Source organism: Alteromonas sp. G4i35 (genome assembly GCF_054960375.1).
Genome location: NZ_JBHNZD010000030.1, coordinates 1 through 43,884, shown reverse-complemented (window position 1 = coordinate 43,884; position 43,884 = coordinate 1). Strand labels below are relative to the sequence as shown.

Sequence of the window (43,884 nt, the reverse complement as noted above, 5' to 3'; positions counted from 1 at the left end):
GCCTTCCAAATGGAAGGCTTTTTACTGTTGACCACGCTGACAACAATACCAATCCGCATACCGGATTGGTATAAGTAAGCATGTTCACTTTGCCTCAATTCTATCAGATCCCATTAGAACCAATGTGCCTATACATTCCAGCCTTTCTTTAATCGCGAGTATAGGTAGCGCCATACGCACAGGGCAAAAACGATAAACGCGCTGTCTATAACGAGCGAGTTCATGACTAACGAACTAGGGTAGTGAACAGCAAAGTGAGTAATGGCCAATACAACTAACAAGGCGGCGAGACAATTCAACAGCACCAGGTGAGTTTTCATAAGCACTTTTTGCATTAGTGAAGCGATAAGAATAGCTGTCAATGTTACCCAAAAAACAGGTTTTGTAGGCAGCGCCAGCGTTAACTCTAACAATGCAGCCCAAATAAATGCGATAGGCGTGCCCCACACAAAACCCAGCCAAAGCTGGTTTAAGGCATCTTGTTTAGCGCGTTTTGCCAGCCACAAGTTTATGCCGGTGACAGAAATAATGGTTAACGCGAACCCCATTAATCCGAAGAATATCTTCATTGCTTCTGGACCAAAGTGGCCGAAGTGTATGCGATATACAGAAAATATCGCTTGTTGGCCAGCATCACCATCTGAATAACCGACTTTATCGATGTATTGTCCACTGGCATCAAAGCGGTATTGTTCTGAATAAATGAGCTTATCCAAGTGCTGCGAGCCGAGCAGAATATACTGATTGTCTTTGGTCGCATTTTCCAAAGTAACAAAAATGGGCTGGGTATTGGGCTCCATTTTCATTATGTCGGTCAGCGCTTTTTCTATATTCGCAATGGCTGGCTGGTGTTCAAGCTGAATTGATGAACCATAGATGTCGGCAAACAGATCAAGCTTGTTTCCTTCATATAAGGTATCGGCATAAATGGACGTTAAAAACGATGCTAAACCAAAATAAACGCCGGTTAGCGCAATCATCAAGTGAAATGGCAAGCCCCACACGCTCATTCTATTGTGTAAGTCGCCTTGTGTAAGCTGCTCGTTGTTGCCTGTTCGCAAGCGGAAGGCATCTTTAAAAATACGTCTGTGAGCAACAATGCCAGAGATAATCAATGCACTCAAAATAGCACCCAATACACTGACGGCCATCATTCCGATGTCTTCTGGCAAATGAAGAGCGGTGTGTAAATCAACGATCAAATCAGTAATAGGGGTTGTGGATGGTTCACTTAATTCACCGGTTGGAGAAATATTCCAATACTCACCGTCTGCACTAATGCGTGCGCGTGGCAAATCGTGCGTAGGCAAGCGAATGACAATGTTTCCCTGTGTTTGACCCTCTTTCATTGTGAGAAAGCGTTCATAAGCATTTTGAATGCTGCCAGGGGTGTAATCTAGATTATCTGCAATATGGGGTTGTTCCCACCGCAGAAGTTCTTGAGAGAAAACAGATAAAGTGCCTGAAAAGCACACCCAATACATCAACACACTAACGGCTAATCCTAACCAAGCGTGACTTTTTAAGGCGCTTTTATTTGCGCTGGGAGAAATAGAAATACTCATTTTATATACTATACAAGTAGAAGTAACTTAACGCGCTTAGTACACTCAACACCCCAACCGGGCGCCATAGTTTACTGTCTGCACAAAGCCAGTATGCGCCACATCCCCATAATAGAGGCATGGTGTAAATTCCCAGTGCAATCTGGTTTACTTTGCTCATGCTAAGCGCTGTTGTCCACACTACGGTAACTAACATGGCGCAAATAGCACTTAAAAACACACTGCCAAGTAGTTTTACGAGGGCGTTAAAAGCAATAGCGGTAGACGGGGTTGTCAATCCAGATGCGAACGGTAAATCGACGCGTTTTACATCTTTACTTATTCGTTGTCTGGCGAGATAAATCCAACTCCATGCTTGTAAAGAGAAAGCGACTACTGCGTAGCAGGTACCTAATTCAGGGCCGTACTCTGTAATCCAAAGGCTTAAACTCGCCAGCATTAACAACAATGCCGAGAGTTTAGCTATACGTTTAAAGGCGATCTGTGTGCTTTGCCAAGCGCGGTAAAACAAACCTATCGCCAATGCGCTGCCTAAAAAGGCAGCGATTGACAGTAGCATAACTTAACCCGTTAAAAATTGAATGAAGCAGACAGTCTGAATGTCCGAGGTTCACTTAATACAAGGTAGTTTGAGCCAGGGAAGCCTCCTACCGACGCCCAGTAATTATTGTCAAAGACGTTATCTACACGAGCGCGAAGTGTGATGTCGGTCATTCCTGCAAGGAAGCTGTAACGAACGCCTAGATCGAAACGATTAGATGCATCGACTTCAAGGCTATTGTCGGCACTGGCATATTGTTTCGACGTATAGGCCGCACGTGCATCGACAGTAAGCCCTGGAAGGGCATCAACATCCCACTCAAGATTAATGTTTGCTTGTAAATCAGGAACACCAATGGCCGTTTTGCCATCTAGCGTACCGTCTTGAGTTTTCGTCATTTCCGCATCGAGCCAAGTGAATCCGCCCAAAACACGTAGATTTGAAGTTGGCATGCCAAATATGCTTAACTCAAGTCCTTGGTTTTGCTGTTCACCATCGGTACTGAAAACATTGTCTTCAACAATTGAGCTTTGCTTTGAGGTGTTGAAAACACTCAATGAACCACCGTATTGGCCAGCATCATATTTCACACCTACTTCTATTTGCTCGGCGCTGTATGGGTCAAAAACTTCACCCGCGTTTTCAATTGGTTCACCACCGCTTGATGCAGGTGCTACCTCACCAGGAAGCAGTCCCTCGATATAGTTGGCGTAATAAGACACCTGTTCTGACGATTTATAAACAATGCCCACAACCGGCGTGAATTGAGATTCGTCGTACCCTGACAACTCATCACCTGTATTGTAATCAAACGTGCGGGTTTCAATGTTTTGAACACGGCCACCAAGGGTTAATAGAACTTTTCCATCGTTAAACGAAATCATGTCTGCAAGAGCAAAACTTGAAAGGTCTGTTTTTTCTGTGATTAGTGGGTTGCTAAGGTCGCCACCAATAAAGAAGTCAGCATCGGGCATGGTTGCTGTTACCGGATTATAAATATTTCCAGCAAAGCCGCTAAAATCAGAAAACGCATAGGCATTTTCAGATTCTAAAGAAAACGTTGATGCAGACGTAATGATCGTGTGTCCCACGCTTGCGGTTTTGAATTCGATATTTAGGCCCACTTCACCTGAGCGAATTTCATCATTTCTAACGTTATCAAAACGGTAAGCGGAAAAGTCGCCATTTGCTTCTGCCTGTCTAGGGTTAGCAAACACATTATCTTCTTCTCCCGATCTGAAACCATACGCCGCCCACGCAGTGATGTTGTCGGTAAAATCGTACTCTCCTCGAACCGCACCGAAAAATTGACGCTCGTTAGTGTAAGTCCATTCTTGGGCAAAATTGGTGTCACTGTCAGGCGCTTCTGGAATTGCACTGCCAGGAGTGACTGCAGGGCGTGGTGAGTCAACCTGATGGTCTTGGTAGCCCAAATCCAAAGAAAGACGGAAGTTATCGCTATCGTGATCAATGCCAATAGCAGCAACGCTCAATTCACGATCTTGGTTATCGATACTTGTTTCGCCGCCTCGTTGTACAAAGTTTGCTCTTACGCCGGTACTTTGACTGTCGTCGCCAAATCTGCGGCTTACATCTGCTGCGCCATACCAATGTCCTTGAGACTCGTATCCAAGCGTTACACGGTTTAATGGGTCATCGCCCGCGCGCTTAGGCACTATATTTACCGAACCACCTAAGCCGCTCCCGCCCGGTGCTGCGCCGTTTAGAAATGCACTGGCGCCACGGAAAACCTCAACGCGTTCTGACAACTCGGCAGCAACATATTGGCGAGGTAAAACACCGTACAATCCGTTGTAAGTCATATCGTCAGAATAAACGGGAAACCCGCGCATTACGTAAAGTTCTTGAAAATTACCGAAGCCTTTTGCCACACGAACCACCGGATCGTTTTGCAATACATCGGCGATACTTCTTGCTTGCTGTTCCCTTATGATGTCTGCGGTAAAGTTGGTGCTTGCGAATGGAGAGTCCATCATGTCGAGATTACCTAAAATACCCGCACGACCACCGCGAGATACTTGGCCTCCTGCAAAGCTATCTCGTAATTCAACCTGAGATGCATCAACAGTAATATGCTCAATGTCATCATTATTATTATTTTTTTCTGTTTGTGCATATACAGGCGCGCCTGCACACGACAGGCCGATCATCACGGCCAAGGCACTTTTAAGCAAATTCATGGGAGCTCCAAAAATCAAAAGACAACGAATATGATAACTATTTTCATTTTAAAAAGGCAGGATATGTTCCTTTAAAATATGCATTTCGTCTTTTATTTGAAGAGGGCTATCGTGCTTTGTGCCTAGATTTTAGGTAAAAGTCCGCACACGCTTCTATCCATGCAACGTGGTTGAAGGGACGAAGAGAGTAAAATTATTTTGACTCGAGAAGTTTAATCCAGTGATCAAATACGCCCAGATTTTCGAGAATGATCTTAAAACACATTAGTATAGGCACGGCAAGTAAAACGCCTACCACACCCCATAGCCAACCCGTTATTGCTATCCAAATTATGATTATTAATGGGTTAAGCTGCATACTTCTTCCTAGCACCGCGGGCGTGATGAGTTGTGATTCAATAATATTCAATACTACAAACAGACCCGCAGGCAGAAACGCACTGCTGGTAAGCCCAAACTGCACAAGCCCAACTACCAGCAATACCACGCAGCTCGCCACACCACCCAAGTAGGGGACAAAGTTCATCAGCGCAACCAGCGCTCCCCAAAGTAACGCATCATCTATTCCTAAATAGTAAAACACGCCTGCTGTAGCTAACCCTAAGCAAGAGTTTATGATGCTGATGGTGACGATATACGAAGACAGCTCCCGTTGAATTTGATCTACCAATACCAGCGTTCGTCGCTTGTTAGTAACAATGGGGAAGTCTCTTACAAAAACATTGAATAGGTTGGGTCCAAAAACCAACAAGAAGAAAATTAAAACGATACAGGCGAGCACCTGTGCCAGTAAAAATGGCGCGTTACTGAAGAGTGTGAGCCCAATATCTATTCCGCTTTGTTTAATTTTGTCCGTCACAGAGTTTGTGTTGTCTTGCGGTGGAGAAAGTTCAGGTGACTTCTCATCGTCACCAAACCAGCTAAAGAATGAACGTTCTTTTTCAACGGGTTCAGCTGGAGGCGTTGCATAAGCGTCGATGTTGCTGCTTATCTCTTCAATTTCTTTGGATATCTCGGCAGCAATTTTGGGGAGAGATTGCATCCAGCGTTCTGCCGGCTCAGCAAGCTCTATACCTAAAAATGTAAACGGCGCGACCAGCAAAACAATCAGGGCTCCTGCTGACAGTGTGCGAGGTATGAATAACTTGCGTGCGAATGCAACAAGAGGGCTTAAAAGCAAAGCTACAAAGGCGGAAAAGAAAAGAGGAACAAGTAAAGACTTGGCAAGGTACAACGTATAAATGACAGCAAAAATCACAAGAATATTTAGCAGTCTGGTTTGTTGGGCTATTTTGGGGAACTTCCCAGCATACTTTGCGTTCCCTTTATCTTGATTCGAGCCAGCGTTGTCCATGTCTTAGCCTTGGTAGAAAGTAAACTTGGTAAAATTTTTACTAGTAATAGCGTAAGTGTTACGAAAATTTAATCATTTAAGTTCACTTACCACAGCGCTAGAGAAGTCGCTTTGTACTGCTTAACGTTTATCGTTACCTTACCCGTTTTAAGTAAAGTACCCAAATTAGCCAGTAAACCGGAAAAGGCCCATGACGTAGTAGACGCTACCGCTGAAAAGCTCAACGTTTTAATTGCCGATGATAATCAAGATGCCGCTATTACCATGGGATGGATATTGGAGGCAAAAGGGTGTCAGGTTCAAGTAGTGGAAGATGGGCCATCCGCATTAAAGGCTGTCGCGTCTTTCACGCCCGATTTAGTGTTGTTGGATATCGGCATGCCGGGTATGAATGGTTACGAATTATGTACGGCACTTCGTCAAAATCGTGCGTTAGCTGACGCTGTATTTGTGGCGCAAACGGGGTGGGGACAACCATCGCACATCCAGCGTTCGAAAGAAGCTGGATTTGACCATCACCTTGTTAAACCTTTGGATTTGAGCGACCTTGAACCTATCGTGGCAGAAGCTTGGCGAGCAAAGCGCAAACAGTAAATTATGTTGTCGATAAAAGTGAGCTGCTTTTCGTCTGATTTTGTTGTAAATCGTTTCGCGTTACCAAACGGCACGATGCGCCATAGGGCTTTAAAGCTGTATTGGTTGTCAGCTATAAACCTTCGATGGTGTTACAGGTAACACATTCGATAATATCGCAACGGTGTTGTGATCTTTCTGAGTAAGAAAGGTACTACTAAAACCATGCACGGATTAATTTCTTAATGGAGAGTACTAATGCCCCGCATTACTCGTCGTCACTTCCTTCAACTAGCAGGTTCAGGTTTGCTGGTTGCTCACAGTCCTTATTTACTGGCACAGCCTTCGAAAAAGAAAATAGGCGTGGCGCTGTTAGGGTTGGGCAATTACAGCACAAATTTACTCGCCCCTGCCTTACAGGACACTAAACACTGCGAATTACGGGGGATAATTACGGGGAGCGAGAGTAAGATCCCGCAATGGCAGCAAAAGTACGGCATTAAAGACAGTAATGTGTACACGTACAGCACCATGGCAGATATTGCGAATAATGACGATATTGACGTTATTTACGTTGTTACGCCTACTGGCACACACAAGGATTTTGCGGTACAAGCCGCAAATACCGGAAAGCATGTGTGGTGTGAAAAGCCAATGGCTATGGATAGCGAGGAATGCCAAGCTATCATAGATGCGTGTAACAAAAATGGCGTGCAGTTGTCGATAGGCTATCGCATGCAGCACGAACCCAATACCCGCACTTTTCATCAGTATCTTGAAACTAAGCCGTATGGAAACTTGACCGCGGTATCGAGCTTCGCTGGTTATGCAGGACAAGGAAGAGCGCCTGACAACTGGCGAATGAAAAAGCACATGGGCGGCGGTGCACTCTATGATATGGGCGTTTACGCGATAAACGGCGCGCGCTTTTTAACGGGCCGTGAGCCATTAGCGGTAACGGGAAGTCATCCACCACAGCGCTTTCCAGAGACGTTTACTGAGGTTGATGAAACGACCTTGTTTACGATGGATTTTGGCGACGGACTAGTGGCCGATTGCGGTACCAGTGTAGTGAAAGGGTTTAACCATTTTAAAGCTGATTGTGAAAAGGGCTGGTATCAACTTAAACCCATGCAGAGCTACAGCGGGGTAACGGGCACTACGTCGGATGGAAAAACGCTGGCTCCTATAAACGGTATGCAGCAAACGCTGCAAATGGATAACGATGCTTTTGCCATATTAACTGGACGACAGCCTATGGTGACTGGCAATGAAGGTCTGGCCGATATCCGCATTGTGAACGCTATATTCAAGGCGGCGAAAACAGGGGAAACGGTAGCGTTATAAGGCGCTTTTGCGCGAATACGCTACCGGACAGTAAATGCCATTTGTTCAATTTACGACTGGGTATACCAGGCTTTTGTGTCTTAGTTACCGTTCATCAAGAAGGTTAATTAGCGCTTCCAAGTCCTTTTTGTCAGCTAATTCACTAAACCATTGGGATATTTCCGTCGCCTGAATTAGCCCCATTATGGCCCCCAATACAAAACCGCGGTGCACGTTGTCGCCCCCCACGTTGGTGTTCGCAATCAACGCCTTTTTAGGCGTATCAGCATAACGGTAAGCGAAGTACAAAACGGCGGGCCACGCGTCTGAGATATAACACGCTGGCGAATACATACGCCCAACAATTTCGATATCGCTTTTGCTTTTTGCCGCTATCGCAGCCAAATTCATGTGCGCAGATTTACGGGCAATATCTTCTAAAATGGCCTTGGGTGATTCACCCTCGCGATGCACTAATTTGTAGATTAACTCAACATAGAAATCGCACACCGATGCTAAAGACTCATCCGGGTGAGTTAAATAAAGGTGACTACGACACAGGCGTTTGATGTCCTCAAGGGCTGTGCTTTTGCTTGCTTCTACTACCGCCAGAGGTGTTACCGACACAAAAGCGCCTATAGAAGCCGTATCATGTGTAACCGCCCCACATTTGTGTGCTGGTGTACCTTGTTCTAAGTTTGCAAAAAAAACTCTGTGATAAGACTCAGCGTATGTGTCAGGGTGTTTAGGTTCATCAGCGCGCATAAAGCTAATATATTGAGTTAAAAACTCGTTTTCGTCATACCCTTTAAGTGCGCATGATAAAACGATACGCGCGCAATGCGCATTGAGTGTATTTTCTCCCGCTTTCATATCATGATGGTAATGAATGTTGTCCTTGCCCCAATACTGCCTTTTACCTTTGAGAATAACGTCGCCCACTATCTCTTTTTGATTTGCAGATGCCTTATTCGCGCGTCCACCTTGCTGCGTGGAATGTAGCGACATTATTGAAGACGGATGAAATGATGGCGCATCTTCAAATTGCTCTATCCCTAACGGAAACGCCTTATATATATCTGCCGGGTTGTAATACCAATGTACCGGCATAGCCAACGCGTCGCCAATAAACGCGTTCTTAAGCGCCGCTTTTGCTCGTTTGATTGACAGTGAAGACATTTCTTTAAGCCTACCTCTTATGCAGTACTGTGCGGGATTGAATAATCAAGTACCTTTAAATTACGCACTGTAGGTCGAAAATGATCGTTCTAATGCTCATCGAAAAGCGACTTGTTGCGGATATATTTTCGCATGTAGTGATAGGTAATTGGGCGTAACAACCAGCTGTGAAGCGACATCAAAAAGCGTTTATGGGTAGGCGTGTTTTCGTAAATTTTATCATCGTGCAGCCACAGCATCTTGCCAACGTGCCAGAAGTAAAAAGGGAAGGGCGGCATAAAGGTTATTACATCTAAATCGCAGCAAATGCGATACGTTCTATGGTGTAGCGTGTAGTGCTTATACCAAGAGCGCGTGCCCACTGCGGGCTGTCCGAAAGTCACTACCCTTTTTACTGACTTTGCGTATAAACGCTCAAAGTAATCAGCCATTAATACCGCTACTGCGCCGCCGGACGAATGGCCAATGAATGTAAAGCGCTTGCCTTGCTGCCTAAGTGGTTCAAGCACTTTTACAAGTAGCTCTCTCAGTGGTAATGCTTCGTTGGATGTCTTAGTGCTGGAATACATAGGTTGAGCCAATAGCCGCGCAAACCCCCAGTGGACCCAAAATTTTCTGTTAAACTGATTGAGTTTGTTTGGGATGAAGAATAAATTCGCTAGCCAATCTCTTACCCCCAATGATCCGCGAAAAACGATAATGACCTCTTTTTTATTCTCGACCCACAAAATTCTTACGCTCATTCTTCCGTACTTATCGACTAGCTGGCGTTCATAAAAAGGATCTAAGATTTTTTGGTATTGCTCGTCGGCATCAGGGTAGGCGAGTTGGCAGAGAATGGCATATCTTTCATATTGATAGCGTTTCAATTTCTTCATGAAAACTCGTATTGGAGCATTTAGCGTTTTTGAAGCTGAGCCGTTGAAGACTCTTTCACTGAATACTTCACGCTACAGGGAGTTTATTTCAGTGTTATGACGGGGCACGTCATTTTTCTTTAAATGTCCGTACTCTTTATTGTGTCACTTTGATGTAGAACCACTCTACCTGCGGTAACACGCCTTGATTATGAACATTGTAACTCTCGCTGAGGGGAGAGTTATCTATGCGGACTGGTATTGTTCCACATCCCAAGAATATTTTTCTTTATATCGGCTATAGCACCTTTGGCAATTTTCTTTTCACTGGCTGAAGCAGTGCGCTTAGGGTATGCAACCGGTTCCATGCAAGCGCAAACAGCATCGGTAAAGAAACGGCTCTTGGCACCGTATACATGCTTGTCACCAAACTTTTGTTGCTCTGGCACCCAATATTTCAGGGGCTGAACTAAGCTAAGCTCATCTTTCGCTCGTGTTATGGCTACGTAAAGTAAGCGTCGCTCCTCTTCGAGAGCACGTTTATCACCCGCTGCGTACTCGTTGGGAAAATTGCCATCGGCAACATTCAGTACGAACACATGCTTCCACTCTTGCCCTTTAGCGCTATGCACCGTCGACAAGATAAGAAAGTCGTCATCAAGCAAAGGTTTGCCCGCCAGATCACCTGTGCTCTGCGGTGGATCTAGTGTGAGTTCAGTTAAAAATCGCTCTCTCGATGAATACTGCCCAGAGATCATTGTCAGCTGTTCAACGTCGCCATAGCGAGTGAAATGATCGTCATAATTAGCTTCCAATAAATCTTTGTAAAACGCTGCGATGGCGCCTGTTTGCTCGGTCCATGGAATGTTGTTGTGGTACACGTTATCTAGCAAATCAACAAGAGAAAGAAATGAAGGCTTCGCGGACTCTGAAAGTGCGAAGCTGCGCAATTTACCCAATGCAAAGTCGTGCTTTTCTAAATCGTTAAACACTCTCTCAGCTATCTTTGGACCTATGCCAGGCAATAACTTAAGCACTCGAAAGGCTGATATTTTATGTTTGGGGTTGTCTGCCCAACGTAAAATGCAAAGCATGTCTTTTACGTGAGAAGCCTCTAGGAATTTAAGGCCACCGTGTTTAACGAAAGGGATATTACGTCGAGTAAGTTCAAGCTCTAGACGATCGCTGTGATAACTTGAACGAAACAACACCGCCTGTTGTTTTAAATCGACCCCTTCTTCACGAGCTGCTAAAACTCGCTCAACAATATACTCTGCTTGGAACATGTCGTTTTCAACGGTTACCCACTTAGGCATAGGGCCGCTTTTACGCTCGCTGAACAACGATACCTTATAGCCTTCATCACTTTCTGAAAGAAGGGTATTAGACAAGTTCAATATGTTCGGATGTGACCGATAATTCTGTTGTAGCGTTATCACTTTGCCAGGCAAGGAAAATGCGTCGGGGAAGTTAAGGATATTGTCCACCGTGGCCGAGCGAAATGAATAAATTGATTGGGCGTCATCGCCTACAACGGTAAGACCTTCACCAGTAGGGAAGAAACCTTTTAGAATGCCAGCTTGAAGAACGTTGGTGTCCTGATACTCGTCTACCAACACATTGTCGAATTGCTCTCTTACTTTTTGAGCAATAGCGTCGACCTGCGCCATGTGAAAACAGTAAAGCAGTAAGTCGTCATAGTCTAAACTCACTTGTTCAATTTTAGTTTTCGCGTAGTGAGCAAACAGCGTGTTCAGCTCTTCTTCCCACTCGCTACAATAGGGGAAATGAGTATCGAGTATGTCGATAAGCGGTGCTTGCGCGTTCACACAACGAGAGTAAATGCCCAAACACGTTTTCTTTTTAGGAAAGCGTCGATTTACCCCGCTAAAGCCAAGTTCGTGGCGAAGCAAGTCAAGCATATCCGCGCTGTCGTTACGATCCATAACCGTAAAGTCGGGATCTAAACCGATGAGTGAAGCGTGCTCTCGTAGCAGTCGCGATGCGATTGAATGAAAAGTGCCCATCCAAGGAAGTGTGACCGGATGATACGCCTTTTGTTTCTCACGCAACGTTCGCTCTATTATCCGGTTCGCCCGTGAACTTAATTCCGACGAAGCCCTTCGCGCAAACGTCATCAATAAAATTCGTTCCGGCGCAATACCATGCAATATTAACTGTGCCGTTTTGTGAGCGAGAGTGTTAGTTTTACCTGTGCCAGCGCCTGCAATAATTAACAGCGGGTGGTGCGTTTCATCGCTCAGCTCCGTTTCGCCCGCTCCTACGGAACTCAACCCGTAATTCACGGCTTCTTGCTGCTGCGGGTTTAATTCAGAATGAGAGAGCATAAAAAATCCTATTGAAGAGCACTTCAATAGGATAAATTAATGCACTGTATATTTAAACAGTTTTGTGTGGTGTTTAATTTTCTACCTCTGGATTCTATGACGCTCTTTCGGATTTCACATTTCATCCATTAATGTTTTAACTTTAGAAGCCTTGTCAGGAACGCAGGCCTATAGGCCTGCTTTAGTATCTGTTTTTAAAAAGTAGACATCATTCGTCTTTACTTTTACTCAATTCTGCAAGGAAAGGTTGGAAATTCGGACAAGATAGAAGCAACTCCTGTAATAAACTAATTGAACGAATAAATTCATTAAGTTGCTCTGGAGAACCATGTAACTCAGAGAAAAATGCATCCATGCGCATCAAAACAGCGAAAGGGTGATAAAGGTTTACTTCGGCATTTGTATCAGCGCTCAAATTATCAATCACTTTCCACTTATTATCATGGGGCGAATAACTAACGTTCGATGTATTTAACTCGTTAATTCTTTCTGCGATCTCGCTTCTAAGCCCTTTAAAAGTAGTGCTTGATTGGAGCGAGTTATGTAACGATTTTTGAAAGTCGAAGATTAATCCGACGTGCATGTGTTTGCCCGTTATGTGTTCAAATTTATGGTCAGCACCATCAGCCAAAAAGCCGCAGAAAATACCTGGCTTCCAATCAAGCTTCTGCTCATTTCCAAAACTACAAAACTCTATTCCAATTCGACGCTCAACAGCGGAAAGTCGATCTTTTACAGTAGGTGCCAAAAATTGGGCTAAAGGCCAACGGATATGTTCAAGAGAGGCTTGCTTGATTAGCGAACGCATTTGTTCTTCTAGCTGTTTAGCTTCAAGGTAATGCGTAATAGCCAATTGATTGATAGGAGATATCTTACCTAATCCCTCTGCTTGAAGAAGTCCTTTGAAGGACTCCAAGTACCATTTGGCTGTTTCATTTTTTAAAGGCTTAATTTTACCCAATAGTTCGTGAATATCATGCCAACAAATAGCGCAGTCGGGGTTTTGTTTATGTTGATACTCTCGTGCAGTTATAAGAACAACGTAATGATAATTGAAATGTTCTTCAGCATAGGCTCTGTAATTATCGAGCTGAGAATAACTCAATTCAGAATAGACTTTATGCTCGAAAACTATTACCACGTCGTCCCACTTAACAAGCATGTCAGGAAACTTTCCGTCAAAGTTGTCTTGCGTCGAGACCTCGTAACTACTGGCATTGAAAGCTTTTGGGAGCGCTGATTTTGAATTAATCTCTTCTAAGAGAGCTACCATAACCTCGCTGCTATTTTTCAATAAGTGCGCAAATGCCTCTGTTAAAAAGTTCTCTAATGGATCTGATTTATCTCTAGGTCGATACTTTCTTAAATTTACGAGTAGGTTGTCTTCCATGCTCTGGGCTCTTCCACATTGATCGGTTTTATTTAGTTATCAAGTAACTCACAGAAAGCACCATTTTCATAAGTGCTTTCACCTCGCTCGCGAATACTTATTGCAACCTAACGATAAGAGTTAATGAATCCGGTAAATTGATTATGCATTTGAAAGGTTAGATAAAAGTCATTAGTAAGCGATTCAAAAGACCGCATAGTGAGTATCTCTTTTCCATTTACATTTTTCGTCCTGTAATGAAAAAGTGTCGATAATGAGTTTTCTACTGCACTTATTTTTAATAATAGTGCTATCAGCAAAAATTTTAAACGTAGCACATCTCTTCTCAAAGAGAACTCGTCCACGAGGGAACATCTGATACTCAGAATTCATAAGTGTAGGAAATTCTGGAAGGTAAGCTTTCTCGGTTTCCCAAACACTTATATGGCTAAAACATGTGTCGGCAATACCCAGACTACTGTACTTTGCTTTCGACAATAATATAGACCTAGATATTAGCCTTTCATGGTAAATCCAAAAGATACCAATACGTGAATTCGATGCTGTCATTTAAGTTGTCTTAATTTAGTTTTACACCCCACTGACACTTTTCATTTTTAGAACCCTCTTTAGATGTTACGTTTCGAAAGCCCCAAAAAAATGTTAAAACCGATACCCCAACATAAAAGCTGCACTAGATTCATATTCATCGGCAACTTTCTGTATATTCACTTCAAAATCTAACGCGATGTTTTCGAAACCATATTGGTGCAAGCCAAACGATACTGCATCGATTGGCTCATCACTTCCATATTGGTTGTAGGTCCTACTTAAGTTAACCGCCAACTTACTATTCAGTTTTGTATATGCATATAGCCCAATAACGGGTTTGGCGTACACAAATGCTTCGTGCTTGTTAGCGCCTGCACCCACAATGATGTCGCTATACACCCCTAAACCCTGCATTACTTCACGTGTAAAACCTAAACCAAACTCCGATTGAACAATGAGTTTGCGTTGTCGCTCGCCGGTTAGCACGCGATTTATTCCAATGTTAAATGATGATGACCAGTTGCTTATATTTTGCGTAACAGGTACCCGCGACACCATTTGGTAAAGCATGGCCTTGTCCACATAGATATCACCTAAGTTGCTTTGCTCTAAACCAACTCTGAACTCAACGTCGGCCAAGATAAGCTCGGTTTCACCAATCATGCTCCTGTTGTCGTCGGCTAGCCTTCTTGCAACAGGAAAGGCACGAAACGCCATGAACGAACGGCTGTCTTGATGAGTGAAACCGGCAGCAACATAACCTTCTTGCTGGCGAGAGGAAGGAACGGGGAGCTCAGACACGTCTAAAGAAAGGTGCTTATATTTAGCATCAAACGCTGCAATTTCAGCGGAGTTCTTTTGATATTTCTGTTCTGAAATTGTTTGTGCTGACCTAAAGTACTGATTAAGCGCCAGTGCGTATTTAGTTTCAACAAATGAAAGTGATAATGAATCTAGCTGAGCGCGAGCTAAATGCGAAGATATGGTAGACGCGCGTTTACTCCCGATGCTTTCTTCTAACGTCGTTATTTCCCACTTATTTGAAGGTACGAATTGGGTTGATGCAATGAGAGAGTTTGCTTGTGCAAACTTAACAACATCAAGAGGGGTCAGCCAGCTTGCTACCTGATTTAGATGAGCAGGACGAGCAATATTTACCAACAACTGAGTAACGGTCGCACAGTTGAATATATGAAAAAAATAAGCGGGGCTCTGCTGTCCCAATTCCCATATGTAGTCTTGCACAAAGTGGCGCTGTTGCTCGTTGAAATCTAGCGTGTATCGCCAAATGTTTCTTTGCTCTTCATAGAGGTAAAACTGCTCAAATTCTTGGTAAGGAGCAACCTTAAATACGCCTTCTTTTCCTGTCATCAATGTTTCGTACATGATGTGCGGAACGTTTAAAGAATCTAGTTCTGTAAAAAACGTAATACCGTGCTTAACGGGAATGCCTTTATCGTTAGTTCCATCTAGACGAAGCATAATATGCCCCATCATAGAGCTAGCAGATGTAACATTTTCTGAGGCGTAAATTAGCTTGATACTATCGGCCGGAACACTTTCTACAAATTTGCGATATTCTGCGCAGTGCTCGGTAGGGGTAATAGATTCAAATTCGGGTATGTAGCGCTTGAGCAGCCGTAAACGGGCAGGGTAGTTGCAAATGTTTTGGGTATTACGCTGAAAAAGGTCAACGGTAGCTTGCGCTTCGGCTAACGGGCTGATGAACGACTTTGATATATAAATAGAGGTGTCGTTAGTTATTGGCTTCCCATCTTTAAGTTGTAACAATAGGTGCCACAACGGGTCGTTAGCTATTTGCTGTAACGTTGCGCTATCAACTTTCGAGTAGCTAGTTTGAGTAACGTCACTGGCCGAGGAATTAGCTGCGAAAATCAAAAAAAAGGAAGCAAGAATGCTTCCTTTTAGAATTCGTGTAAACATATCTTATTTACAAGGTACGCTTACTGAATCTTGGTATTTCCACATTTTGTCTGAGCCGTAATCGGTAGACGAACCGAATACACCGCCACTAAGAATGTTGATGAAAAACGCAGATTCAACTTCTTTGTTTAGGTTAACGTCGGTACATTTTGCATCGTCAGCAACTAGCACTTTATCTTTGTTCTCTTTCTTAACAGTAACCACGCCAGGCACTGTTTGAGACATGCCGTCAACAGTAACTGTAGTCGTTTCACCGCTAGTTGTTGTAACGTTTATTTTGTGTGTTTCTTCGGTAAGAATGGTGGCACAACCTGAGGTAAGAATAAGGCTTGCAGCAGCTAGTCCAATTATTTTTTTCATTATATTTCCCTTTCTGATTTTGAATGTCGAATTTTCGACGAGCGTTAATATAATGTTTACGCTATAAAAATCAAATAAAGATTGTTTCTAAATTGGTCTGCTGGTGGTAAAGGACATATATAAGTAAGCGTATGCGCCGAGATAATAAAGTTAGTGCCAAGTAGCCCTGACACTAACTTCATAAGTGCGCTTATTTGTGCATACCGCGAATAGGGTAGTTGTTATCAGGATTACGAATCCACCCCAAACCACTTACTAATGTCTCTAACTCAGGTCTAACAAATGGGTTGTTAGAAATATCAGCGACGTGCACATTACCTTCATTGTTCACAACAAACAGCGCGGGCTCAGAAAACGGGTGATCAGTTTCTTGAGGCGACCTTGGATCAGAGATATATACGCCTAATTCTTCCATCTGTTCCACCGTTAAGCCATACGCAATAGGAAAGTTGATATCCAATCTAGGCAGGTGACTCTCAAGCTGCGCTTTACTGTCGCCAGACACTGCAATGAGATCTACACCAGTTTCGGCAAGATGATCCCTAACACTTTCGAGTTGATTGAGGTATCGAGTGCAAAGTGGACAATGCTGCCCTCGGTAAACCACCACCATTTTCCAATCAAGACCGTTCTCAGGTGTCGCTAACTTTTTAGTGTCACCATTTAACAGCTTTGCCGAAATATCGGGAAAAGCAGAACCTGCATGTAACTTATTGGTGTATTCAATACTCATGATAATTACTTAAAAATGCTTGTGAATGTGAGCTTCAAAACGTTTGAAATCGTTTTCCACATCGGCGTTTTTCATCACGTCAAAGCTTGCGAAAGTTTCCATTGGCTTCATGCCAAAGAACTTAAAATTCATATGCATTGGAAACAGTAAATCGTCTACAGATTTACCTTCAAAAAACTCTTCGCTGTCGTTGAATGACTCTTCTGGTGCATTAAAGGTTAAAGACATCATGTATTTAACGTTGGTAAGCGTACCGCCTGTGCCGTAGTTTTTCTTCGGTGATTCGGCAACGCGACCATCGCCAGCACATAAGGCGCCACCCATGCCCGCAGTGTAAACTTCATCCATGTACTTTTTGAATGACCATGGCACACCCATCCAATTTATTGGTGCCTGTAGAAGAACGATGTCAGCCCACTGGTGATGGGCCAACTGTTCTTCAACGTTGTGCTCTTCGGCCATTGTCACTACGCGAGTGTTATAGCCTTTAGCTTCAAGCAGCGTTACCGCTTTATCGACGAAAGACGCGTTTAACTTGCCTTCTGAAAAAGGGTAATACTGGTGCGCATTGATAATTAGTACATTGCCTGTCTTTGTTGTGGTCATCTCAAAACTCCAAAAAAATTGAATAAAGCTTATTGCTTACTGGCAGTTTATTTTAGTGACCTTTAAACTTTAAGCAACTAGTAGTGTTTTGGTAACTATATTGGGGACTAGCGGAATGTTGTATAAATTGAAATTGAATCAATTGGTTAAGTGATTAAAGAAAGTGAGTTGCCGTTATAGTACTGCTGCCTTAAATAATAAAGAGTCACTCGCTTAAGGAGATTGACAGTTTTAAGGGTGATCATAAGACTGGATCCTTTAGCCATAGAAGAGAGAGCCGAAAAAGTTCTAGAACAACGCTTTAAAGAATGGGAAGCTGGATATAAGAAATGCGGCTGTATATAGATTAAAAAGTAGCTTGCAATAGAATAAGCTGAAAGCACTGCATTGCTATGTTCAAAGAAACGAAGTTAGTATGTTGCAATTAAAATAGGGACTTTTCTCAGTAATGGAAATTTCATTAGAAGAACAAAAAAGCCTACTAAACCAATTCCTCGAGCGCTGGCCAGTTGAAAAGATTAACCAGTTGACGTTAGAAGAATATATTGATGTAGATAATTATGACACTTTTGCCTATTGGTTAGAGCATAAAACGCGTGAATTAGGATCGATCAGAGGAGGTGATGCTTCTAAATTTGGAATTTATAAGCGAAAACAACCGCCCAAAGGTAACAGGAAGCACATCTCTCATGGAGAGCTTTATTCTTGGGTTAGCCGGTTTGGTAATTCAGAAGAAGATGCTTTTGAAAACGTAAAAGCTAAATTAATCGATATTATTCGACTAGTAGGGGCTGATGATCTTGAAGGTATTGATAATATTGATTTGGGGGATACACTCAAATGGAAAGTTGCTTTTCTTTATCAAAATCAGGGAACCCCAGCCCTCTTAAATATATTCAAACTTGAATCGTTACGACAGATAAGTAATAAACCCAAAGCAACTTTTCCAGAAGCATATCGATTACTGATGGCTGAGCGTGGAAGCAAAAACGTTATCGAATATGGCTTTGACGTGTATAAGCAGCATAAAGCAATGTTACTCCTTGACGATGACGTTGATGACGAAAAGCATTATCAAACAAGTAAATCTTCCGCAGCGCTTAATACAATTCTTTATGGGCCACCAGGAACGGGAAAAACTTATTCCACAATAAGCAAAGCAATTGAGATCATTGAACCAAAGTTCTGGGCCACAAATATAAAAAACAGAGCTGCTTTAAAACAGCGATTTGATGAGCTTGTAAAATCTAATCGAATAAATTTTGTTACTTTTCACCAGAGCTTTAGCTACGAAGATTTTGTTGAAGGCATCAAAGCTAATACCGATGAAAATGGCAAAATAAGCTATGACATAGAAGAAGGTATTTTTAAGCAAATGTGCGATGCTGCGTCGTCGCGTGTTGTGACTGAAGAGAGTGACCTCTCTATCGATGTCTCAAGTCGGAACGTTTGGAAAATGTCCTTAGGCAACACCCAAGGTGAGGATGCATATGTTTATGATCATTGTATTGAACATAATTATATCGCTTTAGGTTATGGCGGTACGATAGACTTTTCGGGAGCAGATTCCAGAAAAGAGATTACTAAACTATACCGTGATGCTGGCTTTACGATAGAAAACGAAAGCTACGATTACAACGTAACTTCTATCAACTACTTTAAAAACCATATGAATGTTGGCGATTTAGTCATTGTTTCAGATGGAAACCAAAAGTTTAGAGCCATAGCTGAAGTGACTAGTGAATATTACTTCGAAGAAAATGAAACTGGTCACTATTGCCAGCTAAGAAAAGTTCGATGGTTAAAAGTTTATTCCCCGTCTCTACCAACAAGTGAGCTATTCAGTAAAAATCTTTCGCAGCAAACTATTTATAGTTTAAAGCCACCAACTCTGGATTTAACAAAACTACAGGCTTTACTGACCGGGGGCGAAGCAAAAGGTAGTTTAGCGGTTGGATCGAACATCTCTGGGTACGCAGTTACGTCGATAAGTAGTGAAGTCATTGAGTTTAAGAAACCTAATGGCTCTCGGTTACCGTTACCAATGAGTATTATTAATGAGCTCGTTGACTTGGTGAAAAATGGTAAAAGTACTACTGAAGACATAAAAAATAAGACGTTATTCGACAAAGTAGAAACGAACTTAGAGAAATACCTAGTTAATGGTTACAGCAATTTATTGGCTCAACTAGTTGCTTACATTATTGATAATGGACTTTCTTTTGGTGATCGGGTGTCCAGTGACAATAGGGTACTGATTATCGACGAAATTAATCGAGGGAATATAGCCAACATTTTTGGTGAGTTAATTACTTTGATTGAGCCGAGTAAAAGAGCAGGTGAACCAGATGCTTTATCTGTGACTCTTCCGTATACCAAAAAGCCATTTAGTGTGCCTTCAAACCTCTATCTACTCGGAACAATGAATACAGCTGATAAGTCGTTAGCTCAGGTAGACATTGCACTTCGGCGGCGGTTTGAATTTGTTGAAATGATGCCTGACTATGAGCTACTAAAATCAATCCCCAAAATTCAGGGAATTGATATTTCGCGCCTAGCTAAAGCAATTAATCAACGAATCGAATTGTTGTTCGATCGCGAGCACACTATAGGACACAGTTTCTTTCTTCCTCTTATTAGTGAGCCGACTATTGAGAAGTTAGGGGAAATATTTGAACTTCAAATCTTGCCTCTATTGGAAGAGTATTTCTTTGAAGACTGGGAAAGGGTTGGGCAAGTGTTAGGAGACCATCTCAAAGCCGCAAGTAATAAAGCTGAAAGCGATAATAGATTCATTATCGAGAAATATTCTACGAGCGAAATTGCAGAACTAATGGGAAGTGAGTGGGAGCCCAATGGGGTGCAGGCGTTTGTAAGAAATGATTATGCTTTGACCAATCCAGATGCCTATATAGCGTGTTATGAACCACGTTAAATCTTTTGTTCAGGTTAAGGAATATGGATTACTGGTAGAAGCCGGTAACAACGCTATACCTGATCATGCAGAAGTATCGACTTCGGCGTTTAATTGGTTGATGAGTAACGGCTTAAGCATAGCTGGTAGAGAGCTTGTTCGTGTAAAGCGAATGGGTAAGAAGCTCGCGTTGCAAGTTGTTAACTTTGTCGGTGTACTTGACACTCCGTGCGGTACACGTATAGAGATTCTGCCGAAAATCTACAGTGACCAAACGTCAATAGAGGCCTCAAGAAAAACGCTACTGAAAATGTTAGCAGTTGTTGAAAACTTAAAGCTAGAGCAATTCAATAATGCCCATCTTCAAGTGGTAAATCAGCCATTAATTGAAGTGCTGATTTCACAGTTTTTGTCACAGGTTTCTCTTCTACTAAAAAAAGGTTTGCGTAGTGAATATCAACGTGTTGATGCTCAAAGAAGCTTTTTGAAAGGACGGTTGAACACAGTCAAACAGATGCGACAACGGCCCGGAAGAGATCATATCTTTCAAATTTCCTACGATACTTTTTCTGTTAATAGAGCTGAAAACAGGCTTATTTTGTCTGCTGTTAATACTGTTTCGAGATGGACAAGAAGTTCACAAAATCAGCGTCTAGCGAGAGAACTTATCTTTGCCTTTGATGGTGTGAATAAATCAAATAACCACAATGAAGATTTTAAGCGTTGGTCGAAGGACAGAAATCTAACTCACTATCGAAATTTAGAATCCTGGTGCAAATTAATACTTTTCAACGAGTCTCCGCTTACCATGTCTGGCAATACGGAGGGGGTATCATTTTTGTTTCCTATGGAAGTCTTGTTTGAGCGATATGTAGAGAAGAAACTAAGCAAATTATTACCGAGTCGGTTCTCAGTAAAAGGCCAAATAAAAGGAGAGTCACTCACAAGCCATAATGGACAGAATTGGTTCAACTTGCGCCCAGATATCGCTATTTATGACAATGGTGAGATAGCTGTTATTGCTGATACTAAGTGGAAGATAATTAACGAAAATCTTAATACATCGAAAGACAAATATTATCTAGCACAATCAGATATGTATCAGTTATTCGCTTACGGTGAGAAGTATCTCAAAGGACAGGGCTCTCTAGTGCTTATTTATCCTAAAAATGAAAATTTTCTTGAATCTCTTCCATCATTTGAATTTAAACCAGGTTTACTTTTACACGTAGTCCCTTACGATCTAGACAAAGATGAGCTCCGAATAAACGCGCCTATACTTTTTTAACGACATTTCGATAACAAGTAGCGTAAAAAATCGTGAGACATGAATCGCTAACTAAAGAATAACTATGCTAATAGAGGGAACTGCACCGGAGTAGTAGTTGTTCGAGTAGGCTATTTAGCAGAAGAAATTTAATTTTTGAATCAAAGTTACTCCATACCCGTAATATTACGAATAGAACTAGGGCTAAATTGCGTACCTCAACGTATACCTTTGTTCGGTGCACGGTTATACACAGGGCAAACTCTCAATATAAGATTTTCTAATTTACATTGCTCTTTAGTTACTAGCCGCGCGCTCTGTTCCAAACATTTAAAAGCATTAGATATCTCTCTTTGAAAAGTGCTCCTTTATCAAAGAAGTAAACTCGCGACAAGCTTCAACAGAAGGTACATGTCCAGTTTGTTTTAATTCAGTCACAGGTGCACTAAGGGTTTCTCCCAATGCTTGTAATGATGAAGTGGGTGTAGCGACATCATCTTCACCTGCAATAAGCAAAATAGGTGCACCATTAGGTTTAAGCTGTGTATGTGTGTCTCTTTCGCCTAACCACGCACACAATAAACCGTAAGAGTGATCGTCAACGTTCGCGAGTGATCCTTCCCATTGAGACAGTAACGTGGGGAAACGTTTAGTACTAACCGGGCTAAACCATCTTGGAACTAAGCTGGCTGCGAGGGTTTCAAGCCCTTGCTGAGTCACATTTTTCTGGCGCTCCAGCCATGCTTCAGTGGAACCTATTTTCATACCAGTATTAGTTAACATGGTGCTTAACAAGCGTTCTGGATGGGAAATTAATAGCTGTTGCCCCAACATTCCGCCAATTGACGTGCCCATGAAATGAAACTTATCTATACCTAGAGAGCTACATAGGGTTAATAAGTCGTCAACTAACTGTGATTCGCCAAGGCTTTTCGTATTGGCGGGGAACGCTACACTGTCACCATGTCCAGGTAGGTCATACCGCAAAATACTGAAGTTCACCATTAAGTCTGGTACCAAGTAGTCCCATACACGCATATTCATACCCAATGGGTGAGCTAGCACTAAAACAGGTTTGTGCTTAGTCTCAATGAACTGGTAGTGAATACCTTGCTCTGAAATTGTCGCCATGTTGAGTTCCTAAATGCGTTTTAGCAGTGTCGCTATACCTTGGCCAACACCAATACACATACTGCATAGTGCATAATCGGCCGAGGTTTGTTCAAATTGTAATGCGGCGGTATGCAGCAGGCGTGCCCCCGACATACCGAGTGGATGGCCAAGTGCAATGGCGCCGCCATTGGGGTTCACTCTTGGATCATCTGCACTAAGTCCAAGTTCCTGCATACAGGCTAATGCTTGCGCTGCAAATGCTTCATTAAGTTCAATAGTGCCAATATCGTCTAGGGTCAACTTTTGTTTTGCAAGCAATTTATTAATTGCAGGTACTGGGCCTATACCCATGATAGTGGGTTCAACGCCAGCGGTAGCCATCCCTTTAATTTGAGCAACAGGCGTTAAGTTATAGCGTTCAACGGCTGCTTCACTTGCTACAAGCATGGCAGATGCGCCATCGTTAATGCCCGATGCATTACCTGCGGTAACCGAGCCATTTTCACGAAACGGAGCTTTTAGTTTTGCCAATGCCTCTAATGTAGTTTGAGGGCGTATGTGTTCATCTTTGTCGATGACGATGGCATCGCCTCTTCTAGGCTGAAAGGTCACAGGAGTTATTTCTTTAGCAAAACGGCCAGACGCTTGGGCTGCAGCCGCTTTTTGCTGAGATTGATACGCAAAGTTGTCTTGTGCTTCTCGGCTAATCGAGAATTTCGCTGCTACATTTTCTGCAGTCTCAGGCATGGTTTCAGTGCCGTACTGCTGCTTTAACGCAGGGTTAATGAAGCGCCAACCCATGGTGGTATCTTCAAGTATTTGTGAGCGGTCAAATCCGCTTTGGGCTTTGCCCATCACAAATGGAGCTCGCGACATAGACTCAACGCCGCCAGCAAGAATAAGGTCTGCTTCACCTGCTGCAATAGAACGGTAAGCAAGGCCAATGGCATCCATACCAGAGCCACACAAACGATTAATTGTGGTGGCTGGTACCGAAAATGGCACGCCTGCAAGTAACGTGGCCATTCTAGCAACGTTTCGGTTGTCTTCACCGGCTTGGTTGGCACAGCCGAAAAACGCATCATCAATGCTTTCTGCTGGTAGTTGAGGGCACTGCGCCAGTACTGTACGAATAACTTGTGCAAGCAAATCATCAGGGCGAATGTTGGCTAGCCCACCAGCATAACGTCCAATGGCAGAGCGGTTGGGGTTACATAAATAAACGTTCATTACGCAGTCTCCGTTTGGCTGTGCGCCGCTTCAGTAACGCGCTTTAGTTCTCTTAATACTTCGATTTCGCTGCTGGTGGGTTCGTCAGTGGTTTGAAGTGTGTCAGCAAAGCGAATGTCCCAGCCACTGGCATCAATTACCTGTTGCTTTGTAACGCCTGGGTGCAAACTCACTACAATAAGTTCGTTGGTTTCATCTTCTGGCTTTAATATACAAAGGTCAGAAATCACCAAAGTTGGGCCTTTACCCAGCGTAGATTTGCCTTTGCGGCCTTGACCGTCTCGACCAAAACCCAATGTGGTAATGAAGTCGACATTTTTAACAAAAGTGCGCTTTGAATGCCTTACGGTGATGATCACTTCTTTGGCATTGGTTGAAATTTCTGGTGCTCCGCCACCGCCAGGAAGGCGAACTTTAGGGTTGGCATAACTATGGGCGCCATCAGGGCCACTGTCTTTGTGCGATGCAGCGATAACTGTGGTGTTAATGTTGCCGTATCGGTCTACTTGTGCGGTGCCAAGGAAGCCCACATCAATATGACCACCTTGCAGCCAATAACGGAACATTTCGGGAACCGAAACGGTGGTAAGTGCCGACTCGCAAAGTTCGCCATCACCAATAGATAAGGGCAGAACCTGCGGTTTGGTTTCTATGGTACCTGACTCGTAAATAAGTGTTATGTCAGGGGCATGAGTAAGGCGTGCTAGGTTCGCTGCAGCACTTGGTAAGCCAATGCCCACAAAACAAGTCGAATTGTTATTCAGGGCACGGGCAGCGGTAATCGTCATCATTTCGTCTGAAGTATATTGTTCGGTCATGATTATTCTCCTGCTTGAAATACTTCTTCATCTAGCCACTTTAAAAATGGCTCGCGCTCTCGGCTTATGCTGTCCCACCTCTTGTAGTAACTGTTGTCGCGCGGGTAGTAACCATGTGTATAAGACGGTTTAGCGCCAAACGGTACGGTGGCAATGGCGTTGATAGTCCAAGCGGGAAGTACACAGCTATTTGGACTTGCTTCCAAGTCGTCCACAATTTCTTCGACGGTGACGATGCTGTAGCGAGAAGAGAGCACAACTTCCTTTTGAACCCCCAAAATACCTTCAATGAGTACGTTTCCTGCGCGGTCTGCTTTTTGCGCATGGACTATGCCCACATCGGGTTTAATAGATGGCACCGCTGCAAGCGCTTCGCCAGTAAATGGGCAAGTAACGGTTTTGATGTTGGGGTTCACGTGCTGCAGATCACTACCTACATAACCTCTGAATACCGCCATGGGTAAGCCCGATGCGCCCGCTTCATAAGCATTCGCCATTGCTGCGTGACTGTGCTCTTCAATTTCAAGCGGAGCCGGATAGCCGTGCTCAATGGCGTCACGTACGCGGTGTAAAGAACCTACACCTGGGTTTCCTCCCCATGAAAACACAAGTTTGCTCACACACCCAGCACCGACTAGCTGATCGTAGATAAGATCAGGGGTCATTCTTACCAATGTGAGATTGCGGCGTCCTTGGCGAATAATTTCATGCCCTGCGGCGAAAGGAATAAGGTGAGTAAATCCCTCTAATGCAACGATGTCGCCGTCCTTAACGCCATCTTCAATAGCTTTTGAAAGTGTTGTAAATAGTGTCATAATAAAAGTTCGTAATACGAATGTTGATTCATAATGCGAACAAATTAATAATTTTAATTGTTTAGGTCAAGTAATAAATGTTAAAAAATTGCTAGGACGATCAGTCAAACCAATTTATGTTGCTGAATTCATAAGAGAACTGGCACTTCGTTAAACAATAAGAAATAATTCGCAAGAACCAACAAGAGACAAAGTGCATGAGTGAAGAAAAAATACCGTCAACCCATCGCGATTACATAAGCGCGCTTGCTACCGGACTAGAGGTGTTAGGGGCGTTTGATGGTCAAAACAAAGAGATGACCTTATCGCAAGTAGCTGAAAAAATGGGAATTGATAGGGCTAAAGCCCGTCGGTTTTTGCTTACATTGCATTCTCTTGGCTATATCCGTCGCGAGGGGCGACTCTTCGCCTTGGCACCTAAAGTGCTGTCGTTAGGGCAAGCTTATACCAGCAGCAATGGTTATATAGCAGTGGTTGAGCATTATCTTAAATCGATTACTGCAGAATTAGGGGAGTCGGCGTCTCTTGGGAAGTTAGATGGACAGTCAGTGGTGTACGTGGCGCGTTCTCCGGCATCACATCGTCTTATGTCGATTAACATAACAACGGGCACTCGACTGCCTGCACCGTATACGTCAATGGGACGAGTACTTGCAGCACATCTTGACGCTTCAGAGTTAACAGCATGGGTGAATGAAGCACAGTTACACCCACACACTGAGAAGAGTATTACCACTGCACAGGCGTTAGAACAGGAACTGATTAAGGTTAAGCAACAAGGTTTTAGTATTGTTGATCAAGAGCTTGAAGCAGGGTTGCGCTCGGTTGCTGTACCTGTATTTAGTGGCAAAGGTGAATTGCTGGGGGCGATGAACTTAAGTACCAATGCATTAAGGGTGAGCTTAGAGACCATCACCGAGCATTGTATTCCAGTACTTAAGCATGCTGCTGAACAAATAAAACAAGATCTGCGCTAACCCCTTTTAGGGGTAGCGACCTTCTATTCGGTTTTGCACCAACTCATCTAATATCACCATGGCCGCAGCCATAATGTCATCTTCGGCTTCCTCACGTTTACTGAGAAACACCGGGCTGTTTATGCCGTCGTCTTTAAGCCGAACAAACGCTACACCATCTCTATTCATGCGCATCACTTGTTCAGGCACAAGGGTGAAGCCCATATCTGAGGCAACAAGACCCAGTGCAGTACCTATATCATTAACTTGTTGGGCAACTCTGACTCTCAACCCGCGACTGGCAAACAGATCCAAACAGATGTTAGCGAACGTTGGAGGCTTACCACCTGGGTAAGTAATTAACGGCAGTGTTGCGAGCTCTGCCATATCAACATCGTCATTAGCAAGTGGATGATGGATAGGTAGAGCGGCAAGGATAGGCTCGCTGAACAACAACTTCTGTGTCACATCGGCTTCTAGTGATGGCATCACAACCCGACCAAAACCCATATCAATTTTACCTGACTTGAGAGCTTCTATTTGTTCACCAGTTTTCATTTCGTGCAGTTCAACATCCACTTTGTGCTGCTGTCTTAATCGCCTAACAAGCTGAGGAAGTTGCCCGTAAAAAATGGATGGAACAAAGCCAATTCTGAAAATTCGCTTTTTTCCTGCATCAATTCGCCGACTTTCTTCAACACATGAAGCTAACTTTTCAAGTATGAGTTGAGCCTGTTTCCAGAAGTATTCGCCAGCGGGGGTTAGGGTAATGCCACGGGCTTCTCGCTGAATGAGTTGAACGCCAATCTCTTCCTCTAACTGTTTGATTTGTCTTGTTAAAGGTGGCTGGGCCATGAATATCTTTTCGGCCGCTCTGGTCATGTTCTTTTCTTCCGCTACCGCACAAAAGTAGCGTAAATGCCTTAACTCCACCATACCTCCTAGGTATCGATACTAACTAAATCAATATTGGTTGTTAACAAAAAATATTTGTAGGTTACACGCAGACATTTACTGGCAACACAAAATTAACATTTTCATGATATCACAAATTCAAACTTACATTGTCGATATTCCTACGATACGACCACACAAATTGTCCATGACATCTATGGCGGTTCAGTCGATGGTTATCGTAAGAATTACCGACGACAACGGCCTTGAAGGTATTGGCGAAGGTACAACAATAGGTGGTCTTGCGTACGGCGCTGAGAGCCCAGAAAGTATCAAAACCAACATTGATACTTATTTAGCACCTTATTTGATTGGACAGTCAGTTGCCAGCCCTAAAGCATTAATTAACAAGTTACAACTTGCTTTTAGAGGCAACCCTATTGCCAAGTCTGCGGTGCAAACGGCCCTGCTTGATTTACTTGGTAAACAACTTGGCGTGCCAGTTTCAACCTTACTCGGTGGTTCTTGCAATAATCATTTGTCTTGTCTTTGGGTATTGGCCTCAGGCAATACCGAAAAAGACATTGAAGAAGCGAAAGGCCTGGTAGCCGAAAAGCGCCATAACATTTTCAAACTGAAAATCGGCTCTCGTTCGGTACGTGACGATGTAGCGCATGTGGGCAAGATCAAAGCAGCGTTAGGCGATGACGTAAGCATTCGGGTTGATGTTAATCAAGCGTGGAGCGAGTCTCAAGCTACTTATGGTATGGCTGCACTACAAGAAGCCGGTATTGATTTAGTAGAGCAACCGACTCCTGCAAAAGATTTTGCCAGCCTTGTCCGTCTGTCTAAGAAATTTAACATCGGCATTTTGGCTGATGAATCTATTGCTGATAGCACAGATACCCTTTTGTTGGCTCAGCAAGGCTTCACAGGCTCAGTGGCCCTTAAGATAGGCAAAGCAGGCGGACTGTTTGGTGCACTTGATGTGGCTGCTGTGTGCAACGCGGCAGGTATTGGGCTATATGGCGGTACGCTGCTCGAAGGCACTGTGGGTACCACTGCCGCGTTACATGCATGGTCGACTCTACCTGTTATTGAATTTGGAACAGAGATGTTTGGCCCACTTCTGCAGTGCGATGACATCGTTAAATCCCCTCTAAATTATCACAACTTTGGCGTTGAAGTTCCTACGACAGCCGGGCTAGGGCTCGAAATCGATGAGGACAAATTACGCCAATACACCCGCAAGGCGAAGTAAGGAGCAAATATGTTATTCAAAGTTGAAATGACTGTGATACCGCCAGCACATCTGAGCGAAGAAGAATTTAATGCAATTAAGTTGAAAGAAAAAAACTATGCCGAAGGACTGCAGGAAGAAGGCATTTGGGTACACCTTTGGCGAGTGGCTGGTCAATACGCCAATGTGAGCATATTTGAGGTGAAGGATAACCAGCATTTACACGACGTACTAATGGGCTTACCGCTGTACCCCTTTATGACGATGAGTGTGACGCCTTTGTGTCAGCACCCTTCATCAATCAAATAAAAGACTAACAGGCAAAAACTCGCTGCATTGCAGCGCGGAGACTAAGACTATGACTACTATCAATACTTTACAAACTGAACATGTTCAAACGTTACTTAAGCGTGCCGCTGGCCTAGACAACGACAAAGGCAATCCTCGCACTAAAGAAATTATGCACCGCTTGCTAACTGACGTGTTTAAGATGATTGAAGACCTCGACATTACACAAGAAGAGTTTTGGCAAGGCGTTAACTACCTAAATGAATTAGGTGCTAATGGCGAAGCCGTGCTGCTTGCTCCAGGTTTAGGTTTTGATCATTTTCTTGATGTTCGTGAAGACGCCAAAGACGCTGCTATTGGTGAGCTAGGCGGTACTCCACGTACTATTGAAGGTCCGTTGTATGTCGAAGGCGCGCCTACAAGTGAAGGCGAAGCAAGAATGGATGATGGTCAGTCTCCTGGCCAAGAAATGTGGCTACACGGTCAGGTTGTTGATGAAGAAGGCAACCCGATTGCAGGCGCAGTCGTTGATATCTGGCATGCAGACGTGAAAGGTGCTTACTCACATTTTGATCCTTCTCAAACTCCGTTTAATTTACGTCGCCGCATCATAGCTGATGAGCAAGGCTGTTATCGCGCACGCAGTATTGTACCTAGCGGCTACGGTTGCCCTCCAGGTGGTTCAACGATGAAAGTGCTAGAAAGCCTTGGCCGTCATGGTAATCGCCCAGCACATATTCACTACTTTGTAGCCAAAGACGGCTTTAAGCACCTTACTACGCAAATTAACTTAGCCGGTGATGAATACACCTATGACGATTTTGCTTTCGCAACGCGTGACGAATTGGTTGTTGAAGCAAAAAGTGTATCTGAGCCAGAGCAAATTGAAGCCATGGGCTTCAAAGACAACTACCTTGATGTGGAATTCAACATCACATTAATGGCAACGAAGAACGACGAGAAGCAAGACAAGCATGCTCGTGCCCGTGCAACTGTGGAGCAGGCGTAAGCCTGCTAACTTCGGGAGATAAATTATGTCAGCAACATTGAATCAACTAGAACAGAAGATCCGTGGTGCCGTTGAGGCCGATGAAGAGACGGGGCATTATCGCTGTGACCGTGGGATCTTTACCGACAAAGACTTGTTTGACTTAGAAATTAAACACATCTTTGAAGGCAACTGGGTATTTTTGGCACATGAAAGCCAAATTCCCGAAATCGGTGACTATTACACTACTACAATTGGTCGCCAGCCGGTTGTTATTACGCGCAACAAAGACGGCGACCTAAATGCCATTTTAAATACGTGCTCGCACCGCGGTGCCACACTGTGTCGTCGTAAGCGCGGTAACAAAACGTCTTTTACTTGCCCCTTCCACGGTTGGACATTTAACAACTCAGGCAAGCTTTTAAAAGCGCGTGATCAGAAGAAAGGTGGTTACCCTGAGTCGTTCAACACAGATGGCTCTCATGACCTTAAGCACATTGCACGTTTCGAATCCTATCGCGGCTTTTTGTTCGGTAGTTTGAATGCCGATGTATTTCCGTTGGAGCAATATTTAGGTGAAACCACGAAGGTTATCGACAACATTGTGGATCAAGACCCAGAAGGTATCGAAGTGATTCGTGGTACTTCAACGTACACCTACGAAGGAAACTGGAAGCTAACTGCTGAAAACGGCGCCGATGGCTATCATGTTGGAACCGTTCACTGGAACTACTTATCAACGATGAGTCACCGCAACTATGAGGACGGCGGGACTGAAGCGGTTGATGCAAAAAGCTGGTCGGGCGAAGGTGGTTTCTATTCTTTTGAAAACGGTCATATGATGTTATGGACTCGTTTAACAAATCCAGCAGCACGTCCTATCTATAATCAACTTGGACGCCTAAAACAAGAAGTTGGTGAGGCAAGAGCTGACACCATTGTGAATCAAACGCGCAATTTGTGTTTGTACCCTAACGTTTACGTGATGGACCAATTTTCAACGCAAATTCGCGTACTTCGACCTATTTCTGTGAATAAGACGGAAGTGTCTATTTACTGCTTCGCGCCTAAGAGTGAATCTGCTGAAAATCGTCAAAAGCGCCTTCGTCAATATGAAGATTTCTTTAACGTATCTGGCATGGGAACACCGGATGATCTAGAAGAGTTCAGAGGTTGTCAGCAGGGCTACGAAGCGCGTGATATGCGATGGAATGATATGAGTCGCGGTGCTGCTCATTGGATGGAAGGCCCAGACGACTATGCCAAAGGCGTTGGTATGGACACTATAGCTTCAGGTGTCAAACCAGAAGACGAAGGGTTATATGTTCATCACCACAAACACTGGATTGAAGAAATGTTAAATGCGATTGAGCTAGAAAGAGCCAGTCATATTCCAGTTATACAAAAAGATTAAGAGGTGGAAGCTATGACTTATCACGAAATTCAGACCTTTGTATTTCGCGAGGCGCGGTTACTTGACGACCGTCAATGGGATGACTGGCTAATGTGTTATCACCCAAAGTGCGAATATTGGATGCCAGCATGGGATGATGATGATCAATTAACCAACGATCCTCATAAAGAAATTTCACTCATTTATTACCCCAATCGCAATGGTTTGGAAGACAGAGTATACCGCATCAAGACTGAGCGTTCTGGCGCGAGTATGCCTGAGCCGAGAACCACGCATCAATGTAGTAATTTAGAAGTACTGAACCAAGACGAGACAACAGCGGAAATCCGCTACAACTTCAATACGCTAAGCCATCGCTATCGCGAGACATCACACTTTTTTGGAACTGTGTTTTGTTCGTTGGATATCAGTGGCGAAACGCCAGTTATTACGCGTAAAAAAGTGATTTTGAATAATGATTACATCAATCAGGTTATTGATGTATATCACCTGTAAAGGCGGAGAATTATTATGTCTTTCAAAGTAGCTCTTAATTTCGAAGACGGTGTAACGCGTGTTATCGAGTGTAATGATGGCGAGACAGTACTCGACGCCGCCTATCGCCATCAAGTGAAACTGCCAATGGACTGCTCTGATGGTGTTTGTGGAACCTGTAAAGGTAGCTGCAAGCAAGGTACTTACGAATTAGGTGATGAATATATCGATGAAGCGTTAACCGACGATGAAGCTGCTGATGGGCTAATTCTTACCTGTCAGATGCAACCTCAATCAGATGTGGTGATTTCTATTCCTGCATCCTCTTCACTCTGCGCATCAGGCCCGCAAAGCATTACAAGCACCATTACCAGTGTAAATGCATTGTCAGATACCACCATTGAATTAAATGTCGCTTTGTCTGCGCCACTTGATTTCTTGCCTGGTCAATATATTAACTTGGGGCTGCCAAACTCAGATGAGACCCGAGCGTATTCATTTAGCTCTTGCCCGGGAAGCAAAGATGCAAGCTTCCTTATCCGCAATGTGCCTAATGGCCTAATGAGTACTTACTTGAGCAAAGACGCAAGTGCAGGAGATGTGCTTCCCGTAACCGGTCCACTAGGTAGCTTTTACTTGCGCGCAGTAGAGCGCCCAGTACTTATGCTAGCAGGCGGAACAGGGCTTGCCCCTATTCTTTCTATGCTTGCGTCGCTTGTGCAGGCTCCAACAAGTCAACCTGTGTATTTACTCTACGGTGTGACTAATGTGGATGACTTGGTGAAGCTTGAAGCCTTACAAGAATATGCCGAGGCATTAGACAACTTTAGCTACGCCACTGTCGTCGTTAACCCAGATAGCGCACATGAGAAGTTGGGTTTTGTTACTGATCATATGGAAAGTGTTCCATTTGCACTTGCTGATGCCGATGCATATTTATGTGGACCTCCGCCGATGGTTGATGCCGTGCGTCAATACTTTAAAGATGCGGGCACAAATCCATATTCGTTCCACTACGAAAAATTTAACCCCAGCCAGCCTAAAGAGGAAGCCGCATGAGTTTGCGCTTCGATGAGCAGGTCATCGTAGTTACTGGCGCAGCGCAAGGCATTGGCCTTCGCGTTGCACAACGAGCCTCTATTGAGGGAGCTAAGTTGGTATTGGTTGACCGCTCAGCGCATGTTCAACAGATTGCCCAGTCACTCAATGAAAACGGTGCGGATGTTATTGCTGTAGAGGCTGATTTAGAAACCTATGAAGGTGCGCTTAATGCTATGAATACGGCATCGGCGCATTTTGGGCGAATCGATAAGCTTATCAATAATGTGGGGGGGACCATTTGGGCCAAACCCTACGAGCATTATCAAGCTGACGAAATTGAAAAAGAAGTTCGTCGCTCGTTGTTCCCCACGTTGTGGTGTTGTCGCGCAGTATTACCGGCCATGTTAGACAACGGAAAAGGCGCCATAGTGAACGTGTCTTCGGTTGCAACTCGTGGTGTAAACCGCGCGCCTTATGCCGCGGCAAAAGGGGGCGTGAATGCACTGACAGTGTCACTTGCCTTTGAGTACGCGCAGCACAATATTCGTGTGAATGCCACGGCACCAGGTGGAACCGACGCGCCTCAGCGCATTATTCCGCGCAACGAGTCTACACAAAGTGAGCAGGAAAAAATTTGGTATCAGCAAATTGTCGATCAGACCATTGATACCAGTTTTATGTCTCGTTACGGCACCCTAGATGAACAAGCATCTGCCATTTTGTATTTAGCTTCAGATGAAGCCAGCTATATTACAGGAACTATTTTGCCTGTTGCTGGTGGAGATTGTGGGTAAAAAACAAGAATAAAAAGCCGCTTTTAAGCGGCTTTCTTTATGAGAAAAGAGTTATGAGTAATGCATTAACCGCATTAATAAACAATGCAAAATTTAACCGCTTTCATTTGCGCACGTTACTGCTGTGCGCACTGATTATTATATTCGACGGCTACGACTTAGTTGTGTACGGCGTAGTGCTACCTGTATTAATGGAACAGTGGTCATTAACACCTGTACAGGCAGGCGCGTTGGGTAGCTATGCGTTATTTGGAATGATGATTGGGGCAATTATTTTTGGACAATTGGCAGATCGCATCGGGCGTCGCTTGTCTATTGCTATCTGTATTGCACTGTTTAGTGGTTTTACCTTCATCAATGCTTTTGCGTCCAATGTGACCGAGTTTGGTATATGCCGCTTTATTGCCGGGCTAGGCATTGGTGGAGTTATGCCTAATGTAGTTGCGCTTATGAACGAGTATTCGCCTAAAAAAATGCGCGGAACTCTGGTGGCCATTATGTTTAGTGGCTATTCTGTCGGTGGTATGATGGCGGCTTGGTTAGGCATGCAAATGATTCCACAGTGGGGGTGGCAATCGGTTTTCTATGTGGCTATTTTACCCCTCGTGTTACTTCCTTTAATTCTTGCCTTTTTACCTGAATCACTGGCGTTTCTCATTCGTCAGGGAAAAAGAGACACCGCCAAGAAAATCATCTCGCGAATTGCACCTTCAAATACAGATGTGCCTCTCAAGGGCGAGGAAGACGATAGTGTAGTAGCACCAAGCCATTTTGGCGTTAAGCAACTCTTTAACGGTCAAAATGCGTTGCCTTCTATTTTGTTGTGGTGTGCGTTCTTTTGCTGCTTACTGATGGTATACGCATTAACGTCTTGGTTACCTAAACTGATGAATAATGCAGGGTTCTCGTTGGGGTCTAGTTTACAATTCTTACTAGTGCTTAACGTTGGTGCTATTGCTGGTGCTATTTATGGCGGGTGGCTTGGCGATCGTTCTAATTTGCCTAAAGTACTCACCTTCTTCTTTATTGCTGCTGCGGTATCAATCACCCTTATGGGCTTAGATATACCAAGCTTTGTGCGCTATTTGGCTATTGCTGTGGCGGGTGCTGCAACAATAGGTAGTCAAATACTCTTATATGCCTGTGCAGCGCAGTACTATCCGTTACACATTCGTTCTACCGGCCTTGGTTGGGCATCGGGGATTGGCAGAAACGGCGCTATCGTAGGACCCTTACTGGGTGGCTATTTATTGTCAGAACAGCTTGAACTACACCTTAATTTCATGGTGTTTGCTATTCCAGGCATTATTTGTGCGCTTGCCATGGGGATATTTTATTTTCACCAACATCGCGCCAGTAGCGCAAAACATATAAGCGATCTACAACCTAACGTTGTTGAAAACGCTTAATTTACAAAGCGTGTAACATCACTGTTTACTCGTTCTGTTATACCTACTACACGCATCTCAAACGGAAATATGTAGTTTAAGTAAACCGCGTTCCCAAGCTGTGCTATTCGCAGGCAATTTCTTGCGGGTAGCACGGCAACCAATGGAGTGACTTATGCAAAATCAGCCTACTTTCATTTCTTTTCCACCGTTAAAAGACTGGTCGTTGTCTGCCGCAGTAGCGGGGCTCCTTGCTTCGACAATGGGCTATGCAGGTCCACTGGTTATCTTGTTTCAAGTTGCCGAATCGGCGAATTTGAGCAGTGAGGTACTGACTTCTTGGATTTGGGGGATGTCTATTGCTAGCGGTTTACTATGTGGTTGGTTTAGCTTGCGCTATCGCATGCCCTTGCTTTTTGCATGGAATGCACCGGGTTCTGCCTTGCTCGTCACCTTAGTGCCGGGTATGCCGTGGAGCGATGTGATAGGCGCGTACATTATGTCTGGTGGCATTTTGTTGTTATTGGGAGTAACAGGGGCATTTGAGCGACTAGTGAACCGATTGCCTTTGGCCTTAGCTGCGGCATTGTTGGCAGGAATACTGGTTAACTTCTCTCTGGATCTCTTCTCTAAAATGACACAAGCGCCTTTACTGGGGCTAGTGATGTTCGCAGGCTATATTTTATTGCGTCACTTGCTGCCGCGTTACGCCATCATGCTTACCGTTGCTATTGGGGTAGGGGTACTGGCCTTAAACTATGATTTGTCATTTCAACAAGTTGACTGGCAAATATCAACACCCAATTGGTACATGCCTAGCTTCTCACTCACTGCATTATTTAGTATTTCAATACCGCTTATGCTAGTTGCTGTGAGCGGCCAATTTATTACTGGTATCGCCATACTAAAGCAAGACAAGTATTCACCACCGTCAAATCAGATTGTTGCAGGTAGTGGGCTTATGAGTATCTTGTTTGCGCCAACGGCATGTCATGGGGTGAATTTATCTGCAATAACCGCTGCCATTTGCACTGGCCCAGATGCCAACCCCGACCCTAAAAAACGCTATTTTGGCCCTGCTGTCGCCATGCTGTGGTACATTATGTTTGGGCTATTTAGTGCCGCGCTAGTGAGTGTGATTCAAGCGTTTCCTGCTGAGTTTATCGCAATGGTGGCCGGTATTGCACTTTTGGGGGCGCTGGAAGGGTCACTTTCTACAGCATTAAGCCAACCTGCAGATCGAGAAGCGGCGTTGTGTACCTTTCTTATTACCGCATCGGATTTGTCGTTATTAGGGCTTTCCTCCGCGTTTTGGGGGCTAGTCATTGGCGGCACTATCATTGTTGTTCAGCGCTATCTTAAAAAGTAACACCAGCAACAAAAGTAACACCGCTCCCAAGCAATTTGGACCCGCCTAATGGCGGGTTTTTTATTTATTTTTTTCCTTTATATTTGCTCATTTTTAATTATTGGTGAATTAATTTATAAATAATGAACAAGTTGTGGCGTGTAATTTTTGTCTATAAGAGCTATCAATGCTCTTCCAAATCTGCTTGTAATTATCAATTAATAACAATGGTTTATATGTTTTTCAATGCATTGTTGTTCAACCTATATACCGCAAAGCCATACCCGTTAAGTATTGCGAGCCACTCATTTGGTATTGGTTTGTGATTTATCTTCACAGTAAGTTCCTTGTTTAGAAACAATTGCATAACACAAAATTTACAAAGATGGGTTGCCTTAACGTCAGTTGTTTCTGTTTATCACACACATGCTTGGCACATTTACAACGGAGAACTGAATGAATACTTTAAAACAAAAAACACTCATCAAGCCCCTACTTGCCTCGTCACTATCGGTTGGTTTAGCGCTTGCTAATGGCGCAGAGGCAGCGAACCTAGCTGACACCGAGGTGAAATTCTCTGGTTATATCAAAGTTGACGCAATGTATAGCGACTACTCAAACGGTGAAGGTGTTGGCCCTGGACGTGATATTTACGTACCGTCTTTGGTACAAACGGGCGCCACAGACGATGGGCTAGGTGGCCGATTTGATGCGCACGCGAAACAGTCTCGTTTCAGATTTACTACCAATACGCCAGTAGACGGTGAAGACGTCATAACCGGTGTGTTTGAATTTGACTTTCTATTGACATCTGGTGGTGATGAGCGAGTGAGCAACTCCTATACGCCACGTATGCGACATGCTTACTTGAAATACAACAACTGGCTAATTGGTCAAACTTGGTCAACTATCATGGACCTAGGCGCTTTGGTTGAATCAGTAGATTTTATTGGTACAACAGACGGTGTGGCTTTTACTCGTCAACCACAAATTCGTTATTCAAATAACGGTTTTGAAGTGGCGCTGGAAAACCCTGAGACAACCGTTGGCACTACCACTACCGCGCAAATTACGACAGATGACAATTCTGTACCTGATCTCATTGGTACTTATACGATGAAAGCCAGCTGGGGTCATGTGAAAGTGGGCGGTATCTTGCGTCAGCTTGCTTATGAAACACAAGGCGAAGATTACTCAGACACGGGTATTGCACTATCGCTTTCATCGCGCATTAACTTGAGCAATGGCGATGATATTCGCATTCAAGTAGCTAGTGGTTCGGGCTTAGGTCGTTATGTTGGCGTAAATGCTGCCAATGGTGCCTTCCTAGACGATGAAGGTAACTTTGATGCCATTGATGCATCCGCGGTTACTGTAGCTTATCGCCACTTGTGGAGCGAAAGCGCTCGTACCAATCTTATCTTCTCTTCATTAGATGTAGACACCGTCGAAGGCATGGTGGGCTCGCGCACACATGACGTTTACAGCACGCGCATTAACTACATCTACAACATTACTAAGCCGCTATCGGTTGGCTTGGAATATACCTACGCAAAGCGTGAAACTGTTGACGGTTTCGACGGCGATATGAGCCGCGTTCAAGCAATGGCGAAATACGCTTTTTAACATTCACCTACCACAATACGAGTAACTTACCATGATATTTAAAAATAAAACGCTCAGAAAAGTCGTCTTGGCCAGTAGTGTGATGGCGACAAGTGTGTTGTCAGGTATGTCTGCACATGCCGACGAATCGCCCATAAAAATTGGCGTAATGCTGCCATACAGTGGTGTTTATGCTGGGTTGGGTGAGGCTGCTACTAACGGCCTGAAACAAGCCCTAAAAGAAAAGGGCAATACTATTGCCGGTCGCCCTGTTGAATTCATCATTAGCGACACTGAAGCAAAGCCAGCACGCGCTCCAGAGTTAACCTCTGCAATGACCGATAAAGACGATGCCGATTTCATTATTGGCCCAGTTCACTCAGGGGTAGCAATGGGCATGATCAAATCGGTTAGAAACAAAGACTCTATCATGATCATTCCCAATGCAGGTGCTAACGCTGCAACAGGAGCATTCTGTCAGCCGAATGTGTTCCGCACGTCGTTTTCGTCTTGGCAAACTGCTTATCCAATGGGTAACCAAGCCATTGAAATGGGCTATAAAAAGGTGGTGACACTAAGCTGGAACTACGGGTTTGGTAAAGAGTCGCTTGCCGCGTTTTCAGAATCATTTGAAGCAGCTGGTGGCGAAGTGGTTAAGGAAATTTTCGTACCGTTTCCAAAAACAGAGTTTCAGTCTTACCTAACTGAAATTGCCTCAATAAAGCCTGATGCTGTATTTGTGTTCTTTGCCGGTGGTGGCTCGGTTAAGTTTGTTAAAGACTACGATGCCATGGGGCTTAAAAGCAAAATTCCACTTATTGGTTCTGGTTTCCTAACCGAAGGCACCATTGAAGCGCAAGGTGAAGCCGCTGACGGCCTATTCACCACACTACACTATGCCGACACCTTGGATAACCCTAAGAACAAAGCGTTCAGAGCCGAGTATTTGTCATTGTACAACAAGCCTGCTGACTTATACGCCGTTCAAGGGTATGACGCCGGTCAATTGATTATTCAAGCCGTGGAAGCAACCAAGGGTAATACCGCTGACAAAAAAGCTCTGATAAAGGCAATGGAAGGTATTGAAATTGATAGCCCGCGCGGCAGCTTCCATTTCTCTAAGGCGCACAATCCAATTCAAAACATCTATTTAAGAAAGGTTGAGAACGGAGAAAACGTGGTGGTTAAAACCGCTGCAGCGAACCTGAATGACCCAGCACGTGGTTGTCGTTTATAAGTTATTGCAAGTAGGGAAGCCCACGGGCTTCCCCATAGAGGTATAAAAATGGAAATGTCGCTTTTCCTCGTGCAATTACTAAACGGTATTCAGTATGGGCTGTTACTGTTTTTGGTTGCATCAGGTCTCACATTAGTTTTTGGCGTTATGGGTATCTTGAACCTTGCTCACGGCTCTATGTATATGATTGGCGCTTATTTGGTGTATTACTTTGCCGCCATGACAGACAGCTTTTGGTTAGCTGTGGTCATTGCTTGCAGTATTGCTATGGTCATAGGCGTAATTATTGAGCGCTTTCTAATAGTGCATTTATACAAGCGCGACCACCTTGATCAGGTACTGCTAACGGTTGGTTTAATCTTTATTTTTAACGCGGCACAAAGCTTCATTTGGGGTAACGACCCTCTGGGGGTTGATGTACCTGAGCTGCTGTCATCGTCTATTCAAATTACCGATATCGTTGAATATCCGGTTTATCGCTTGTTCCTGTCGGTATTGTGTGTGGGTATTGCCATAGGCATGTATTACGTCATCAACAATACTAAGCTTGGCATGATGATCCGCGCCGGTGAGTCTAACCGAGAAATGGTTGAGAACTTGGGCGTGAATATCGGCACATTATTTACCGTCGTTTTCGCCGTTGGCGTTACCTTATCTGCCTTGGCCGGTATTGTTTCTGCGCCTGTGGTGAGTTTAGTACCTGGTATGGGCGAACGCGTACTCATTTCATGCTTTGTTGTGGTGGTGATTGGGGGAATGGGCTCGATAAAAGGGGCTTTTGTGGCGGCCTTGCTAGTAGGCATTGTTGATACGTTCGCATCTGTGCTGTTGCCCGGCATGTCGAGTATGACAATTTACTTGCTAATGGCACTTATCCTTATTTTTAAACCACAAGGGCTTTTCAAAAGTTAAGGTTGTACGATGTCTGTATTTTCTAGCAAAGCTGAAAAAGTATTTATTTTTGCGTTTTTCTTTATTGCCTTGGGTATCCCCTTATTTTTCAATGAGAACACGTTTTACGTAAACAAAATCTCCACCATGCTGATTTTGTCTATTTTTGTTATGTCTTTGGACTACTTGGTGGGAAGAACTGGCCTTATCACCCTTGGTCACGCCATGTTCTACGGCTTAGGCGGATACTTATTTGCCATTATGCTCCCCGAATACGAAGTGGTTAACTTTTGGTTGTATACCTTTTATGTCATGGCCGCTAGTGGTGCTATTGCACTTATTGTTGGCTTAATTGTGCTAAGAACTAGCGGTATTTATATGATCATGATAACGCTGGCATTGGCGCAAATGACATTCTATTTCTTTGCCGACTCAACGGAATACGGCGGCTTAGACGGGTTATTTATTTATCTAAAACCCGAAACCAGCATTTTTGGTTTAAATTTCTTAGATTTAGATAACGAGAACCACTTCTATTACCTGTGCTTGCTATCGCTATTTAACTGCTACGTGTTTTGTAAAGTTAGTTTGCATTCTCGGTTTGGGCGTGTGATTGACGCAATAAAAGAAAACCCTGAGCGTGCCACTGCACTTGGCTACAACATCTTTTACTTCCGTTTAGTGTCGTATGTATTGTCTTCATCACTTGCCGCTTACGCAGGCTACTTGTTCTCGCTTCAATACGGTTTTGTTAATCCAACCATGATGGGTTGGGAAGTCTCTGCTTCTGCATTAGTAATGGCTATTTTAGGTGGTCTAGGCACTATTTTTGGGGCAATTCTAGGTGTATTCGTTTATGAGAGCTTGCACTACGGCATTGAACACATGACCCAGTATTGGATGTTTTGGATGGGCTCGCTCATCATCTTAATGGTACTGCTACTAAAAAGTGGTATTGCCGGGCTAATTGAGCAGTTAGTCGGAGGGAAACGCAAATGAGTGAATGTATCTTACAAGCTGAAAACCTTTCAAAGCACTGGGGCGGATTAAAAGCGCTCAACGAATTTAATATTAAGTTTTACGACAAATCGCTGCATAGTATTGTGGGCCCTAATGGCGCGGGAAAAAGCACCCTGCTGAATATATTGTGCGGTACGTATCCGGCAACTAAGGGTGTGATTTTGTATCGAGGTGAAAATATTACGGGCCTGAAAAGTTATCAGTTCTGCCGCAAAGGAATAGGGCGAAGTTTTCAGAAAACCAATATTTTCAAAGATGCCACATGCTTGGAAAACTGTTGCATTGCCGCCCAGCAACGAGTGGGTAGCAGCTTTAATATGTTTAAGTCGAAGCATTCAAGTAAGCATGTAACTGCGATTGCCCAAGATGCCCTTGAACAGGTAGGGCTATTGAAGCAAGCCAATATCAAAGCCAGCGCCATTAGTTATGGTGAGCAGCGTCAGCTAGAAATTGCCATGGTATTGGCGACCGCCCCCCAAGTACTTTTACTTGATGAACCAATGGCGGGTATGGGCCATGAAGAGTCGCTTATCATTATTGACCTGCTTAAGTCGCTGAAAAAGCGCTACTGCATTGTGCTGGTAGAGCACGATATGGATGCCGTTTTTGAGCTATCTGACCTAATGACCGTGATGGTGGACGGGCAGCATTTGATCACCGATGTGGTAGATAACATTCGAGCAAACCCTTTAGTTCAAGAAGCCTATCTAGGCAACGATGACGAGGTATTTTAACGTGACAGACAACATTCTAGAGGTAAAAGGCATTCATACCTTATACGGAGAAAGCCATATTCTGCACGGAATATCTTTTGCCATTAAAAAAGGGCAGACCGTAAGTATTATGGGTCGCAACGGCATGGGTAAGTCCACAACATTGAAATCTATTTTGGGTATCGTAAAGCCGCGTAGTGGCGCTGTTTTGTACAAGGGCAAAGAAATTGGTGCTCTTCCCACGTGGAAACGCATGCGCAACGATATTGCCTATGTGCCAGAAGGACGGGGCATGTTTCACAACTTAACTGTGAAAGAGCACTTACAAATGGCCGCGCGAAAAAACTCGCGAGGTGAAGCGCATTGGACTTATGCGAAGGTGCTTGAGGTGTTCCCTCGTTTAAAAGAGCGCTTAACCAATAAAGGCACTCAACTCTCTGGCGGTGAGCAGCAAATGCTAGCTATAGGTAGGGCGCTTTTGACCAACCCAGATTTACTGATACTCGATGAAGCCACAGAAGGCTTAGCACCACTTATTCGCAGAGAAATTTGGGATGTTATTCGCAAAATTAAAGAAACCGGTGTGTCGACCATTATTGTGGATAAAAACATTAAGGTATTGCAGACGCTGTGCGATCAGCACATTCTTATTGTGAAAGGGAAAGTGCAATTTTACGGTGACTCGCAAGCCCTTGAGGAAAATCGCGCATTTATTGAAACCAATCTTGCGGTTTAATTACGCTGTAATGCGGTGAGAAGCTGGGGTAGCATGACGCCCACTTGGATGAAGAGGCAGCAACACAATGGATGACGACAAAGCAATTGCAACCCGAAAGGGTATTGGCTCTCTAGAACTAGGGCTTGAGGTTTTAGAGTTAATCTCTGAGCACAGCGGCCCTATCTCGCTTACTAAGTTATCTGAGCTGGCAGAAATGAGCCCCAGTCGACTTCACAAATACTTGGTTAGCTTGACCAAGCTTGGTTATGTGTCGCAATTAGACAATGCCAAATACATGCTTTCAAACAGCAGTATTCGCTTAGGTATGTCGGCACTAAAACATTCAAACCCCGTTCAGGTGGCCTTTGAATATGCAGATAAGCTTCACCAAGAATTAGATAAAACCATTACTGTAACCATTTGGAATGGTGATGTACCGCTAGTGATAAAGTGGTTAGACTCCAGTCACTTTTTGGCGGTGAATATCCGTTTGGGCTCAGAGCTGTCGCCGTTTACCTCTGCCGCTGGGCGTATTTTCTTATCCCACCTACCTAAACTGCGATGCAAGACGCTAGTTGAACACTACTACGATTCCCCTGCACCTATGCCACGCTACATGGGTAAGCCTATAAAAAAAGCGATGTTCTACGAATTGCTAGAAGAAATAAAAAAAAGCAACTTGTGTTGTTTTAAAGAAGATTTCTTGCCAGACATTAATGTTGTAAGTGCACCTATTTTTAGTTTAGATGGTTCGGTAAGCACTGTTATTAGCTTGGTGGGCAACAGCAAGGAAACCCCAGTTAATGCAAAAAGTATATATGTACAAGCCGTGAAAAAGGCTAGTAATGAAGCTACCCGTAAGATATCTGGACAGCTTAGAGCAACCTCAGAATGTTACTCTTTTTAAGTTCAGCCTTTAATGATAAAAAAACGGCTTTACTCCCAACTTGGCTTTTTTAGACATGAAGTTATGCATGTGTGACTTTGTAGAAGTGGTGTACACTAATACTCCAACTACATTTATTCAATGCGCTAATAATACTGCTCTTAAAATTAGCATTTGTCCTAGAAGGTAGATATCTGAGCCAAAAGGAGCATGCAAACGAAAAAGCTAAAGGGACTTAAAACTTGGGTTCAGTTATGAGATGAGTTTGATAAATTATCATTCATTGAAACTAGTGAAATCAAAAAATAAAAACCGACTTAAAAG

General features: G+C 43.8%; 38 protein-coding genes. 21 read left to right on the top strand and 17 right to left on the bottom strand.

The window, feature by feature from the left end:
* Nucleotides 1-128: 128 nt before the first annotated feature.
* From ACFI6L_RS17720 to ACFI6L_RS17705, 4 genes are all read right to left on the bottom strand, one after another.
* The gene (locus ACFI6L_RS17720) at nt 129-1,565 is read right to left on the bottom strand and encodes a PepSY-associated TM helix domain-containing protein (protein WP_075176774.1); all 1,437 of its coding nucleotides are present in this window, start codon (nt 1,563-1,565) and stop codon (nt 129-131) included.
* A gap of 1 nt (nt 1,566) precedes the next feature.
* Entirely contained in the window at nt 1,567-2,124 is a 558-nt protein-coding gene (locus tag ACFI6L_RS17715) for a hypothetical protein (RefSeq protein WP_239241621.1), read from the bottom strand.
* 11 nt (nt 2,125-2,135) lie between these two features.
* A complete protein-coding gene (locus ACFI6L_RS17710; RefSeq protein WP_462574518.1) occupies nt 2,136-4,307 on the bottom strand; it encodes a TonB-dependent receptor in 2,172 nt (723 codons plus the stop codon).
* A 193-nt stretch (nt 4,308-4,500) separates the two neighbouring features.
* Entirely contained in the window at nt 4,501-5,661 is a 1,161-nt protein-coding gene (locus ACFI6L_RS17705; RefSeq protein WP_462574517.1) for an AI-2E family transporter, read from the bottom strand.
* Between the two features lie 111 nt (nt 5,662-5,772).
* Here ACFI6L_RS17705 and ACFI6L_RS17700 point away from each other — a divergent pair, with 111 nt between their 5' ends.
* Together ACFI6L_RS17700 and ACFI6L_RS17695 are read left to right on the top strand one after the other, a co-directional pair.
* Nucleotides 5,773-6,255 carry a response regulator gene (locus tag ACFI6L_RS17700; protein ID WP_283622756.1) on the top strand — a complete coding sequence of 161 codons (483 nt, stop codon included), beginning with the start codon at nt 5,773-5,775 and terminating at the stop codon, nt 6,253-6,255.
* 237 nt (nt 6,256-6,492) lie between these two features.
* A complete protein-coding gene (locus ACFI6L_RS17695) occupies nt 6,493-7,581 on the top strand; it encodes a Gfo/Idh/MocA family protein (RefSeq protein WP_462574516.1) in 1,089 nt (362 codons plus the stop codon).
* An 84-nt stretch (nt 7,582-7,665) separates the two neighbouring features.
* Here the strand turns inward: ACFI6L_RS17695 and ACFI6L_RS17690 are convergent, their stop codons facing one another.
* The 8 genes from ACFI6L_RS17690 to ACFI6L_RS17655 form a co-directional block, all read right to left on the bottom strand.
* A complete protein-coding gene (locus ACFI6L_RS17690) occupies nt 7,666-8,739 on the bottom strand; it encodes an ADP-ribosylglycohydrolase family protein (RefSeq protein ID WP_462574515.1) in 1,074 nt (357 codons plus the stop codon).
* A gap of 89 nt (nt 8,740-8,828) precedes the next feature.
* Nucleotides 8,829-9,617, bottom strand: a complete 789-nt coding sequence (locus ACFI6L_RS17685) for a lipase family protein (RefSeq protein ID WP_252119061.1) — start codon at nt 9,615-9,617, stop codon at nt 8,829-8,831.
* Between the two features lie 221 nt (nt 9,618-9,838).
* Entirely contained in the window at nt 9,839-11,944 is a 2,106-nt protein-coding gene (locus tag ACFI6L_RS17680; RefSeq protein ID WP_462574514.1) for an ATP-dependent helicase, read from the bottom strand.
* 208 nt (nt 11,945-12,152) lie between these two features.
* The gene (locus ACFI6L_RS17675) at nt 12,153-13,334 is read right to left on the bottom strand and encodes a hypothetical protein (protein ID WP_462574513.1); all 1,182 of its coding nucleotides are present in this window, start codon (nt 13,332-13,334) and stop codon (nt 12,153-12,155) included.
* Nucleotides 13,335-13,976: 642 nt separating this feature from the next.
* Entirely contained in the window at nt 13,977-15,809 is a 1,833-nt protein-coding gene (locus tag ACFI6L_RS17670; protein WP_462574512.1) for a lipoprotein N-acyltransferase Lnb domain-containing protein, read from the bottom strand.
* Nucleotides 15,810-15,812: 3 nt separating this feature from the next.
* Nucleotides 15,813-16,169, bottom strand: a complete 357-nt coding sequence (locus ACFI6L_RS17665) for a hypothetical protein (RefSeq protein ID WP_014950617.1) — start codon at nt 16,167-16,169, stop codon at nt 15,813-15,815.
* Between the two features lie 190 nt (nt 16,170-16,359).
* Nucleotides 16,360-16,902 carry a redoxin domain-containing protein gene (locus ACFI6L_RS17660; protein ID WP_462574511.1) on the bottom strand — a complete coding sequence of 181 codons (543 nt, stop codon included), beginning with the start codon at nt 16,900-16,902 and terminating at the stop codon, nt 16,360-16,362.
* 9 nt (nt 16,903-16,911) lie between these two features.
* Complete coding sequence (locus ACFI6L_RS17655) at nt 16,912-17,508, bottom strand: NAD(P)H-dependent oxidoreductase (protein ID WP_110288142.1); 597 nt, start codon at nt 17,506-17,508, stop codon at nt 16,912-16,914.
* Between the two features lie 448 nt (nt 17,509-17,956).
* On the opposite strand from ACFI6L_RS17655, the gene ACFI6L_RS17650 reads away from it, so the two are divergent.
* Nucleotides 17,957-20,443: an AAA family ATPase gene (locus ACFI6L_RS17650; protein ID WP_462574510.1), complete on the top strand. Its 2,487-nt coding sequence runs from the start codon at nt 17,957-17,959 to the stop codon at nt 20,441-20,443.
* Nucleotides 20,430-21,710: an McrC family protein gene (locus tag ACFI6L_RS17645; RefSeq protein WP_462574508.1), complete on the top strand. Its 1,281-nt coding sequence runs from the start codon at nt 20,430-20,432 to the stop codon at nt 21,708-21,710. The genes ACFI6L_RS17650 and ACFI6L_RS17645 overlap by 14 nt, the downstream gene beginning before the upstream one ends.
* 318 nt (nt 21,711-22,028) lie before the next feature.
* Here the strand turns inward: ACFI6L_RS17645 and ACFI6L_RS17640 are convergent, their stop codons facing one another.
* The 4 genes from ACFI6L_RS17640 to ACFI6L_RS17625 are packed head-to-tail and all read right to left on the bottom strand — an operon-like array spanning nt 22,029 to nt 25,665.
* Nucleotides 22,029-22,820 (bottom strand): alpha/beta fold hydrolase, encoded by a 792-nt coding sequence (locus tag ACFI6L_RS17640; RefSeq protein ID WP_014977324.1) that lies wholly within the window; start codon nt 22,818-22,820, stop codon nt 22,029-22,031.
* A gap of 9 nt (nt 22,821-22,829) precedes the next feature.
* Nucleotides 22,830-24,032, bottom strand: a complete 1,203-nt coding sequence (gene pcaF / locus ACFI6L_RS17635) for a 3-oxoadipyl-CoA thiolase (protein ID WP_014977323.1) — start codon at nt 24,030-24,032, stop codon at nt 22,830-22,832.
* Complete coding sequence (locus tag ACFI6L_RS17630) at nt 24,032-24,850, bottom strand: CoA-transferase subunit beta (protein ID WP_014977322.1); 819 nt, start codon at nt 24,848-24,850, stop codon at nt 24,032-24,034. The genes pcaF and ACFI6L_RS17630 overlap by 1 nt, the downstream gene beginning before the upstream one ends.
* A 2-nt stretch (nt 24,851-24,852) precedes the next feature.
* Complete coding sequence (locus tag ACFI6L_RS17625) at nt 24,853-25,665, bottom strand: CoA transferase subunit A (RefSeq protein ID WP_014977321.1); 813 nt, start codon at nt 25,663-25,665, stop codon at nt 24,853-24,855.
* A gap of 197 nt (nt 25,666-25,862) precedes the next feature.
* Between ACFI6L_RS17625 and ACFI6L_RS17620 the strand changes: the two genes are divergently transcribed.
* Nucleotides 25,863-26,642, top strand: a complete 780-nt coding sequence (locus ACFI6L_RS17620; protein ID WP_014977320.1) for an IclR family transcriptional regulator domain-containing protein — start codon at nt 25,863-25,865, stop codon at nt 26,640-26,642.
* Nucleotides 26,643-26,648: 6 nt separating this feature from the next.
* Here the strand turns inward: ACFI6L_RS17620 and ACFI6L_RS17615 are convergent, their stop codons facing one another.
* The gene (locus tag ACFI6L_RS17615) at nt 26,649-27,557 is read right to left on the bottom strand and encodes a LysR family transcriptional regulator (RefSeq protein ID WP_273071977.1); all 909 of its coding nucleotides are present in this window, start codon (nt 27,555-27,557) and stop codon (nt 26,649-26,651) included.
* Between the two features lie 103 nt (nt 27,558-27,660).
* On the opposite strand from ACFI6L_RS17615, the gene ACFI6L_RS17610 reads away from it, so the two are divergent.
* The 16 genes from ACFI6L_RS17610 (at nt 27,661) to ACFI6L_RS17535 (ending at nt 43,581) form a co-directional block, all read left to right on the top strand.
* A complete protein-coding gene (locus tag ACFI6L_RS17610) occupies nt 27,661-28,776 on the top strand; it encodes a muconate/chloromuconate family cycloisomerase (RefSeq protein WP_044583903.1) in 1,116 nt (371 codons plus the stop codon).
* Between the two features lie 9 nt (nt 28,777-28,785).
* Nucleotides 28,786-29,064 carry a muconolactone Delta-isomerase family protein gene (locus tag ACFI6L_RS17605; protein WP_014977317.1) on the top strand — a complete coding sequence of 93 codons (279 nt, stop codon included), beginning with the start codon at nt 28,786-28,788 and terminating at the stop codon, nt 29,062-29,064.
* A 49-nt stretch (nt 29,065-29,113) separates the two neighbouring features.
* A complete protein-coding gene (gene catA, locus ACFI6L_RS17600; protein ID WP_014977316.1) occupies nt 29,114-30,052 on the top strand; it encodes a catechol 1,2-dioxygenase in 939 nt (312 codons plus the stop codon).
* 25 nt (nt 30,053-30,077) lie between these two features.
* Nucleotides 30,078-31,445 (top strand): Rieske 2Fe-2S domain-containing protein, encoded by a 1,368-nt coding sequence (locus tag ACFI6L_RS17595; RefSeq protein WP_014977315.1) that lies wholly within the window; start codon nt 30,078-30,080, stop codon nt 31,443-31,445.
* A gap of 12 nt (nt 31,446-31,457) precedes the next feature.
* Nucleotides 31,458-31,940: a benzoate 1,2-dioxygenase small subunit gene (gene benB, locus ACFI6L_RS17590; RefSeq protein ID WP_014977314.1), complete on the top strand. Its 483-nt coding sequence runs from the start codon at nt 31,458-31,460 to the stop codon at nt 31,938-31,940.
* A gap of 15 nt (nt 31,941-31,955) precedes the next feature.
* Entirely contained in the window at nt 31,956-32,978 is a 1,023-nt protein-coding gene (gene benC / locus ACFI6L_RS17585; protein ID WP_014977313.1) for a benzoate 1,2-dioxygenase electron transfer component BenC, read from the top strand.
* Nucleotides 32,975-33,754, top strand: a complete 780-nt coding sequence (locus ACFI6L_RS17580) for a 1,6-dihydroxycyclohexa-2,4-diene-1-carboxylate dehydrogenase (protein ID WP_014977312.1) — start codon at nt 32,975-32,977, stop codon at nt 33,752-33,754. The genes benC and ACFI6L_RS17580 overlap by 4 nt, the downstream gene beginning before the upstream one ends.
* A gap of 53 nt (nt 33,755-33,807) precedes the next feature.
* Nucleotides 33,808-35,163, top strand: coding sequence for an MFS transporter (locus tag ACFI6L_RS17575; RefSeq protein ID WP_044583902.1), 1,356 nt, complete (start codon nt 33,808-33,810; stop codon nt 35,161-35,163).
* A gap of 154 nt (nt 35,164-35,317) precedes the next feature.
* A complete protein-coding gene (locus ACFI6L_RS17570; protein WP_342340846.1) occupies nt 35,318-36,511 on the top strand; it encodes a benzoate/H(+) symporter BenE family transporter in 1,194 nt (397 codons plus the stop codon).
* 435 nt (nt 36,512-36,946) lie between these two features.
* Complete coding sequence (locus tag ACFI6L_RS17565; protein WP_342340845.1) at nt 36,947-38,116, top strand: DcaP family trimeric outer membrane transporter; 1,170 nt, start codon at nt 36,947-36,949, stop codon at nt 38,114-38,116.
* Nucleotides 38,117-38,147: 31 nt separating this feature from the next.
* Entirely contained in the window at nt 38,148-39,332 is a 1,185-nt protein-coding gene (locus ACFI6L_RS17560) for an ABC transporter substrate-binding protein (protein WP_014977308.1), read from the top strand.
* A gap of 48 nt (nt 39,333-39,380) precedes the next feature.
* Nucleotides 39,381-40,244, top strand: coding sequence for a branched-chain amino acid ABC transporter permease (locus ACFI6L_RS17555; RefSeq protein WP_014977307.1), 864 nt, complete (start codon nt 39,381-39,383; stop codon nt 40,242-40,244).
* A 9-nt stretch (nt 40,245-40,253) separates the two neighbouring features.
* A complete protein-coding gene (locus ACFI6L_RS17550) occupies nt 40,254-41,222 on the top strand; it encodes a branched-chain amino acid ABC transporter permease (protein ID WP_342340844.1) in 969 nt (322 codons plus the stop codon).
* Complete coding sequence (locus ACFI6L_RS17545; protein ID WP_014977305.1) at nt 41,219-41,977, top strand: ABC transporter ATP-binding protein; 759 nt, start codon at nt 41,219-41,221, stop codon at nt 41,975-41,977. The genes ACFI6L_RS17550 and ACFI6L_RS17545 overlap by 4 nt, the downstream gene beginning before the upstream one ends.
* Nucleotide 41,978: 1 nt before the next feature.
* Nucleotides 41,979-42,692 carry an ABC transporter ATP-binding protein gene (locus ACFI6L_RS17540; RefSeq protein ID WP_014977304.1) on the top strand — a complete coding sequence of 238 codons (714 nt, stop codon included), beginning with the start codon at nt 41,979-41,981 and terminating at the stop codon, nt 42,690-42,692.
* 67 nt (nt 42,693-42,759) lie between these two features.
* Nucleotides 42,760-43,581 (top strand): IclR family transcriptional regulator, encoded by an 822-nt coding sequence (locus tag ACFI6L_RS17535; RefSeq protein WP_014977303.1) that lies wholly within the window; start codon nt 42,760-42,762, stop codon nt 43,579-43,581.
* Nucleotides 43,582-43,884 lie beyond the last annotated feature (303 nt).

Excerpts from the sequence above, each read along its gene's own strand:
- ACFI6L_RS17690 (WP_462574515.1), bottom strand. The coding sequence starts at position 8,739 with ATGTCTTCACTGTCAATCAAACGAGCAAAAGCGGCGCTTAAGAACGCG.
- ACFI6L_RS17615 (WP_273071977.1), bottom strand. The coding sequence starts at position 27,557 with ATGGTGGAGTTAAGGCATTTACGCTACTTTTGTGCGGTAGCGGAAGAA.
- ACFI6L_RS17640 (WP_014977324.1), bottom strand. The coding sequence starts at position 22,820 with ATGGCGACAATTTCAGAGCAAGGTATTCACTACCAGTTCATTGAGACT.
- ACFI6L_RS17680 (WP_462574514.1), bottom strand. The coding sequence starts at position 11,944 with ATGCTCTCTCATTCTGAATTAAACCCGCAGCAGCAAGAAGCCGTGAAT.
- ACFI6L_RS17630 (WP_014977322.1), bottom strand. The coding sequence starts at position 24,850 with ATGACCGAACAATATACTTCAGACGAAATGATGACGATTACCGCTGCC.
- ACFI6L_RS17620 (WP_014977320.1), top strand. The coding sequence starts at position 25,863 with ATGAGTGAAGAAAAAATACCGTCAACCCATCGCGATTACATAAGCGCG.
- ACFI6L_RS17645 (WP_462574508.1), top strand. The coding sequence starts at position 20,430 with ATGAACCACGTTAAATCTTTTGTTCAGGTTAAGGAATATGGATTACTG.
- ACFI6L_RS17545 (WP_014977305.1), top strand. The coding sequence starts at position 41,219 with ATGAGTGAATGTATCTTACAAGCTGAAAACCTTTCAAAGCACTGGGGC.
- ACFI6L_RS17710 (WP_462574518.1), bottom strand. The coding sequence starts at position 4,307 with ATGAATTTGCTTAAAAGTGCCTTGGCCGTGATGATCGGCCTGTCGTGT.
- ACFI6L_RS17565 (WP_342340845.1), top strand. The coding sequence starts at position 36,947 with ATGAATACTTTAAAACAAAAAACACTCATCAAGCCCCTACTTGCCTCG.
- pcaF (WP_014977323.1), bottom strand. The coding sequence starts at position 24,032 with ATGAACGTTTATTTATGTAACCCCAACCGCTCTGCCATTGGACGTTAT.
- ACFI6L_RS17705 (WP_462574517.1), bottom strand. The coding sequence starts at position 5,661 with ATGGACAACGCTGGCTCGAATCAAGATAAAGGGAACGCAAAGTATGCT.
- ACFI6L_RS17675 (WP_462574513.1), bottom strand. The coding sequence starts at position 13,334 with ATGGAAGACAACCTACTCGTAAATTTAAGAAAGTATCGACCTAGAGAT.
- ACFI6L_RS17535 (WP_014977303.1), top strand. The coding sequence starts at position 42,760 with ATGGATGACGACAAAGCAATTGCAACCCGAAAGGGTATTGGCTCTCTA.
- ACFI6L_RS17580 (WP_014977312.1), top strand. The coding sequence starts at position 32,975 with ATGAGTTTGCGCTTCGATGAGCAGGTCATCGTAGTTACTGGCGCAGCG.
- ACFI6L_RS17560 (WP_014977308.1), top strand. The coding sequence starts at position 38,148 with ATGATATTTAAAAATAAAACGCTCAGAAAAGTCGTCTTGGCCAGTAGT.
- ACFI6L_RS17655 (WP_110288142.1), bottom strand. The coding sequence starts at position 17,508 with ATGACCACAACAAAGACAGGCAATGTACTAATTATCAATGCGCACCAG.
- catA (WP_014977316.1), top strand. The coding sequence starts at position 29,114 with ATGACTACTATCAATACTTTACAAACTGAACATGTTCAAACGTTACTT.
- ACFI6L_RS17685 (WP_252119061.1), bottom strand. The coding sequence starts at position 9,617 with ATGAAGAAATTGAAACGCTATCAATATGAAAGATATGCCATTCTCTGC.
- ACFI6L_RS17660 (WP_462574511.1), bottom strand. The coding sequence starts at position 16,902 with ATGAGTATTGAATACACCAATAAGTTACATGCAGGTTCTGCTTTTCCC.
- ACFI6L_RS17625 (WP_014977321.1), bottom strand. The coding sequence starts at position 25,665 with ATGACACTATTTACAACACTTTCAAAAGCTATTGAAGATGGCGTTAAG.
- ACFI6L_RS17550 (WP_342340844.1), top strand. The coding sequence starts at position 40,254 with ATGTCTGTATTTTCTAGCAAAGCTGAAAAAGTATTTATTTTTGCGTTT.
- ACFI6L_RS17575 (WP_044583902.1), top strand. The coding sequence starts at position 33,808 with ATGAGTAATGCATTAACCGCATTAATAAACAATGCAAAATTTAACCGC.
- ACFI6L_RS17715 (WP_239241621.1), bottom strand. The coding sequence starts at position 2,124 with ATGCTACTGTCAATCGCTGCCTTTTTAGGCAGCGCATTGGCGATAGGT.
- ACFI6L_RS17650 (WP_462574510.1), top strand. The coding sequence starts at position 17,957 with ATGGAAATTTCATTAGAAGAACAAAAAAGCCTACTAAACCAATTCCTC.
- ACFI6L_RS17610 (WP_044583903.1), top strand. The coding sequence starts at position 27,661 with ATGATATCACAAATTCAAACTTACATTGTCGATATTCCTACGATACGA.
- ACFI6L_RS17555 (WP_014977307.1), top strand. The coding sequence starts at position 39,381 with ATGGAAATGTCGCTTTTCCTCGTGCAATTACTAAACGGTATTCAGTAT.
- benB (WP_014977314.1), top strand. The coding sequence starts at position 31,458 with ATGACTTATCACGAAATTCAGACCTTTGTATTTCGCGAGGCGCGGTTA.
- ACFI6L_RS17720 (WP_075176774.1), bottom strand. The coding sequence starts at position 1,565 with ATGAGTATTTCTATTTCTCCCAGCGCAAATAAAAGCGCCTTAAAAAGT.
- ACFI6L_RS17695 (WP_462574516.1), top strand. The coding sequence starts at position 6,493 with ATGCCCCGCATTACTCGTCGTCACTTCCTTCAACTAGCAGGTTCAGGT.
- ACFI6L_RS17595 (WP_014977315.1), top strand. The coding sequence starts at position 30,078 with ATGTCAGCAACATTGAATCAACTAGAACAGAAGATCCGTGGTGCCGTT.
- ACFI6L_RS17570 (WP_342340846.1), top strand. The coding sequence starts at position 35,318 with ATGCAAAATCAGCCTACTTTCATTTCTTTTCCACCGTTAAAAGACTGG.
- benC (WP_014977313.1), top strand. The coding sequence starts at position 31,956 with ATGTCTTTCAAAGTAGCTCTTAATTTCGAAGACGGTGTAACGCGTGTT.
- ACFI6L_RS17605 (WP_014977317.1), top strand. The coding sequence starts at position 28,786 with ATGTTATTCAAAGTTGAAATGACTGTGATACCGCCAGCACATCTGAGC.
- ACFI6L_RS17670 (WP_462574512.1), bottom strand. The coding sequence starts at position 15,809 with ATGTTTACACGAATTCTAAAAGGAAGCATTCTTGCTTCCTTTTTTTTG.
- ACFI6L_RS17665 (WP_014950617.1), bottom strand. The coding sequence starts at position 16,169 with ATGAAAAAAATAATTGGACTAGCTGCTGCAAGCCTTATTCTTACCTCA.